The organism is Streptosporangium sp. NPDC053982 (assembly GCF_055585205.1).
The window spans coordinates 384600-442270 of sequence record NZ_JBVJKQ010000005.1; the positions used below are offsets into that span (position 1 = coordinate 384600).

46 protein-coding genes (1 of these 46 only partly in view) are annotated in these 57671 nt (G+C 74.7%); 15 read left to right on the plus strand and 31 right to left on the minus strand.

Going from position 1 to position 57671, the window contains the following annotated elements; all coding sequences use genetic code 11:
* Positions 1 to 58: 58 nt before the first annotated feature.
* The 5 genes from ACZ6W9_RS11425 to ACZ6W9_RS11445 form a co-directional block, all read right to left on the minus strand.
* Positions 59 to 2560: a mannose-1-phosphate guanyltransferase gene (locus ACZ6W9_RS11425; RefSeq protein ID WP_362946391.1), complete on the minus strand. Its 2502-nt coding sequence runs from the start codon at positions 2558 to 2560 to the stop codon at positions 59 to 61.
* Positions 2561 to 2563: 3 nt separating this feature from the next.
* Entirely contained in the window at positions 2564 to 3160 is a 597-nt protein-coding gene (locus ACZ6W9_RS11430) for a CDP-alcohol phosphatidyltransferase family protein (protein WP_362946388.1), read from the minus strand.
* A gap of 112 nt (positions 3161 to 3272) precedes the next feature.
* The gene (locus tag ACZ6W9_RS11435) at positions 3273 to 3692 is read right to left on the minus strand and encodes a hypothetical protein (RefSeq protein WP_389967660.1); all 420 of its coding nucleotides are present in this window, start codon (positions 3690 to 3692) and stop codon (positions 3273 to 3275) included.
* Between the two features lie 66 nt (positions 3693 to 3758).
* Positions 3759 to 4460, minus strand: coding sequence for a response regulator transcription factor (locus tag ACZ6W9_RS11440; RefSeq protein WP_362946383.1), 702 nt, complete (start codon positions 4458 to 4460; stop codon positions 3759 to 3761).
* Positions 4457 to 6202, minus strand: coding sequence for a sensor histidine kinase (locus ACZ6W9_RS11445; protein WP_389967658.1), 1746 nt, complete (start codon positions 6200 to 6202; stop codon positions 4457 to 4459). Before ACZ6W9_RS11445 ends, ACZ6W9_RS11440 begins: the two co-directional genes overlap by 4 nt.
* A 197-nt stretch (positions 6203 to 6399) precedes the next feature.
* Between ACZ6W9_RS11445 and ACZ6W9_RS11450 the strand changes: the two genes are divergently transcribed.
* The 3 genes from ACZ6W9_RS11450 to ACZ6W9_RS11460 all read left to right on the plus strand — a co-directional run bounded on the left by ACZ6W9_RS11450 (position 6400) and on the right by ACZ6W9_RS11460 (position 8970).
* Positions 6400 to 7014 carry a class I SAM-dependent methyltransferase gene (locus tag ACZ6W9_RS11450; RefSeq protein WP_389967656.1) on the plus strand — a complete coding sequence of 205 codons (615 nt, stop codon included), beginning with the start codon at positions 6400 to 6402 and terminating at the stop codon, positions 7012 to 7014.
* 202 nt (positions 7015 to 7216) lie between these two features.
* The gene (locus ACZ6W9_RS11455; RefSeq protein ID WP_389967654.1) at positions 7217 to 8398 is read left to right on the plus strand and encodes an acyl-CoA dehydrogenase family protein; all 1182 of its coding nucleotides are present in this window, start codon (positions 7217 to 7219) and stop codon (positions 8396 to 8398) included.
* A 110-nt stretch (positions 8399 to 8508) separates the two neighbouring features.
* Positions 8509 to 8970: an SRPBCC family protein gene (locus tag ACZ6W9_RS11460; protein ID WP_389967652.1), complete on the plus strand. Its 462-nt coding sequence runs from the start codon at positions 8509 to 8511 to the stop codon at positions 8968 to 8970.
* A 97-nt stretch (positions 8971 to 9067) separates the two neighbouring features.
* On the opposite strand, the gene ACZ6W9_RS11465 is transcribed toward ACZ6W9_RS11460, so the two are convergent.
* Together ACZ6W9_RS11465 and ACZ6W9_RS11470 are read right to left on the minus strand one after the other, a co-directional pair.
* Positions 9068 to 9859, minus strand: coding sequence for an enoyl-CoA hydratase/isomerase family protein (locus ACZ6W9_RS11465; RefSeq protein ID WP_389967650.1), 792 nt, complete (start codon positions 9857 to 9859; stop codon positions 9068 to 9070).
* Positions 9856 to 10659, minus strand: a complete 804-nt coding sequence (locus ACZ6W9_RS11470; protein WP_470117518.1) for a gamma-glutamyl-gamma-aminobutyrate hydrolase family protein — start codon at positions 10657 to 10659, stop codon at positions 9856 to 9858. Before ACZ6W9_RS11470 ends, ACZ6W9_RS11465 begins: the two co-directional genes overlap by 4 nt.
* A gap of 543 nt (positions 10660 to 11202) precedes the next feature.
* Between ACZ6W9_RS11470 and ACZ6W9_RS11475 the strand changes: the two genes are divergently transcribed.
* On the plus strand, positions 11203 to 12366 hold the full coding sequence (locus tag ACZ6W9_RS11475) for a globin domain-containing protein (RefSeq protein ID WP_470117520.1): 1164 nt from the start codon (positions 11203 to 11205) through the stop codon (positions 12364 to 12366).
* Here ACZ6W9_RS11475 and ACZ6W9_RS11480 read toward each other — a convergent pair.
* Positions 12345 to 13730, minus strand: coding sequence for an MFS transporter (locus ACZ6W9_RS11480; RefSeq protein WP_470117522.1), 1386 nt, complete (start codon positions 13728 to 13730; stop codon positions 12345 to 12347). The genes ACZ6W9_RS11475 and ACZ6W9_RS11480 overlap by 22 nt on opposite strands.
* 64 nt (positions 13731 to 13794) lie before the next feature.
* Here ACZ6W9_RS11480 and ACZ6W9_RS11485 point away from each other — a divergent pair, with 64 nt between their 5' ends.
* A complete protein-coding gene (locus ACZ6W9_RS11485; RefSeq protein ID WP_389967642.1) occupies positions 13795 to 14400 on the plus strand; it encodes a helix-turn-helix domain-containing protein in 606 nt (201 codons plus the stop codon).
* Between the two features lie 233 nt (positions 14401 to 14633).
* On the opposite strand, the gene thyX is transcribed toward ACZ6W9_RS11485, so the two are convergent.
* The 3 genes from thyX to ACZ6W9_RS11500 all read right to left on the minus strand — a co-directional run bounded on the left by thyX (position 14634) and on the right by ACZ6W9_RS11500 (position 18914).
* Positions 14634 to 15359, minus strand: a complete 726-nt coding sequence (gene thyX / locus ACZ6W9_RS11490) for an FAD-dependent thymidylate synthase (RefSeq protein ID WP_389967640.1) — start codon at positions 15357 to 15359, stop codon at positions 14634 to 14636.
* Between the two features lie 43 nt (positions 15360 to 15402).
* On the minus strand, positions 15403 to 16599 hold the full coding sequence (locus tag ACZ6W9_RS11495; RefSeq protein ID WP_470117525.1) for an AI-2E family transporter: 1197 nt from the start codon (positions 16597 to 16599) through the stop codon (positions 15403 to 15405).
* Between the two features lie 179 nt (positions 16600 to 16778).
* Positions 16779 to 18914 carry an anthranilate synthase component I gene (locus tag ACZ6W9_RS11500; RefSeq protein ID WP_389967636.1) on the minus strand — a complete coding sequence of 712 codons (2136 nt, stop codon included), beginning with the start codon at positions 18912 to 18914 and terminating at the stop codon, positions 16779 to 16781.
* Positions 18915 to 19251: 337 nt separating this feature from the next.
* Between ACZ6W9_RS11500 and ACZ6W9_RS11505 the strand changes: the two genes are divergently transcribed.
* Positions 19252 to 20226, plus strand: a complete 975-nt coding sequence (locus ACZ6W9_RS11505; RefSeq protein ID WP_470117527.1) for a helix-turn-helix transcriptional regulator — start codon at positions 19252 to 19254, stop codon at positions 20224 to 20226.
* A 119-nt stretch (positions 20227 to 20345) separates the two neighbouring features.
* On the opposite strand, the gene ACZ6W9_RS11510 is transcribed toward ACZ6W9_RS11505, so the two are convergent.
* The 14 genes from ACZ6W9_RS11510 to ACZ6W9_RS11575 form a co-directional block, all read right to left on the minus strand.
* Positions 20346 to 21260: an SDR family oxidoreductase gene (locus ACZ6W9_RS11510; RefSeq protein ID WP_389967632.1), complete on the minus strand. Its 915-nt coding sequence runs from the start codon at positions 21258 to 21260 to the stop codon at positions 20346 to 20348.
* A 64-nt stretch (positions 21261 to 21324) separates the two neighbouring features.
* Positions 21325 to 22617, minus strand: coding sequence for an ArsB/NhaD family transporter (locus ACZ6W9_RS11515; protein ID WP_389967630.1), 1293 nt, complete (start codon positions 22615 to 22617; stop codon positions 21325 to 21327).
* Positions 22614 to 23057: a CBS domain-containing protein gene (locus ACZ6W9_RS11520; protein WP_389967628.1), complete on the minus strand. Its 444-nt coding sequence runs from the start codon at positions 23055 to 23057 to the stop codon at positions 22614 to 22616. The genes ACZ6W9_RS11515 and ACZ6W9_RS11520 overlap by 4 nt, the downstream gene beginning before the upstream one ends.
* Before the next feature lie 93 nt (positions 23058 to 23150).
* Entirely contained in the window at positions 23151 to 23990 is an 840-nt protein-coding gene (locus ACZ6W9_RS11525) for a universal stress protein (RefSeq protein ID WP_389967626.1), read from the minus strand.
* Positions 23991 to 24087: 97 nt separating this feature from the next.
* Positions 24088 to 25089 (minus strand): Acg family FMN-binding oxidoreductase, encoded by a 1002-nt coding sequence (locus ACZ6W9_RS11530; protein ID WP_389967624.1) that lies wholly within the window; start codon positions 25087 to 25089, stop codon positions 24088 to 24090.
* 215 nt (positions 25090 to 25304) lie between these two features.
* Positions 25305 to 27611 (minus strand): heavy metal translocating P-type ATPase, encoded by a 2307-nt coding sequence (locus tag ACZ6W9_RS11535; RefSeq protein WP_470117530.1) that lies wholly within the window; start codon positions 27609 to 27611, stop codon positions 25305 to 25307.
* A complete protein-coding gene (locus ACZ6W9_RS11540; protein ID WP_470117532.1) occupies positions 27608 to 28504 on the minus strand; it encodes a universal stress protein in 897 nt (298 codons plus the stop codon). The genes ACZ6W9_RS11535 and ACZ6W9_RS11540 overlap by 4 nt, the downstream gene beginning before the upstream one ends.
* 72 nt (positions 28505 to 28576) lie before the next feature.
* Entirely contained in the window at positions 28577 to 29479 is a 903-nt protein-coding gene (locus ACZ6W9_RS11545; protein WP_470117534.1) for a universal stress protein, read from the minus strand.
* Complete coding sequence (locus ACZ6W9_RS11550; protein WP_389967616.1) at positions 29463 to 29969, minus strand: CBS domain-containing protein; 507 nt, start codon at positions 29967 to 29969, stop codon at positions 29463 to 29465. The genes ACZ6W9_RS11545 and ACZ6W9_RS11550 overlap by 17 nt, the downstream gene beginning before the upstream one ends.
* Positions 29969 to 30838, minus strand: a complete 870-nt coding sequence (locus ACZ6W9_RS11555) for a universal stress protein (RefSeq protein ID WP_362944872.1) — start codon at positions 30836 to 30838, stop codon at positions 29969 to 29971. Before ACZ6W9_RS11555 ends, ACZ6W9_RS11550 begins: the two co-directional genes overlap by 1 nt.
* Before the next feature lie 254 nt (positions 30839 to 31092).
* Positions 31093 to 32004, minus strand: a complete 912-nt coding sequence (locus ACZ6W9_RS11560) for a universal stress protein (RefSeq protein WP_389967614.1) — start codon at positions 32002 to 32004, stop codon at positions 31093 to 31095.
* A 48-nt stretch (positions 32005 to 32052) separates the two neighbouring features.
* Positions 32053 to 32967, minus strand: coding sequence for a universal stress protein (locus tag ACZ6W9_RS11565; protein WP_470117537.1), 915 nt, complete (start codon positions 32965 to 32967; stop codon positions 32053 to 32055).
* 73 nt (positions 32968 to 33040) lie between these two features.
* On the minus strand, positions 33041 to 35839 hold the full coding sequence (gene fdhF, locus ACZ6W9_RS11570) for a formate dehydrogenase subunit alpha (protein ID WP_470117539.1): 2799 nt from the start codon (positions 35837 to 35839) through the stop codon (positions 33041 to 33043).
* On the minus strand, positions 35836 to 37626 hold the full coding sequence (locus ACZ6W9_RS11575) for an NAD(P)H-dependent oxidoreductase subunit E (protein ID WP_470117540.1): 1791 nt from the start codon (positions 37624 to 37626) through the stop codon (positions 35836 to 35838). Before ACZ6W9_RS11575 ends, fdhF begins: the two co-directional genes overlap by 4 nt.
* Positions 37627 to 38013: 387 nt before the next feature.
* Between ACZ6W9_RS11575 and ACZ6W9_RS11580 the strand changes: the two genes are divergently transcribed.
* The 3 genes from ACZ6W9_RS11580 to fbp all read left to right on the plus strand — a co-directional run bounded on the left by ACZ6W9_RS11580 (position 38014) and on the right by fbp (position 42685).
* Entirely contained in the window at positions 38014 to 40071 is a 2058-nt protein-coding gene (locus tag ACZ6W9_RS11580; protein ID WP_470117542.1) for a glycoside hydrolase family 44 protein, read from the plus strand.
* A 224-nt stretch (positions 40072 to 40295) separates the two neighbouring features.
* A complete protein-coding gene (locus ACZ6W9_RS11585; protein ID WP_389967605.1) occupies positions 40296 to 41279 on the plus strand; it encodes a DUF2804 domain-containing protein in 984 nt (327 codons plus the stop codon).
* 266 nt (positions 41280 to 41545) lie between these two features.
* Positions 41546 to 42685 carry a fructose-1,6-bisphosphate aldolase/phosphatase gene (gene fbp / locus ACZ6W9_RS11590; RefSeq protein ID WP_389967604.1) on the plus strand — a complete coding sequence of 380 codons (1140 nt, stop codon included), beginning with the start codon at positions 41546 to 41548 and terminating at the stop codon, positions 42683 to 42685.
* 149 nt (positions 42686 to 42834) lie between these two features.
* Here the strand turns inward: fbp and ACZ6W9_RS11595 are convergent, their stop codons facing one another.
* Both ACZ6W9_RS11595 and ACZ6W9_RS11600 read right to left on the minus strand, forming a co-directional pair.
* On the minus strand, positions 42835 to 43719 hold the full coding sequence (locus tag ACZ6W9_RS11595; protein ID WP_470117545.1) for a universal stress protein: 885 nt from the start codon (positions 43717 to 43719) through the stop codon (positions 42835 to 42837).
* The gene (locus ACZ6W9_RS11600) at positions 43719 to 46832 is read right to left on the minus strand and encodes a glycosyl hydrolase family 65 domain-containing protein (protein ID WP_470117547.1); all 3114 of its coding nucleotides are present in this window, start codon (positions 46830 to 46832) and stop codon (positions 43719 to 43721) included. Before ACZ6W9_RS11600 ends, ACZ6W9_RS11595 begins: the two co-directional genes overlap by 1 nt.
* Positions 46833 to 47181: 349 nt before the next feature.
* Between ACZ6W9_RS11600 and ACZ6W9_RS11605 the strand changes: the two genes are divergently transcribed.
* From ACZ6W9_RS11605 to ACZ6W9_RS11625, 5 genes are all read left to right on the plus strand, one after another.
* On the plus strand, positions 47182 to 48675 hold the full coding sequence (locus ACZ6W9_RS11605; RefSeq protein WP_389967598.1) for a bifunctional aminoglycoside phosphotransferase/ATP-binding protein: 1494 nt from the start codon (positions 47182 to 47184) through the stop codon (positions 48673 to 48675).
* A complete protein-coding gene (locus ACZ6W9_RS11610; RefSeq protein ID WP_389967596.1) occupies positions 48672 to 49373 on the plus strand; it encodes a GNAT family N-acetyltransferase in 702 nt (233 codons plus the stop codon). Before ACZ6W9_RS11605 ends, ACZ6W9_RS11610 begins: the two co-directional genes overlap by 4 nt.
* Positions 49370 to 50131 carry an HAD family hydrolase gene (locus ACZ6W9_RS11615; RefSeq protein WP_470117550.1) on the plus strand — a complete coding sequence of 254 codons (762 nt, stop codon included), beginning with the start codon at positions 49370 to 49372 and terminating at the stop codon, positions 50129 to 50131. Before ACZ6W9_RS11610 ends, ACZ6W9_RS11615 begins: the two co-directional genes overlap by 4 nt.
* A 286-nt stretch (positions 50132 to 50417) precedes the next feature.
* Positions 50418 to 51044: a CBS domain-containing protein gene (locus ACZ6W9_RS11620; RefSeq protein WP_389967592.1), complete on the plus strand. Its 627-nt coding sequence runs from the start codon at positions 50418 to 50420 to the stop codon at positions 51042 to 51044.
* 177 nt (positions 51045 to 51221) lie between these two features.
* Positions 51222 to 51629, plus strand: coding sequence for a pyridoxamine 5'-phosphate oxidase family protein (locus ACZ6W9_RS11625; RefSeq protein WP_389967590.1), 408 nt, complete (start codon positions 51222 to 51224; stop codon positions 51627 to 51629).
* A gap of 138 nt (positions 51630 to 51767) precedes the next feature.
* Here ACZ6W9_RS11625 and ACZ6W9_RS11630 read toward each other — a convergent pair whose 3' ends face one another.
* Positions 51768 to 53615 (minus strand): GAF domain-containing sensor histidine kinase, encoded by a 1848-nt coding sequence (locus ACZ6W9_RS11630; protein WP_389967588.1) that lies wholly within the window; start codon positions 53613 to 53615, stop codon positions 51768 to 51770.
* Positions 53616 to 53786: 171 nt separating this feature from the next.
* Between ACZ6W9_RS11630 and ACZ6W9_RS11635 the strand changes: the two genes are divergently transcribed.
* Positions 53787 to 54488: a CBS domain-containing protein gene (locus ACZ6W9_RS11635; protein ID WP_470117553.1), complete on the plus strand. Its 702-nt coding sequence runs from the start codon at positions 53787 to 53789 to the stop codon at positions 54486 to 54488.
* Between the two features lie 132 nt (positions 54489 to 54620).
* Here ACZ6W9_RS11635 and ACZ6W9_RS11640 read toward each other — a convergent pair whose 3' ends face one another.
* From ACZ6W9_RS11640 to ACZ6W9_RS11650, 3 genes are all read right to left on the minus strand, one after another.
* A complete protein-coding gene (locus tag ACZ6W9_RS11640) occupies positions 54621 to 55337 on the minus strand; it encodes a CBS domain-containing protein (RefSeq protein WP_470117555.1) in 717 nt (238 codons plus the stop codon).
* 16 nt (positions 55338 to 55353) lie between these two features.
* Positions 55354 to 56292: a universal stress protein gene (locus ACZ6W9_RS11645; RefSeq protein WP_470117557.1), complete on the minus strand. Its 939-nt coding sequence runs from the start codon at positions 56290 to 56292 to the stop codon at positions 55354 to 55356.
* 228 nt (positions 56293 to 56520) lie between these two features.
* Positions 56521 to 57671, minus strand: partial view of a family 10 glycosylhydrolase gene (locus ACZ6W9_RS11650; protein WP_470117559.1) — the 3' portion only. 892 nt of this gene lie beyond the right edge of the window; the window shows 1151 of its 2043 coding nt (coding positions 893–2043); its start codon lies beyond the right edge, outside the window; the stop codon is at positions 56521 to 56523.

Genomic DNA, 57671 nt, shown 5'->3' on the forward strand with positions numbered 1-57671 from the left:
GAGCGGGTCCCGACCATCGACGCCCCCGAGCGGGTCCAGGCCACCGGCGCCCTCGCGGTCAGAGGCCGGTGGCGTCCTCTACGACTCTTGCCCAGTGTTCGAGCAGGCCCTGGGCCGTGTCGACGTCGTGGCCCTCGGCCCACAGGTGGGTCACGGCCTCGGCCGGGTCGGGCAGCACCAGTGCCCAGGCCCCGTCGTCGGTGACGACCCGCACCCCGTCGGTGGTGTCGATGCGGTGGTGCTGAGCGGCCTCGATGACCGAGCGCATCACCACCCCCTTGGCGGCCCACGGCGTCGGCACCGTACGGCGCAGCAGCTTGGCCTCCGGGATCCTGGCGTCGATCTGGCTGAGCGACAGGCGGGTCCTGGCGACCAGGCCGAGCAGGCGCAGGAACGCGGCCAGGCCGTCCACGGTGGGCCCGAACTCGGGCACGACGAAGCCGCCCCGCCCGTCCGCCGCGAAGATCATCTCCTGCTTCCGGACGGCTCCGGTGAGCGCGTCGACCGCGGTGGCGGTCCACTCGACCTGCACGCCGTGGAAACGACAGACCTGCTCGGCCACCCGGGTGGTGGTGACCGGCAGCGCCACCCGGCCGGCACACCTCTCGGCGGCCACCAGGTCCAGAACCACCAGCAGGGCGCGCTCCTCGCTGATCAGGTGGCCCAGCTCGTCCACCAGGGCGATCCGCTCCCCCACCGGGTCGAACCGCACCCCGAAGGCCGCCCGGGACGAGCTGACGAGCTCCGACAGCCGCTGCAGGTCGCGGCGGCGCTCGGCGAGGGTCTCGGTGGGCGAGGCCTCGTCCAGCCGGTTGTTGACGGTCAGCACCTCCACCCCGACCCGGCCGAGGAGACTCGGCAGCACCAGGGCGGAGGTGCCGCCCGCACAGTCCACGACGATCTTCATGTCGGCGTCGCGGACCCCCCGCATGTCCACGTGCCGCAGCAGTTCGTGGGTGTAGTCCTCGACCGCCCGGGGCGGGAAGCGCAGCTCGGCGATCTCGCCGGGGAAGGCCCGCCGGAACTCCTGGCGGGCGAAGACCCGGTCGAGCTTGCGCTGGGCCGCCTGCGACAGGTCGGCGCCGTGCTCGTCCATGAAGACGATGTCCACGCTCTGCGGGTCGCCGGGGGTGGTGCGCAGCGCGATGCCGCCGACCGCGTTCTCCCGGGCGGTGTGGAAGCGCGACACCGGCAGCGGGGTGGCCTCCAGGTCCAGCACGTTGATGGCGCTGGCGTTCAGCGCGCTGATCACCGCCCGCTTCAGCGCCCTCGCCGCGCGGGAGGAGTCGCGGGAGGTGACGACGGAGGCGCCCTTGCTGAGCGTGGTGGCGTAGGCGCTGGCCAGCCGTACGCACAGCTCGGGGGTGATCTCGACGTTGACCAGCCCGGAGACCCCGCGCGGGCCGAAGAGGTTGCGCTGGCCGCGCGGCTCCCAGATGACGCTGGTGTTGACCACCGCACCGGCCTCGATGGTCTTGAAGGGGTAGACCTTGACTCCGGAGGAGACGTAGGAGCCGGCCTCGATGATGCACTCGTCGCCGACGACGGCGCCCTCCTCGATCCGGACGCCGGTCATCAGGTCGGTGTTCTTGCCGACGACGCAGCCGCGCATGTGGACGCCGGGCCCGACGTAGACGTTGTCGCAGACCACCGCCCGGTGCAGGAAGGCGCCCTCGCGGACCACCGCGTTGCTGCCCAGCACGGTGTACTCGCGCAGCTCGGCCCCGGCCTCGACCTTGGCGTAGTCGCCGACGAACAGGGGGCCCTTGAGCACGGCGTCGGGGTCCACGGACGCCCCCTCGGCCACCCAGACGCCGGGCGAGACCTCGAAGGCGTCGATGTCGAGCTTGACCCGGCCCGACAGGGCGTCGGCCTGGGCCTTGAGGTAGCTCTCGTGGGTGCCGACGTCCTCCCAGTAGCCGTCGGCGACGTAGCCGTACAGCGGGGCGCCGCGGGCCAGCAGCCGCGGGAAGACGTCCGCCGACCAGTCGACCGGCACGCCGGAGGCGATCTCGTCGAGGATCTCCGGCTCCATCACGTAGACGCCGGTGTTGACGGTGTCGGAGAAGACCTGGCCCCAGGTGGGCTTCTCCAGGAAGCGCTCGACCCGGCCGTGCTCGTCGACGATGACGATGCCGAACTCCAGGGGGTTGGGCACCCGTTTGAGGCCGATGGTGACCATCGCACCGTTCTCGCGGTGGAAGCGCACCATGTCGGTCAGGTCGATGTCGGTGAGGGCGTCGCCGGAGATCACGAGGAACGGCTCGTCGCGGAGCTTGTCGGCGGCGTTCTTGACGCTGCCGGCGGTCCCGAGGGGCATCTCCTCGGTGGCGTAGTGCAGGCTCATGCCGAGCTCGTCGCCGTCGCCGAAGTAGTTGCGCACCAGGACGGCCAGGAACTGCACGGTGACGACGGTCTCGGTGAACCCGTGCCGCCGCAGCAGCCGCAGCACGTGTTCCATGATCGGCCGGTTGATCACAGGGAGCAGGGGCTTGGGCTGGTTGGCGGTCATCGGCCGGAGCCGTGTCCCCTCCCCGCCCGCCATCACGACGGCCTTCACGAATCACCTCTTAAGGCGTTTGGCTCCTTTGACGAGCTGCCGCACCTGTACCCAATACAGCACTCCGGACCACCAGTACAGGCCCGTGCCCCAGATGGCCAGCGACCAGCCGACGATCCGGGCCGGATCGGCGTACCAGGTGTCGTGGTGGGCCAGGAACAGCAGGGGGAAGGCGTAGAGCAGGTTGGCGGTGGCGGCCTTGCCGAGGAAGTGCACCGGCAGCGCCGGGCCGTACCCGAGGCGGCGCAGGATGGGCGGGATGCCCAGCATCATGACGTCGCGCAGCGGGATCGCCAGCGCCAGCCACCAGGGGATGATGCCGCGCATGGCCAGGCCGAGCAGGGTCGCCAGGATGTAGAGGCGGTCGGCCAGCGGGTCCAGCAGGCGGCCGAGCCTGCTGGTCTGGTTCCACGCCCGGGCGATCTTGCCGTCCAGCCAGTCGGAGAAGCCGGCCAGCATCAGCAGTCCGACGGCCCAGCCGTCGGCCTTGGGCCCCAGCACCAGCCACAGAAAGACCGGCACCCCCAGGAGCCTGGCCAGGCTGAGCGCGTTGGGGACCGTCCAGACGCGGTCCTCGGTATCCGATGCTTCCGGATTCACCGGTATGTCTCCCCTCCCGTACTTGATGCCGACCCTACCTGTGCGGGGCATGCGCGAACCGTATCCCCGTTGGGGATACGGTTCGCGGCCTGCCCCCCCGGCAGGGGGCGGGTCAGGAGCGGCGCACCGCCGCGCGGGACGACCAGGCCCAGATCAGCACGGCCACGGTCAGGCCGAACAGCGCCAGCCCGCTGGGCACGTGCGTGCCGAGCATCTCCCAGCTGAAGTGCTGGCCCAGGCCGATCAGCAGCAGGGCCAGGCTGGCGAGGACGGGCCAGCCGGCGCCCCGGCCGGGCCGCCAGACCAGCACGGCGGCGACGACCTGCAGCAGCGCGATCAGGTGCACCACCATCCCGGCCATGACGTGCGTCTCGGCCAGTTCCTCCCCGCCGCGTACGGCCTGGCCGGCGAACGAGGCCGCGACGATCAGGCCGGCCGCCTGGGCGGTGACCAGGACGCGCAGACCGTACAGCAGGCCGGCGGGGACGGGACGGCCGTCCGCCGTGGCCGGCCGGGCGATGACCTCCTGCATGAGGGATGTCCTTCCTCGGGTGAACGATTCAGGACACATCGTGACGGCGGAGGGGCCGCGGCGTCGTCACCCCCGGGGAGGATGCGCCGCTCCGCCCCTGGGCGGATGCCCGACCGGCCGGAAACCGGCGTCGACCAGCCCCATCCGGTGCGCGACCACCGCGGCCTGGGTGCGGTTGCGCACGCCCAGCTTGTCCATGGCGGTGGAGACGTGGCTCTTCACCGTGGTGACGCCCACGTGCAGCGCGTCGGCGATCTCGGCGTTGGACAGGCCCGTCCCGACCAGCGCCAGCACCTCCAGCTCCCGGTCGGTCAGGCCGGCCGGGACGTGCGCGGCGGCCTGTTCCTCGGCGGCCAGCGCCCGCTCCACGACGCGGCGCAGCACCGAGGGGGCGAGCAGCGGCTCGCCGGTGGCCGCCCGGCGCACCGCGTCGACCATCCGGCCGGGCTCGTCGTCCTTGACCAGGAAGCCGATCGCCCCGGCGCGCAGCGCGGCGTAGACGTTCTCGTCCTCGGCGAACGTGGTGAGGATCACGATCCGGGCCGCGGGCCAGGCCGCGAGGACGCGCCGGGTGGCCTCCAGGCCGTCCATCCGGGGCATGCGCAGGTCCATCAGCGTCACGTCGGGGCGCAGCCCCTCGGCCAGCCGTACGGCCTGCGCGCCGTCCACCGCCTCCCCGCAGACCTCCATGTCACCGGCCGCCTCCAGCAGCATCCGCACGCCGGCGCGCACGAGCGCCTGGTCGTCGGCGACGACCACCCTGATCACGTCGCCTCCTCCGGGACCGCCCTGTCCTCGTGGCACACCCTGTTCGTCCATCCGCTCCGTCCCGTCACGCCGGCCGGGTTCGCGGGGTCGGCGGGGAGCGTCACCGCCAGGCGCCATCCTCCCGCACCGTCGGGGCCGGCGGACATCCGGCCGCCCAGCGCCCTGGCCCGCTCGCGCATCCCCGCGACGCCCTGTCCCGCCCCGGGCAGGTCCTCACGGAGCCCCCGCGTCCCGGTCTCCGGGCTCTCCCGGGCCCGCGGTGCTCCCGGACGCGCGGAGGAGCGCGGGGGCGCGTCGTTGGCCACGTTCACCGCGAGCCCCTCGCCGGTCACGGCGAGCTCGACGGCGACGGCGGTGCCGGGGCCGGCGTGCTTGAGGACGTTGGTCAGCCCTTCCTGGACGATCCGGGCCGCCGAGGCCCGGCTCACCAGGGGCAGCCGCGTCACCTCGGGGTCAAGGCGCAGCTCGGCCCGCAGCCCGGCCGCGTTCATCCGCTCCACGGCCTCGCGCACGACGTCCTCGGGGTCGAGCAGCGGCGGGTGGACGAGGCCGGGGTCGCGCACCACGTTGAGCAGGCCGCGCAGGTCCTCCAGCACCTGGTGGCCGGTGGCGCGGATGTCGGCCAGCGCCTCGGCCACCGGGCCCGTCGGGGCGGCGTACCCGGCGGCTCCGGCCCGCAGCACCATGGCCCCGACGTGATGGGCCACGATGTCGTGGACGTCGCGGGCGATGCGCTCGCGCTCGGCCAGCAGGTCGGCCCGGGCCCGTTCGGCGGTGAGCAGCCTGGCCTCCTCGGCCATCGCCAGCCGCAGCTCGACGGTGGCCCGGCGGATGCCGAGGTAGCGGCCGATGGCGGCCGGCGCGGCCACCATCACCAGCAGCGCGGCCACCCGGGTCGGGGTGACCCGGGACAGCTCGTCGCCCACGATGTTCACCGCCGTGACGACGGAGGCGGTCACGTACGCGACGCCCGTCCACGACCAGGAGGTCCGCATCGCGAACACGCCCAGTGTGACGAGGAACAGGCTCTGGACGGGGCCGACGGCGAAGTCGGCGGCGCGGTCGGCCAGCAGCATCAGCAGCGCCTGCACGGCGAAGGCCGTACCGGGCAGGGTGCGCACCATCCCGGCGGTGAGACCGCAGCAGATGACGAACCAGCCGGCCCCCCACACCGGCAGCGGCCCGTCGTGCCATCTGGTCCAGGTGCCGAGCACCATGAAGGCCACCCCGCCGCCCGCGAGCAGCAGGTCGAGGCCGGGACGGCGCTCCACCCCGGTCATCGGCTCGATGGGGTGACGGAGGTAGCGGCCGATCGCCACGGGGAGGATGCCCGCCACGGCGGGGGCGGACCAGGCGGCGGCGGTGAGAACGACCCCGGGGTCGGCCACGTTGACCGCGGTGGCGACCCCCGTCAGGACCGCGGCGGCCGCGGCGCGGCGCCGGCCGCCGCGGTGGGCGGCCACGCCCGCCGCGACGGTCAGCAGGATCTGCGCGGTGTTGGCGGTGTAGGCGCCGAGCTGGTCGCACACGACGAGGAAGACCGCCAGGAAGGCGCAGACCGTCAGGGGGAACCGCCGGACGAACCCCATGGGCGCCCCGGCCAGCAGGGCGAACCCCCAGGTGATCAGTGCCGGGACGGTGCCGCCGAGGTAGGCGCCGCCGGAGACGAACCGGTCCAGGGCGACCGCGGCGACGGCCAGGCAGACGTCCACGGCCCAGCCGCGCCGTCCCGTGCCGGTCACCGGGCCGCCGGGCTTCGGGGCCGCAGACGGGTCACGGGATCTCATACGGCATGTCACGGAGTCGCATACATGCACGGTATAGGCTTTGACGAGGGAGAAGCCCTCCTCCGGAAGGGCGGTCGCCTCCTCCAAGTGGCCGCGGGATCCGGCCAGCCGTTGGGGTGGTTTCGGACCTCACACCGCCTATGGTGCACAGCATGAGCAGTGACGCCGCACTCTTTCTCAGGCAGTGGATGCGCTCCCCGGCGACCGTCGGGGCGGTGGCCCCCAGCTCCCGCCGGCTCGCCGAGGCGGTGACCGCGCCGATCCCCCGCCGGGGCGACCCGGTGGTGGTGGAGCTCGGTGCGGGCACGGGCGTGTTCACCGCGGAGATCCAGCGGCGGCTGGGCGGCCGGGGGCACCACCTGGCCGTGGAGATCAACCCCCGGATGGCCGGGCTCCTCGCCGACCGGCACCCCGAGGTGGACGTCGTCGCCGCCGACGCGGCGCGGCTGCCCTGCCTGCTGCGGGAGCGCGGGCTGGCCGGCGCCGACGTGGTGGTGAGCGGCCTGCCGTGGGCGGCGTTCCCCGACGGAGTCCAGGTGCGGCTGCTGGAGGCGGTCCGCTCGGCCGCGGGGCCCGACGCGGCCTTCACCACCTTCGCCTACGGCTTCGTCCGTCACCTGCCGCCCGCCCGGCGCTTCCGGCGGCTCCTGGCGGCCTCCTTCGAGGAGCTCGTGGCGGGCCGTACCGTGTGGGGCAACCTGCCGCCGGCCTTCGTCTACCACGCGCGCCGGCCGCGCCCCGCCGACGGGGCGGGCCGTCCCGGCTGAGCCCGTACGGCGGGGCAGAGGCTCCGGAAAGGGGCGGAGCGGCACGCCGGAGACGGACCCGGAGCCGGGGAGGCCCGGACGGGGACGGACGGCGGGCGCGGGCTCCGGGGAGACGGGCGGGCGCGGACGTCGGGCGCGTGGCACTGGATCGGGAACAGAACCTCGTTCTAAGATCGCGCGACCGGAATGGAGTTGATCGCCCGTGGACTTCACCCTTCCCGAGAGCGCACTCGCCGTCCGGCGCGGCGTCTCCGATGTCTGCGCCCGCTACGACCTCGATTACTGGCAGCGCTGCGAGGCCGAGAAACGCTGGCCGCAGGAGGTCTGGGACGACCTGGCCCGGGGCGGCTGGCTCGGCCTGGCCGTACCGGAGGAGTACGGCGGGGGCGGCCAGGGCCTGCTGGAGCTGGCCGTGGCCACCGAGGCCCTGTCGGCGTCCGGCGCGGCCGGCGGCTCGGCGTTCACCTACGTCCTCACCCCCGGGTTCGGCGCCCTCACCCTGGCCCGGCACGGCAGCCCCCGGCAGCGCGAGGAGCTGCTGCCGAAACTGGCCACCGGCGAGGTGGAGACCTGCTTCGCCCTCACCGAGCCCGACGCCGGATCCGACTCCCTGGGCATCTCCACCTCCGCCCGGCGCGACGGCGACGGGTTCGTGGTCGACGGCCGGAAGATCTGGATCACCGGCGTGCAGCGCGCGACCTGGATGCTGCTGGTCACCCGGACCGTCCCGGCCGCCGAGGCGGAGCCGCGCAGCCACGGCCTGACGGTCCTGCTGGTGAACGTGCCCGAGGCGGTCGCCGCCGGATCGCTGTCCTACCGGCCGATCCCGAAGATGGGCGCCAACACCACCCCCTCCAACACGGTCTTCCTCGACGGCCTGCGGGTGCCGGCGGAGAACGTGGTGGGCGAGGTGGACCAGGGGTCGCGGGTGCTGTGGGACGTCCTCAACCCCGAGCGGATCCTGCTCGCCGCCGGCGGGCTGGGCGCCGCCGAGGTCGCCCTGTCGGTGGCCGTGCGCTACGCCGGGGAGCGGGAGGTCTTCGGCCGGCCGATCGGCGCCAACCAGGCCGTCGCCTTCCCCCTGGCCGAGGTCAGGGCGGAGATCGAGCTGGCCAGGCTGATGGTCCACAAGGCCGCGTGGCTGTTCGACGCCGGGCTGCCGTGCGGGACCGAGGCCGGCATCGCCAAGCTGGCCGCCTCGCGGGCCGCGTGGAATGCCGCCGACCGGGCGTTCCAGACGCTGGGCGGCATGGCCTACTCGCTGGAGTACCCGGTGGCGCGGCTGCTGGCCGACGCCCGCGTCGGCAAGGTCGCCCCGGTCGCCGAGGAGATGCTGCTCAACCATCTGGCCACGCGGGTGCTGGGGCTGCCCAGGAGCTTCTGACCCGGTTGCGGGGCCGCCGCCGGGGGCAGACTCCCCTCGGACCCGGCGGCCGGCGCCGGGCCCCGACGACGGCGGAGAGCGCCGGACCGGACGACGAGGGGAAGCAGCCGATGCCCGCCTACGCCAGCACCGTGATCGACGCCTCCGCGGACGAGGTGTGGAGCTACCTGAGGGACTTCGGGAACCTCGCCGAGTGGCTGCCCGGGATCTCCTCCTGCGTGTTCGAGGAGGGCGAGGGCGGTCCGGGCACGGTGCGCCGGATCGAGGGTGCGGGCGGGCTCTTCCGGGAGCGGCTGCTCACCCTCGACGACGACTCCCGCTCGGCGGCCTACGAGATCCTGGAGAGCCCGCTGCCGGTCCGGGAGTACCGGGCGGTCTACCGGGTCAGCCCCGTCACCGACACCGGCCGGGCGTTCGTGGAGTGGTCGGCGGTCTTCGAGACGGACGCCGGGGCGGACGAGGCCAAGGTGACCCGGACCGTGGCCCGGTACATCTTCGCGCCCGGTCTGGCGGCCCTGGGCGAGCGGCACGCCGGGAGTCTTCCCTCGGCGGACGCCGAACCTGTCGGCTGACCCCGGCGGGGCGGCCCTCGGCGGCCCGCGGGACGGCTCTCCGGGCCCGCCGGGCTCTCCTTTGAGGGATCTCTTCCCGGGGTGCCCGTGCGGGCCCTCAGGTGAACCTCGGCGGGCGACGCTCCCGTACGGCCCGCACCCCCTCGGCCACGTCCGGACCGGTGAAGCCGAGGAACTCCATGGCCAGGGAGGCGTCGAAGGAGGGACCGGCCAGGCGCAGCCAGTTGTTGAGCGCGTACTTGGTCAGCCGGATCGCCTCGGCCGAGCCCGCGGCCAGCCGTACGGCGACCTCCAGTGCCCGCTCGTGCACCTGGTCGTCGTCCACGCACAGGCTGACCAGGCCCATCGCCTCGGCCTGCTCCCCGGTGACCGGCTCGCACAGCAGCAGGTGGTACTTGGCCTTGGCCAGCCCGCACAGCAGCGGCCAGACGATGGCGGCGTGGTCGCCGGCGGCCACGCCGAGGCGGGTGTGGCCGTCGATGACGCGCGCCGTACGGCCCGCCACGGAGACGTCGGCCAGCAGCGCGACCGCCAGGCCCGCGCCCACGGCCGGGCCCTGGACGGCCGAGACGACCGGCTTGGAACAGTTGATCACGTTGTAGACGATGTCGCGGGCCTCGGTGAAGACCCGCATGCGCGTGGCGTGGTCGCGGGTCATCTCCTCGATCATCGCCAGGTCGCCGCCGGCCGAGAACGCCTCGCCCTCGCCCCGGACGAGCACCGCGCGCACGGCGTCGTCGCGGTCGGCGTCGAGCCAGACGCCGGCCAGCTCGCGGTGGCCGGCGGTGTCCACGGCGTTGAGCCTGCGCGGCTCGCTGATCGTCACCCGGAGCACCCCGTCGGCGGCCCAGTCGATCCTCAGCTTCTCGTAGCCCTCGTACCCCTTCATCGCCGGGCCTCCTCGGGCCGCGTGGCGGCGGCGTCCGGCAGGTCCCTCGCCCCGGGACGGGCTCGGGTTCCGGTCTCGGCCCCGCCTCCGGTTCCGGGCCGGGTTCCGGTCCCGAACCGCGCGGCGGCCTCGACCAGCGCCGCGACGAGCCGGTCGCCGTCGTCGCGCTCGGGGTGCCACTGGACCCCGACGCCGAAGGGGTGGTCCCGCAGCTCGACACCCTCGACGATCTGGTCGTCGGCCCAGGCCACGGGGGTCAGGCCGGCGCCGATCCGCCGGATCGCCTGCCGGTGCGGCGCGGTCGTCTCGACGCGGTCGCCCACCGCCTCGCCCAGCCTGCTCGACGCGCTGACCTGGACGACGTGCCCGCCCCCTGTGTGGAGCTCGTGGCTGTCGACCGCGTCGGGGAGCCACGGGATCAGACTGCCGCCCTGGGCGACGTTCAGCACGTGCATGCCCCGGGCGACGCCCAGCAGCGGCAGGCCGGCCTGGACGGCGGCGCGGGCCAGGGCCAGCTCGAAGCGGTCGCGGTGGTGCTGGGGCTCGCCGAGCCGCTTGTCGCGGGCCGCGCCGTACAGGGTGGGGTCGATCTCGCCGCCGCCGGTGAGGAGCACCCCGGAGAGGTGGCGCGCGTGCTCGGCGGCCATGGCCGGGGCGAGCGGCGGGAGCAGCACCGGGACGCCGCCCGCCCGCTCCACAGCCCGGGTGTAGGCGGCCGGGGACAGGACGGCCTCGCGGACCCAGTCGCCCCAGCGGGCGGCCTCGAGGTAGGAGGTGATGCCGATCAGAGGTCGGGGCATGGGCTCTCCAGTGGCCGTGCGGGAGGCGGCGCCCTGTTCCCGGACGGCGCCTGTCCCGTCTTTCGGCAACATCCCTATCATGCTGCGCGCCATTTCGGTTATGTCACACATATCAGATCTCAACGGGGCCGCACGGGAAACCCCGCCCCCGGCGGAGCGCTCCCCGGGGGAATGGAGCGCTCCACCCGCCGGCCGCGTCCGGGGACGATGGAACGATCCATCTTCTGGAGATTCCCCGAAACCGGCTCACGAACCGGCCGGGCGAGCGGACGCACTATCAAATACGAAATATCACGAATATCCCTCATTTTAAGTGCGTCCGATTGCAGAGAGGTTGTGACCCGAGACGACCTCTCAATTACGGAAGACCAGATTTCACACCATATTCCGGAGAAACGGTTGTGACGCCTATCGGAAACTGCAAGACTTCAATTTGAGCGAGCCGGCGGGCCGGGGCCACCGGGCGCTCGTCACCCGGAGCCGTCATGGAGGTGGTCTGCGTGATCGGACTTTGATCCGGTCGGTGGGGTGAGGGTCGATCACATGTCGTTGAATCCGCGTCTCGTCAAGGAAAGCTTCGCCGTCATCGAGCCCGTCGCGGACCGGGCGGCGGCATACTTCTACGGGCGGCTGTTCGCCGCCAATCCGCATCTGCGGGGAATGTTCCCCCCGGCGATGGACGTCCAGCGCGACCGCCTGTTCGGCGCGCTGACCCGCATCGCCTGGAGCGTCGACAGCCCCGACGGCATGGCGCCGTTCCTCGCCCGCCTGGGCCGCGACCACCGCAAGTACGGCGTGCTCACCGAGCACTACGCCGCGGTCCGCGACGCGCTGCTGGCCACCGTGCGGCACTTCGCCGCCGAGGTCTGGACCCCCGAGGTCGGGCGGGCGTGGGAGGCCGCGTACGACCTCGCCGCGAGCGTCATGACCGGGGCCGCCGAGGCCGACGCGGGCGTCTCCCCCGCCTGGTGGCCGGCCGAGGTCACCGGCCACGAACTGCGCACCCCGGACATCGCCGTCCTCACCCTGAGGCCCGCCCAGCCCCTGCCGTACCTGCCGGGGCAGCACGTCAGCGTGCAGACCCCCCGCTGGCCGCGCGTGTGGCGGCCGTTCTCCATCGCCAACGCCCCGCGGCCGGACGGCGCCATCCGGCTGCACGTCCGCGCGGTGCGGGGCGGCTGGGTCTCCGGCGCGCTGGTCCGGCACACCCGTGTCGGCGACACCCTCATGCTCGGCCCCGCGTCCGGTTCGATGGCCCCGCCGGACTCCGGCCGCGACATCCTGTGCGTCGCGGGAGGCACCGGGCTCGCCCCGCTGAAGGCGATCGCCGAGCACGTCATCGCCTCCGGGCGGCGGCCCGGCATCCATCTCCTGTACGGCGCGCGCCACTCGGCGGAGCTGTACGACCTGCCCGACCTGGTGCGGATGGAGTCGGAGTTCCCATGGCTGCGGGTGCTGCCGGTCGTCTCCGACGAGCCGGGCTACGACGGGGTCCGGGGCACCGTGACCGAGGTGCTGGACCGCTTCCCCTCCTGGGCCGGCCACGAGGTCTACGTCTGCGGCCCGCCCGCCATGGTCGGCGACGCGGTCCGCAGGCTGCGACGCGGGGGTGTCCCCCTGACCGACATCCGTTGGGACGTCGTCCGGTCCGAAGCCGTCTCCTCCGCCCAGGCCGTCTCCCCCGTTCAGGCCGTCTCCCCCGCCTGAGCCGTCTCCGCCGGCCGGGCCGTCCCTCCCGTCCGGGCGTGATCCCCCGCGAGGACTTCGTCCGCCCCGATCCCATCCGTCCGGGCCTCCTCCTCCGTACGCGCCTCCTCCTCCGTACGGATCTCCTCCTCCGTACGGGTCTCCTCCTCCGTACGGGCGGCCGCCTCGGCCGCGGCGACCGAGGCGGTCGTGACGGAGCGGGAGACCGCGGCGACGGAGACGACGCACAGCGCCGCCGCGGCGCAGAACACCGCGGGCAGTCCCGCCCGGTCGGCGAGGAACCCGCCCGCCGCGGCGCCCAGCGGCGTGGCCCCCATTCCGATCAGGCGGGCGGTGGCGTTGACCCGGCCGAGCATCGCCTCGGGGACGATCCGCTGCCGCAGTGAGACGATGACGACGTTGACGACGGCGCTCGTCACGCCGAGCAGCACCGCGGTGACGGCTATACCGGGCACGGTGGGCACCAGGACCGGCATGAACAGCAGGATCCCGCCGACCAGGTCGGCGGCCAGCAGGGTCCTGACCTGACCGGCCCGGCGCGTCAGCCGGTCGGCCAGCAGGGAGCCCGCCACCGCGCCCGCCGCCAGCGCCGCGGTGAGCACGCCGTACCCGGCGGAGGTCAGCCCCACCCGGGACTCCTCGCCGACCACCCACAGCACGAACACCGCGAAGTAGGCGGTGTTGGCGAAGTTGAGCACACCCGAGAAAAGAGCCAGGCTCCGCAGCACCCGGTGGCCCCACAGGTAGCGGAGGCCCTCGGCGATGTCGGCGCGCAGCGGCCGGGTGGAGGGGGTCTCGACGCGGAACCGCCCGCGCATGCCGAGCAGTGTCAGGGCCGCCGCCGCGTACAGCAGCGCGGGCGTCCCGAGCGTGACCGCCGCACCGATCCCGGCCAGGATCCCGGCGACCGGGGCGCCGAGGAAGTTGTTGCCGACGGTCTGCACGGCGATGAGCCGGCCGTTGGCCTCGCCCAGCCGTTCGCGCGGCACGGCCATCGGCAGCACCGACTGCGCGGAGGTGTCGGCGAGGACCTCCGCGACGCCGGCCAGCAGCGCCCCGGCCAGCAGCACCGGCAGGCTCAGCAGTTCCAGCCAGGCGGCCAGCGCCGCCCCGGCCAGCGCGGCGGCCCGCAGCGCGTTGGCGGCGACCATGATCCGGCGGCGGTCGTGCCGGTCGGCCAGGGCGCCCGCGTGCAGCGCGAGCAGCAGCCACGGCAGTGTGGCCGCCGCGCTGACCAGGGAGACGAGGACCGGCGAGCGGGTCAGGGTCACCGCGATCAGCGAGACGCCGACGACGGTGATCCCGTCGGCGACGTTCGACAGGCCGGAGGCGGTCATCAGCCAGTGGAAGGGTCGTCCGGCCATGCGCGCTCCCGGTATCGTGGAAAGAGAAGTTTGCAAACGATTCTTTGCAAAGATATGGCTGCACATGACGGATGACAAGACCCGTTCCATCGACGCCGCCGCGCTCAAAGGGCTGGCGCATCCCTCCCGGCTGCGCCTGCTGGAGCTGCTGGAGCAACACGGCGAGGCGACCGCGACCCAGCTCGCCGCCCTGACCGGGGAGAACACCGGCGCGACGAGTTACCACCTGCGGCAGCTCGAAAAGTACGGCTTCATCGAGGACGTCCCGGGACGCGGCCGGGGCAAGGAACGCTGGTGGCGCGCGGGCAGCTTCTCCATGGACGGCGACCGCTTCCGGCGCGACCCCGACACGGCCCAGGCCGCCGAGATGGTGCTCGCCCAGGTGGTCCGCCAGCGCGAGGCCGATCTCACCCGCTGGCTGGAGGAGTCGCGGACCACCCCCCGGCCGTGGACCGAGGCCTCCGTCGCCTCCAGCGGGAGGATGCGCCTCACCCTGCAGGAGCTGGCCGACCTCGTCGGCGAGGTCTCCGCCGTCCTGGACGCCTACCGGAGGCGGGCCCGGGATCGTCCCGCCGACACCCCGGACACCGCCTATGTCGCCGTCAACTTCGACGCCTTCCCCTTCGGCGTCAGCGAGCCGGACGCCGGCGAGGCGGACCGCCCGGAGTGAGCTCCCGGCCTCCCGGGGCCGGGTCCGTCCTTCGACCCTCGCACCTCGCCCGGGGCGATCCACCCGGGACGCCCGGGACCGGGAAGGCTCCGGCCTCCGGGTGGACGGGGCCCCCGTCGGCGGCCGGGGGCGAGAGAAGGCGAACGGCGCGCCTCCCCCGGGAGACGCGCCGAAGGCGACGGGCCGGCCGAGGGGGCACACCGCTCAGCGGGCCGCGCACCGGAGGACGCCGGTCAGGGGGCGACGCGGCCGTTGGCCACGAACGCGGCGTGCGTGAGGGGCATCAGGGACGCCCAGGCGGCCTCCATCTTCTCGGCCACCATCTCGATCTCCCGCTGCGGGAACGAGGGCACCCTGGCCTGCTCGCTCTTGGTGCGCAGCGACAGGAAGTGCATCAGGGACCGGGCGTTGCAGGTGGCGTACATCGAGGAGAACAGGCCCACCGGCAGCACGGCCCGCGCCACCTCGCGGGCGACACCGGCCTCCAGCATCTCCTGGTAGGCGGCGTAGGACTGCCGGTAGGAGGCCTCCATCGCCTCGGTCACCAGCTTGTGCTGCTCGTCGGTCCCCTCGACGAACACGTACTTGCCCGGACGGCCCTCCTGAACGAGCCGGCGATCCCTGCCCGGAACGTAGAAATCGGGCAAAAGCTCCCTATATCTCCCACTTTCCTCGTTGTAGGACCATCCCACCCTGTGGCGGTGGAACTCGCGGAAGACGAAGATGGGCGCCCGGACGAAGAAGGTCATGGAGTTGTGCTCGAACGGGCTCCCGTGCCGGTCGCGCATCAGGTAGTTGATCAGCCCCCTGGACCGCTCCGGGTCCTTGCTGATCTCCTCCAGGGACTGCTCCCCCGCGGTCGACACCCGCGCGGCCCAGAGCACGTCGGTGTCCGAGGCGCTGTGCTTGACCAACTCGACGGTGACGTCGTCGAGGAAACGCGGCTGACTGTCGTCCATGGGCGGTAGACCTTCCGGTGGCGGTTGGCGGGCACAGGCAAGCCTAGCGCCGCCTCCCCAGGAGCCCCCGCCGCCCGCGCTGGGCGCCCCCGGTGTCCGGCCCGGGGGTCTCCGGCCCGGGGGTCTCCGGCTTAGGGGTCTCCGGCTTAGGGGTCTCCGGCTCGGGGGGCGCGGGGAGCGGATCGCTGAGCTGCTCGCGCAGGTAGTTCCACACCACGGCGATCAGGGCGGTGACCGGTACGGCCAGCAGGCTGCCCACGATGCCCGCCAGGCTGCCGCCCAGCGTCACCGCCAGCAGGATCACCGCCGCGTGCAGGCCCAGGCCACGGCTCTGCACCATGGGCTGGAAGACGTTCCCCTCGAGCTGCTGCACGGCGACGATGATGGCGAGCACGATCAGCGCGTCCGTCAGGCCGTTGGACACCAGCGCGATGAGGACCGCGACGAAACCGGCGAACAGGGCTCCGACGATGGGGACGAAAGCCGCGACGAAGGTCAGGACGGCCAGGGGAAGGACCAGCGGCACGCCCACGATCCACAGGCCGATACCGATGAAGACGGCGTCGAGCAGGCCGACGAACGCCTGGGAGAGGACGAACGAGCCGAGGGTGTCCCAGCCGCGCGTCGCCACGGCCGGCACGTCCGTGGCGAGACGGCCGGGGAGCTGGCGGGTCAGCCACGGCAGGAAGCGCGGGCCGTCCTTGAGGAAGAAGAACATCAGGAAGAGCGCAAGAACGGTGGTGACCAGGCCGTTCAGCACGGTGCCCACTCCGCTGAGAGTGGCGGTGACGATGCTGCCGACGCTGGACTGGACGCGGGTGACCGCGGTGTTGAACACGTCGCTGACCTGGCTGTCGCCGAAGTTCAGCGGTGGCCCGGAGGCCCAGTCGCGCAGGCGCTGGATGCCGTCGCCCACGCCGGTGACCAGCTCGCCGGACTGGGAGGCCACCGGGACGACGATGAGCACCACGGTGCCTGCGGCGACCAGGAGGAAGAGCAGGGTCACGACCGAGGCGGCCAGGGTGGGGTGCCAGCCGCGCCGGCGCAGGAAGCGGGTCACGGGCCAGGTCAGGGTGGTCAGGAGCAGCGCGATGACGAGCGGCCAGACGATGGACCACATCTGGCCCAGGATCCACAGGGCCACCGCGGTCATCAGCACGACGAGCAGCGTCTCCAGGGAGATGCGTGCCGACGTGCGCAGCGCGGTGCGGGTCTTCTCGGCGTTCAGCGGGGCGGCCACGAGAACACCCTAGACATATCCGGCCGGGCCCGCGTCGGCGGGGGAACCCGGCGCGGACCCGGGCCGACGCGGGTGAGGCGCCGTCACGCGGCACAAGCCGGATCCCCGGCCTTCACGACTCCGTCGCCCGATCCGGCGTGACCTCCGGGGAATCGGGCGACGGAGTCCTTCAGCGTGAACTACGCGGGGGTGCGGCAGAGCCGGAGGACATTGGCGATGATCTTCGCTCCGGCGCCGCCCTCGGCGGTGAGGATCGACTCGGGGTGGAACTGCACGGCGAAGCGCCGCCGCTCGGGGTCCTCGATCGCCATCACCGCGCCGTCGGGGGTGAAGGCGGTGGCGGTGAAGCCCACCAGGCCGGACCGCTTGGCGTGCAGCGAATGGTAGCGGGCGGCGACGAACTCCTCGGGCAGGCCGTCGAGGAGGGCGCTCTCGCCGGTCCTGCTGACCTGGCCGCGCTTGCCGTGCTCGGGGTCGGCCAGCAGTTCCAGCGTGCCGCCGGCCTGCTCGACCATGCCCTGCAGGCCGAGGCAGACGCCGAACACCGGCAGGTCGCGCTCGTAGAGGGCGTCGATGAGCGACGACAGGCCGAAGTCGACGGGCCAGCCGGGGCCGGGCGAGAGCACCACGAGGGACGGGCCGATCTCGTCGATCATGGCGACGGGGAAACCGTGGCGCAGCGTGACGACCTCGGCGCCCTGCTGCCGGAAGTAGTCGGCGAGGGTGTTGACGAAGGAGTCCTCGTGGTCCACGAGCAGCACCTTCATGCCCTCTCCCGTCCTGGGGGCCCGCGGGGCCGGCGCCTGCTCGTGCTCCTCGCCGACCGCGGTCAAGGCTTCGAGCAGCGCGCTGGCCTTGAGCTCGGTCTCGCGCTCCTCGGCCTCGGGGTCGGAGTCGAACAGCAGGGTGGCGCCCGCCCGGACGGTGGCGACGCCGCCGCGGATCTGCGCGGTGCGCAGGGTCAGGCCGGTGTTCATCGAGCCGTCGAAGCCGATGTAGCCGACGGCTCCGCCGTACCAGCGCCGGGTGGTCGCCTCGTGGTCCTCGATGAACTGCATCGCCCAGGTCTTGGGGGCGCCGGTGACGGTGACGGCCCACATGTGGGTGAGGAAGGCGTCCAGGGCGTCGAACCCCGGGCGCAGGCGGCCCTCGATGTGGTCGACGGTGTGGATCACGCGGGAGTACATCTCGATCTGGCGCCGGCCGATGACCTGGACGCTGCCCGGCACGCAGACGCGGGACTTGTCGTTGCGGTCGACGTCGGTGCACATGGTCAGCTCCGACTCCTCCTTGACGCTGCTCAGGAGGGTGCGGATGGCCTCGGCGTCCTCGATGGGGTCGCCGCCGCGGGCGATGGTGCCGGAGATGGGGCACGTCTCGACGCGGTCGCCGCTGACGCGGACGTACATCTCCGGGGAGGCGCCGACCAGGTGCTCGCCGTCGCCGAGGTTGAACAGGAACTCGTACGGCGCCGGGTTGCGCCTGCGCAGGGTGCGGTAGAAGCCGGCCGGGTCGGTGCACACGCCGTGGAAGACCTGGCCGGGGACGACCTCGAACAGGTCGCCGCGGACGAACTTCTCCTTGGCGGCGGCGACGACCTCGGCGTAGGCGCCCCTGACGGGGGCGGCGGGGACCTCGGAGGGGGCGGGGGGCAGCGGGACGCTCTCCCCCTCGCGGGGCAGGCCGCGGGTGGAGACGCCGTCCACGGTGAACTCGTAGAGGTACTCCCTGCTGGTCTCCCTCTTGCGGTCGACCACCATGATCCGGTCGGGCAGGTGCAGCACGAGGTCGCGCTGGTCGTCGGCCCGGGTGAGGACCTGCCGGATCGGCTCGAACTGGAAGGCCAGGTCGTAGCCGAAGGAGCCGTACAGGCCCAGGTGCTCGTCGTCGCCCTGGAAGGCGGCGATGATCTCGCGGATCGCGGTGAAGACGGTGGGGCGGCGGCTGCGCATCTCCTCGGGGAGGATGTCCTCGGACTCGGCGACGTGGACCTCGACGTGGTCGGCGGTCGGCTCACCGGTGGGCTTGCCGGCGGCGAGCATGCACGAGGCGACCGCGGGGAGCACGACCCGGCCGCGGCCGTTCAGGGCGCGGGCGGAGATCCTGCGCCCGCGGGCGACGATCTCCAGGCAGGGGTCCGCGTAGGCCAGGTGCCACCGGCTGTAGCGGCCGGGATACTCCATGCCCGAGGAGAGCACGCCGCCGCGGCGCTCGCCGAGGGCGGTGACGACGTCCTCCAGCATGGTCTCCGGCACGTCGGACGTCGTGACCTCGACGCCGATGCCACCGGCAGTGGTATATCCGCTGGTCTCCACTTGCAGCCTCGTCCCTTTTGGTCGCTCGATGCCCGGAAGGAGGCGGAAACAGAAAAGGCCGCCTTCCCGGGCGGCCGTCTGTCCACTTCGCGAATGCGAAACACGCGCCGCCTAGCAGCGGCGCCACCACTGGAGGGTGTCGAGGTCTCGCATGCCGAAAGAATACCGGCGGGAACCGTGATCATGCAACGTGCCGCGGGCCGGGCCCGGTCCGCGCGACGGGCGGGCCGTACGGCGGGCGCGCGGGGCGTGACGGGGCCGGGCCCGCGGGGCGGGGCCGGACGGCGGGCGCGGGCCGGACGGTGAGGCCGGACGGCGGGCGGGTTAGGGTCGGCGGGTGCGTGCGGCCAGGCTGATGTCGTTGCTGTTGCTGCTCCAGGCGCGCGGCGGGATGACCGCCGCGGAGCTCGCCCGCGAGCTGGAGGTCTCCGAGCGGACCGTCCACCGTGACGTGCTCGCCCTGGCCGAGGCCGGGGTGCCGGTCTACGCCGACCGCGGCCGGGGCGGCGGCTACCGCCTGCTGGAGGGCTACCGCACCCGCCTGACGGGTCTGGACCGGGCCGAGGCGGAGGCCCTGTTCCTGTCCGGGGTGCCGCGGGCGCTGCGGGACATGGGGCTCGGCGAGGTGGCGGCCTCGGCGCGGCTGAAGGCGGCGGCCGCGCTGTCGCCCGGCGCACGCGACGCCCCCGCGAGCGCCTCGCAGCGCTTCCACCTGGACGCCCCCGGCTGGTTCGCCGGGAACAGCCCACCGCCGGAGGCGCTGGCCCCGCTGGCCAGGGCGGTGTGGGGCGATCACCCCGTCACCGGCCTCTACCGGGGCGAGCACCGGACGCTGGAGCCGTACGGGCTGGTGCTCAAGGCCGGGGTCTGGTACCTGGCGACGCGGTCGGTGATCTACCGGGTGGACCGCTTCTCGGGGGTCGAGGCGCACACCGACCGGCGTTTCGAGCGCGACCGCGGCTTCGACCTGGCGGCGTTCTGGGAGGAGCGCGCCGCGGAGTTCGCCCGCTCGCTGCTGCGGACGCGGGTCACCGTACGGCTCAGCGCCCTCGGTCACCGGCGGCTGCGGATCTTCGCCGACCCGGCGGCCCTGGACGAGGCGCTGGCGTCGGCCACCGGACCCGACGGGCAGGGGTGGGTCACGGTGTCGCTGCCCGTCGAGTCGGTGGAGGTCGCCTACGGCCAGCTCCTGCGGTTCGGGCCCGAGGCCGAGGTCCTCGATCCGCCGGAGCTGCGCGCGCTCCTGGCCGGGGCCGCCGCGCGGATGAACGCCCTGTACGGCGGGCCCGGGGACGCGACCGTACCGGGCTGAGGACGGGCGATGCGGGCCCGGGGACGCGACCGTACCGGGCCGAGGACGGGGGGTGCGGGCCCGGAGGCGCCGGGGGCCGCGTGCCGCCCGGCACGCGGCCCCGCCCCCGTCCCCCCGGATCAGCGGTAGCCGGTGACGTCGGCGGGCTTGCCCTTGCTCTGCACCTCCTCGATGTAGCGCCAGGCATCGGGCACGCTGCCGTCGACGTCGGTGACCCCGTACTCCTGGGCGAGCTGGAAGCTGGAGACGGTCCGCCCCGACCAGCGGGCGCGGTCGTCGGCGGCGGCCAGCGCGGCGACGGCCCGGCCCGCGAAGGCCGGCGACTCGGTGATCGCGAAGTGCGGGTCCCGGGCGGTGGCGTCGAGCCAGTTGTCCTCGGTGACGCCGTAGTGCTCCAGCATCGCCTCCGAGCGGATCCAGCCGGGCGTCAGCGTGACGGCGGAGCAGCCGTGCGGGCGCAGTTCGTGGTCCATGGAGAACGCCAGGCGGTTGAGTGAGGTCTTGGCCAGGTCGTAGAAGACGGAGAGGCGGTAGTTGACGGCGTTGTACTCGGCGGTGCCGTCGGTCACCTCGACGAGCAGGCCACCGGGGTTCCTGATCATGAGTGGCAGGAGGTGGTGGCTGGTGATGAGGTGGGTGTCGATCGCCAGGCGCATCAGGCGCAGCCCGTCGTCCAGCGGGTGCTCCCACACCGGCACGTCCCACTTGGCGAACATGTCGCCGCCCCAGATGTCGTTGACGAGGATGTCGAGGCGGCCGTGCTCGCGGTCGATCCGCTCGGCCAGCGCGCGCACCTGGTCGCTCTCCAGGTGGTCGACGCGCTGGGCGACGCCCCGGCCACCGGCGCGGGTCACCAGCTCGGCGGTCTCCTCGATGGTCTCGGGGCGGCCCATCTCGGATCGTTCCCCGCGGGTGGTCCGGCCGGTGCAGTAGACCGTGGCGCCCGCCTCGCCGAGCGCCACCGCGATGGCCCGTCCCGTCCCCCTCGTCGCCCCGGCGACCAGGGCGACCTTCTCCTTCAGCGTGTTGTGCATGGGGACGATGCTGCCGCCGAAAGAGGACACCTGATGTCATGTTTTCCCGGCGGTCTTCACCGTGTCACACCAGATAGCGGAACCACAGGTACGGCGTGGCGACCAGGATGGTGGCGAAGGTGACGACGAGGCCGTACTTGGTGAACTGCCAGAAGCTGATCGGCGTCCGGTTGCGCGCGGCGATGCCCAGGACGACCACGTTGGCCGCCGCGCCGACCGCGGTGGCGTTGCCGCCCAGGTCGGCGCCGAGGGCCAGCGCCCACCACAGCACCTCCGCCGGGCCGTTGCCGCCGTTGGCGTTCACCAGCTCGGCGACGATCGGGCTCATGGTCGCCACGTAGGGGATGTTGTCCACGATCGCCGAGATGACCGCGGAGATCCACAGCAGGCCGATGGCGGCCACCCCCAGGCGGCCCTGGGTGGCCTCGACGGCGGCCTGGGAGACCTGCTTGATGACGCCGGTCTCGACCAGCGCGCCGACCATGACGAAGAGCCCGGCGAAGAAAACCAGGGTGGGCCACTCGACCTCGCGGATCGCCTCCTCGGTGGTGACCCTGGTGACCGCCACCAGGACACCGGCGCCGAGGATCGCCACCACCGACGGCTCGTAGTGCAGCACGGGGTGCAGGACGAAGGCGGCCAGTACCAGGGCGAGCACCGTGAGGCTCTGCCACAGCAGGCGGCGGTCGGCGATGGCCTCGCGCTCGTTCAGCTGCATGATCTCGGCGGCGCGCTCGGGGTCGTAGACGAACGCCTTGCGGAACAGCAGGCGGCACAGGCCGATGAACACGACCATCAGCACCACCACCAGCGGCGCCAGGTGGACGAGGAAGTCGTTGAAGGTCAGCCCGGCGCGGCTGGCGATGATGATGTTGGGCGGGTCGCCGACCAGGGTGGCGGTGCCGCCGATGTTGGAAGCCATGGCCTCGGCGATGAGGAACGGCGCGACCGGCAGCGCGAGCCGCTCGCACACCAGGAACGTCACCGGGGCGATCAGCAGGACCGTGGTGACGTTGTCCAGCAGCGCCGACGCGACCGCCGTGATCACCAGGAGCAGCACCATGAGCCGGAAGGGGCGGCCCCTGGCCCGTTTGGCGGCCCAGATCGCCAGATACTCGAAGACGCCCGTCTGTTTGAGCACCCCGACGATGATCATCATGCCGAGCAGCAGGAAGATGACGTTCCAGTCGACGCCGGAGTGCTCGGAGAAGAACGCGGCCCGGCCGTCGGTGGCGTGGATGATCAGCATGATGCCGGCCCCGCCGAGCGCCGCCGCGACGCGGTTGACCTTCTCGCTGGCGATCAGCGTGTACGCGCCGAGGAAGATCGCGACCGCCAGCCACGCGGTGACCGTCACGACGAGAGCACCCGGCCCAGCAGCCTGGTCAGCAGGACGGCTCCCAGCAGGCGCCCGTCGTCCATGACCGCGACCAGCGGGCTGGAGGTGCGGGCCATGAGCGCGGCCACCTCCAGCACGGTCGCGTCGGGGTCGGTCACCGGCAGTTCCCGGGGGTCGTCCGGCATGCAGTCGCGGACGGTGCGCTCGGCCAGCGACCGCAGGAACACGTCGGCGTGCGCCTCGTCCACCACCCGGGCCAGCGCGGGATCGTCCAGGCAGTAGCGCGGTACGGCCAGTCGCAGCACCGCGGTGGCGGGCAGCACGCCGACGGGTGAGCCGCCGTCGTCGACGACGATCAGCGCGAGCAGGTGCCGGTCGGCCACGATCCGGGCGGCGTCGGCCGCCGGGGCGTCGAGGGGGATGGTGGGGAACTCGCTGACGAGGTCGCGGGCGCGCATCGGATGCACCGGCACTTTCGGGGTCGACGACAGAACTGCCGACCAGACTTCCCGGCTCACCCCGCCGATCAACCTATCAAGCCGCGGCGGGGATCAGTGCTCCGGCGGGCCGGGGACCACGATCATCGGGCAGGCGGCGTGGTGGATCAGTGAGTGGCTCACCGAGCCGAGCAGCAGGCCGCCCAGCTCACCGCGTCCCCGCGACCCCACGACCAGCAGGTCGGCCCGCGCGGACAGGTCCCTGAGCACCTCGACCGGGTGGCCCTGCTCCACCTGTTCGGCGACCTTGACGTCCGGGTGGCTCTCACCCCGGCCGGCCAGGGCCTCGGCCAGGACCCGCCGCTCGTCTTCGGCCGTCTCGCGCGGCGGAAACGGGGCGACGGACCGCCGCCAGGCGTGGACGGCCCGCAGCGGGGCGCCGCGCAGGGCCGCCTCGGCGAAGGCGAGGTCGACGGCCGCCGCGCCGCCCGGGGATCCGTCGACGCCCACGACCACCTCGCCGCGTGAGTGGGCGGGCAGGTCGCGCACGACGGCCACCGGGCAGGAGGCGCGGCCGGTCACGCCGAGCGCGATCGAGCCGAGCAGCATCCCCCGGAACCCGCCCAGCCCGTGGCTGCCCACCACCAGCAGCTCCGCCTCCCGGGCGGCCTCCAGCAGCACGTTCCGGGGCTCGCCGGGCAGCAGCTCCGTCTCCGTCTCGACGCCGCCGCCCTCCTCCTCCACCCGGGCCAGCGCGCCGGTCAGTGTGGCGGCGGCCCCGTCGCGCATCCACCGGCCCACCTCGGCGTACGGGGCGCCCTCGGTCATCCGCAGCGGCCAGGCCGGCATGACGTGCACGACGCGCAGCGCGGTCCGGCGCAGGCGGGCCTCCCGGACCGCCCAGCTCACGGCGCCCAGGCCGGCGTGCGAGCCGTCGACTCCCACCAGGATCACGGTGTCCTCCCCCTGCTCTCGCGGGCCGGTGGCCCGGTCGTACGGTGCTCCCGTGCGCCGGCAGGCGCTTCCGGGCGCTCCCCCGAATGATCACCGGTCAGTGCGGCGGGCGTTCCTCCAGCACTTCGGAGACCGGCCGCCGGGTGGCGGCGTTCTCGTCGAAGGTGAACCCGAGACGCATGATCATCTGCGGGTACTCGCCGGACAGCAGCTCCTGCCGGATGAACTCCCGCAGGTGGTGCGCCTCCAGCGCCTGGGTGTGGAAGGCGGCGCTGAGTCCGTACGCCGAGGCGTGCAGCAGCACGCGCTGCAGGGCCTCACCGGCGGTGATCCAGTCCTCGCGGGAGTCGCCGCGCGTGGTCAGCACGGCCACCGTGCCGGTGGAGGTGCCGTAGAACTGGTCGCTGTCGTTGCCCCAGGGATGGCCGTGGGCGTAGTCGCGCTGGGCGAAGTGCGGGCGGGTCCGCCGGGGCTCCCGGGGGTAGCCGCCCGCCGGGACGCCGTCGCCCCGCATGCTGCCCGGGGGCCGGGCCCAGCGGACCACCTCCAGGGAGAACAGCCGGTCCTGCGACTGCACGTCCTGTGCGGCGGAGGTGAGGGCGGCGAGCACCCGGACGGCGGCCTCGGCGTGGATCGGCGTGAGCCGCGCGCCCTCGGCGGCGGCCTGGGCGGCCAGCGTCTCCTCCAGGCGCTCGGGGACGGGCAGCTCGGTGAACCCGGCGCGGTGGGTGCGGCGGCGTTCGATCTCGGCGTGCAGCAGGGCGGTGTGCTCGTCGGGGACGACCGTCCCGCCGACCCGTACGGTCGCCACCAGGGCGGGGCGGTCGGGGTCGGGCAGGATCCGCACGAGGGGTTCGTGGCCGAGGCGGCGCAGCGTGAGCCGTACGTTCGTCAGGGCCGCGCCGCAGCTGATCAGCAGCTCGCGGCCGGCGGCGTCGCCGATCCGCAGTTTGCGGTCGCCGTCGGCGCGCAGGGCGATCTCGTCGCCCTCGACGGTGAAGGACCACGGCTGGGTGTTGTGCACCGACGGCGCCCAGACCGCGGCCTGGACCGCCGCCCTCGTCGCCGAGATGATCTCCTCGATCGGGTGAGCGCTCATGACCGTCCTCCGCCGGGCGTCCGCGCGGAGGCGGCCCGCGCGCCCGGGACATCCTTGGTCGTCATCATCGCCTCCTCCTGTCGATCGTCCCCGGACGGCGGCCCGGCGGTCAGCGGCGAAAGTCCCCGATGGCAGGGACCATGGCCCCGGTACGGTTCCGCCCTCCGCCCGGAGGCCACGCCGGGGATCCGGCCGCCGTCCGGGCCGCGACGGGGTCACGCCGGGGAGCGAACGCCGAGGGCGAGGGAGAAGTAGGCCTCCTCCTCCTGGTCGAAGTGGAGCAGCAGCACCGCGTGCAGGCCGTACAGGCAGGAGCGCAGGTCGTCGAGCTGCTCCGGGCGGAGCCCGGCGTCCCCGGCGAGGTCGAGGTGGCGGCCCAGCCGGCGGACGAGCCGTTCGATCTCCGCGTGCGCCCTGCTCATCGTCATGGTCACCTCGGGGCCGCCGAGAACCTGGCCCATCGCCGGGTACAGCGCGCGTTCCTCGGCCCGCTCGTGCGGGAGGAGCCGTTCGGTGAGGAAGCGGTGGACCTCCCGCAGGCGTTCCAGGTCTTCGGGGCCGGGGCGTTCGCCCAGTTCGTCGGCGGTCCGGCGGATCAGTTCCAGCGGCGGCCGCAGCGAGGAGTGGTCCAGCTCGAAGCGGCGCAGCAGGGACTCGGTGGCGGCGTCCACCTCCGGGCGGGTGCCGCGCGCCGGGCGCAGCGCCCGCAGCGCGTTGACGATCACCGCGATGTCGATGGCCTCCTGCAGCAGCGCGCCGGCCGCGGGCGGCAGCAGCCCGGCCGCGGCGGCGGCCATGGCGAGCAGCGACATCGCCATCCCGGCGGCGGCACTCTGCACGGCGATGCGCCGGGAGCGGCGGGCGACGTCCATGGCGTCGGCCAGGCGGTCCAGCCGGTCGGCGGTGAGCACCACGTCGGCGGCCTGGGTGGAGGCGGCCGAGCCCCGGGCGCCCATGGCGACCCCGACGTCGGCGGCGGCCAGGGCGGGGGCGTCGTTGACGCCGTCGCCGACCATCACGGTCACCGCCCGGCCGGTCTCCCGCCGTACCGCCGCGACCTTGTCCGCGGGCGTCTGCCCGGCCAGCACGCGGTCCACGCCGAGGACCACGCCGACGCTCTCGGCGACCTCGGGGCGGTCCCCGGTGAGCATGACCACCCGGTCGATCCCGGCCTCGCGCATCCGGCGCAGGGTCCGTGCCGCGTCGGACCGCACGGTGTCGCGGAGCAGGATCACCCCGGCCGGTTCGCCGTCGGCGGTCACCCAGACGGTCATGGCGCCGTCCAGGGCGGCCCGCGCCCGCTGGACGCGTTCCCACTCCGGATGGGTGGGGGCGGTGGCCTTGCCGACCTCGATGCGGCGGCCCTCCACCAGCCCCTCGGTGCCGGTGCCCGGCCGCTCGACCACGCCGGACGGCTGCGGCGGGGAGACGCCGCGCTCCCGGGCGGTGCGGACGATCGCCTCGGCGAGCACGTGGGACGACATCCGGTCCACCGCGGCGGCCCAGCGCAGCACGTCGCCGGGGTCGGCGCCGGGCGCGGCCACGACGCCGGAGACGTCCGGCCGGCCCGAGGTCAGCGTGCCGGTCTTGTCCAGCACCAGTGTGCGGGCCTGCCCGAGCCGCTCCAGCGCCCCGCCGCCCTTGACGACCACGCCGTGGCGGGCGGTGCGGGACAGGCCGGAGGCGATCGCGGCGGGCGCGGCCAGCAGCAGCGGGCAGGGGGTGGCGACGACCAGCACGGCGACGGCGCGGACCGGGTCGCGGGACAGCCACCAGGCCGCCCCGGCCACGAGCAGCGTGAGGGGCAGGAACCAGGCGGCGAAGCGGTCGGCGAGCCGTACGACGGGGGCGCTCTCCGCCTCGGTCTCCCTGGCCAGCCGCACGACGCCGGCGTAGGCGCTGTCGGCCGCGGTGCGGGTGGCTCGCAGGTCGAACGCGGCGCCGGCGTTGACGGCGCCGCTGCGCACCGGCCGGCCCTCGGGGTACTCCACCGGCAGCGACTCGCCGGTCAGCGCCGACTCGTCCAGCAGCGCCGAGCCGGCGGCGACCACGCCGTCGGCGGGGACGGTCTCGCCAGGGGGGACCATCAGCAGGTCGCCGGGGCGGACCGCGTCCACCGGGACGAGGCGGGGCTCGCCGCCCTCGTAGCGCCGGGCCGAGCGGGGGGCGCGCTCGTACAGCGCGGTGAGGTCGCGCCGGGCGCGGCGCAGCGCGTGCTCCTCCAGGGCCCGGCCGGTGGCGAGCATCACGCCGATCAGCGCTCCGGCGAGGTACTCCCGTACGGCGAGCGCGCCGCCCAGGGCGAGGACGGCGATCGCGTCCACGCCCACCCGGCCGCCGCGCAGCGCCGAGACCACCCACCACGCCGCGGGCACGAGGGCCACGACGGTGACGGCCGCCCACACGACGCCGGCCGCGGCGGGCGCGCCGGCCAGGTACAGCGCGCCGCCGCACACCAGCCCGGCCACGGTGACGGCGAGCAGGACGGCGGTGGCCCGGTGCGCGACACGGCCGGGGTTCATGCCCGTACGACCGCCACCGGGCAGCGGGCGTGGTGCAGTACCCCCCGGCTGACCGAGCCCAGGATCGCCGAGCCGATCGTGCCCATGCCCCGCGAGCCGACGACGACCAGGTCGGCCTCGGCCGACGCCTCGACGAGGGCGTCGACGGGGTGGGCGCTGGAGACGTCCTCGATCACCGGCACGTCGGGGAGCTTCTCCCGCCAGGCGGTGAGCTTCTCGCGCACCATGCGGTCCTGGTAGCGGCGGACCTCGTCCATGTCGTAGGTGACGTCCGGCGCGAAGGCGTGCACCGGGAGCTGCCAGGCGTGGACCGCGCGCAGCGGGCAGCCGCGCACCCTGGCCTGCTCGAAGGCGTAGGCCAGGGCGGGGTCGGACTGCGGGGAGTCGTCGACGCCGACGACGACCTCGCGGCGGTGCTCCTCCCCTCCGGGGCGGACGACGACCACCGGGCAGCGGACGTGCCCGGCCACGTAGGTGCTCACCGAGCCGAGCAGGGCGCTGGCGAAGCCGCCCAGGCCGCGACTGCCGAGCACGATCTCGGCGGCGTCGCCGGCCTGCTCGCACAGGCTCCTCGTCCGGGACCCCTCGATGAGCCCGGTGGTCACCTCCAGCGTCGGCTGGTGGGCGCGCGCCCGGCTCTCGGCCTCCTCCAGGACCCGGCGCCCGCTCACGACGAGCGCGCCCGGCCACTCGGGGGCGGCGAACCGGGGGACGTCGTACGGCCCGCGCTCCACGACGTGCACGAGGCGCAGCGGCAGCCGCCGCCGGAAGGCGTCGTCGGCGGCCCACCGTACCGCCCTGTCGGCGTCGGGTGAGCCGTCCACCGCGGCGACGACGGGCGCGGGGCCGCCGGCCGCTCCGGGGACCGGCCGGCCGGTGTCGTTCGGGAACATGGTCTCCTCCTCAGGTCCTGCGCGTCTTCGGGTCCTCGGGTCCTCGGGCGGGCCCGCCGGTCCGCGGCGGGCTCAGTCGCGGTCCTTGACCACCGCCACCGTGCATCCGGCCCGCCGCAGCACCTCCCGGCTGACCGAGCCGAGCAGGCGGCTCCGCACCGGGCCGAGCCCGCGCGAGCCGACGACCAGCAGCCGCGCCCGGTGGCTGCCGGGCAGCAGCACCGGCAGCGGCGGGCCGCCGACCGTGCTGGTCGTGACGGTCACCCCGGCGGTTCCCCGGGGCAGTTCGGCGACGGCCTCGGCGACCCACCGCTCCAGCTCCTCCCCCGGCCTGCCCGGCCCGTCCCGGCGGGCGTGGATCGCGTGGATCGGCAGCCGGTGACCCCGGGCGTACCCGAGCGCGAACCGCAGGGCCGCCAGCGAGCAGGCCGACCCGTCCACCCCGACCACGACGGTCTCCGCGCGCCCCGCCGCCGATTCGGTCCCCCGTACGGCCAGCACGGGGCAGGCCGCGTGCGCGGCGACGTGGGAGCTCACCGAGCCCACGAGCAGCCCGGCCGTGCCGCCGCGGCCCCGGGCGCCGAGCACCAGCATCTCCGCCGTCCGGCCGAGCGAGACCAGTTCCGCCCCGGGGTCCCCCCGCAGCAGCACCGGCCGTACGGCGCGGCCGGGCAGCAGCCGCTCGGCCAGCTCCACCCCCTCCGACAGGACGAGCCCGGCGAGACCGCGTTCGCGCGCGGTCACCGCCGCCTCGCGTTCGGCCCGGGGGCCGTCCCACACGTGGCAGACGGTCAGCCTCCCGCCGCGCACCCCGCACGCCCGCGCCGCCCACTCGACGGCGGTTCGGCTCTGCGCGGACCCGTCGAACGCGACGACGATCTCACGTCCCGCGCGGGGGCGGGAGGCGGCGCCGTACGCGACCCGGGACAGGAAGTGGATCCGCGCGGCGAGCTGCGCGTCACCGCCACGAGTCATGCGGCAGCACCGGGACCAGGCGGAACATCCCCGTCATGAGCTCCGGCGGCTCCCCGTCGCCAGCCTCCTCGCCGATCCGGCCGGCCACCGCCCGCAGGACGTCGGTGGTGGTCACCATCCCCACGATGGTCCCGGACTCCCCCAGGACCGGGATCGCGGCGGTGCCGGCGCCGATCATGGCCGCCGCGGCCTCCCTCAGCGGCGCGTGCGCCGAGATGCGGGGGCAGCGGTGCCCGGAGACCAGGTCGTGGACGCGGACCCGGGACTGCTCGGCCGGGCCGCCCGACCAGCGGGCGGTGATGTCCTCGCGGGTGAGGACGCCCACCAGGTGGCGGTCGCCGTCCACGACCGGCAGGTGGTGGACGCCGGCCCGGCGCATGATCTCCCAGGCCAGCAGCGGCGACTCGTCGGGGTCGACGGCGACGAGCGTCCGGCTCATCACCCGGCCGACCGTGAGGTCGCGGACGTCCGGCGGGCTCTGCACGTCCATCACGCCTCCCCGCGGGCGCGCACCACGGCGACGGGGCAGTGGGAGTGGTGCAGCACGCCGTGGCTCACCGAGCCGAGCAGGGCCGAGCCGGCGCGGCCCAGCCCGCGGGAGCCGACGACCACCAGGTCCGCGTTCCGCGACGCGTCGCGGATGACCGCGACCGGGTGCCCGCAGACCACCGTCTCGGTCACCTCCACCTGCGGGTACTTGTCCCGCCAGGGGGCGAGCGCGTCCTTGATGATGTGCCGTTCGGAGGCGGCGATCTCCTCGATCAGCGGCGTGTAGGCGGTGGCGCCCGGTCCCACGACGGGCATCTGCCAGGTGTGCACGGCGTGCAGCCGGGCTCCGCGCCGGGCGGCGTCCTCGAAGGCGTACTCCAGGGCCGCGACCGAGTGGGCGGAACCGTCGAAGCCGACGACGACCTCGCCGGCCGGCTGCTCCCTCGGCTCCCCCTTGACCACCACGACGGAGGCGTTCACGTGCCCGGCCAGGGCCAGGGAGACCGAGCCGAGCAGCATGCCGGTGAATCCGCCCAAGCCGCGGCTGCCGACCACGACCTCCCGGGCGTCGGCGGCCTCGCGGCGCAGGACCTCCACGATCCTGCCCGGCTCCAGAACGGCGTCCACCTCCAGCTGGGGAGCGTGCTCGCGGGCCAGGTCGGCGGCGCTTTCGAGCATTCCCCGGCAGTACTCGGCCATGGAGTCGCGGAAACCCGGCGGGGTCTGGAGCGGGAGGTCGTAGGTCCACGGTTCGCACACGTGCACGATCCGCAGGGCCCAGCCGCGCCGGACCGCGTCGTCGGCGGCCCATCGAACCGCGGCCCGCGCCGGAGCGGAGCCGTCCGTACCCACCAGTACGTGCGCTGTCATGTCACCCTCCTCAGGTTCATCACCGTCCATCCGACACCCGGGCCGTGGTCCGCCGCAGCGGCCGAAAGACCCGTCCGCCAGGGACTTCCGGTCCGGTTGCCGACGCTCCGGTCCGACCGCCGTCGCCGTCACGGGCCGGAGCCCGCCCTCGCCTCCTCCCGTGAAGCGGCCCGTCCGCCGCCTCCTCCCGCTCCTCCCGCTCCTCCCGCGAAGCCCTCCTCCCGCAGGGCGCCGCCGTCCGCGTCCCTCGTGTCTCACCCCTCCTCCGGAGACGGCACCACCGCGACCGGGCAGTGGGCGTGGTGCAGCACGCCGCGGCTGACCGAGCCCAGCACGAGCGAGCCGAGCCCGGTCAGGCCGCGCGAGCCGACGACCACGAGGTCGGCCCGGGCCGAGGCCTCGCAGAGGGCGGACACCGGGTGGGCGCAGACGGACGTCTCGGCCGTCTCCACCTGGGGGTGGTCCTCGATCCACGACTCCAGCACCCCGTGCACCGCCTCCCGGCCGGAGGCGAGGGCGTCCTCGGCCAGCGACGAGCAGCCGGCCGCGTACGGGGTCATCACGGTCGCGTGCCAGGCGTAGACCACGCGGAGGCGGGCGCCGCGGCGGGCGGCCTCGGCGAAGGCGTACTCCAGCGCGGCGCGGGACGCGGCCGACCCGTCGAACCCGGCGACGATCTCCCCCTGAACGGCCTCCTGGGCGCCGCGCACCACGACCACGGGACAGGCCGCCCGGCCGGCCAGGCCCACCCCGACCGACCCGACCAGCATGCCGGCGAAGCCGCCCAGGCCCCGGCTGCCGACGACGACCTGGACCGCCCGGCGGGACTCCTCCAGCAGCGTCTCGATGACCCGCCCGGTGACGAGCACCGGCGTCACCTCCACGCCGGGCGCCTGCTCGCGGGCCAGGTCCACGGCGGTGGAGAGCATCTCCTCGCAGGCGCGCGACACGCCCACCGGCGCGCCGGGCACCCGCGCGCCGGGTACCTGCGCCCCGGACGGCTGGACGCCCGGCACCTGCACGTACGGCAGGTCGTAGGCCCACGGCTCACAGACGTGGACGACGCGCAGGCCGCACCCGCGCCGGGCGGCGTCGTCGGCCGCCCACTTCACCCCGATCGACGCCGGCCTCGATCCGTCCGTGCCGGCCACCACGTGCCCGCCCATGGTTCCTCCCGTCCTGCGTCACCGTCTCCTGTTCTCCGCGCCCGGGGATCAGGGATTCTCAAGGTCCTCCAGGTTCTCCGGGTCCGCCGGGTCCGGCCGGTCCCACGGCGGGGGCACGACCGCGACGGCCCCGGAGGCGTGCCTGACCAGGGAGCGGGTCATCAGCCCCAGATGCCCGGACAGCAGCGCCGACCGGCCCGCCCCGGCCACGAGGAGGGTCGCCTCGGCCGACGCGGTCAGCAGCGCCTCCTTCGGAGCGGTGGTGCTGAGGCAGACGTCGACGGTGACCTTCGGGTACTTCTCCTGCCACCCGGCGAGGCGCTCGTCCACCCACTCCCGGCAGACCCGGGCCGAGTCGTCGATGTCGGGCAGCGGGGCCATGGCCACGCCCCACGCCGTGAGGTGACGCGGATGGCCGGCGTGCATGACGAGCAGCCGCAGCCGCCGCAGCGCCGCCTCCTCGAAGGCGAACTCCAGCACCTCGTCGGAGGTGGTGTCCTTCAGGCCGAGCACCACCGGGCCGGCGTGCAGCGGCACGGGGATCGGGCCGGTCCCCCGGGTGATGACCACCGGGGCCCGCGCGTGGGCGGCGACGGAGGAGGCGGTGGAGCCGATTACCGACCGGGCCGGGGCGTTCCGCCCGCGGGAGCCGATCACGACGAGTTCGGCGTCGGCGGACAGCTCCACCAGCCGCCGGGCGGCGTGCCCCTCGTAGAGGTCGGTGGCCACCTCCACGATCGTGCTGCACGCCCGCGCGCAGTCGGCGCCGTGCCGCAGCACCCGCCCGGCCGCCTCCCGCCGGCGTTCCCCGGCGTCCTCGCCGGCCTCGCCGTACGGCCACTGCCAGGCGTGGACGACGGTCAGCGGGAGCCGTCTGAGCTCGGCCTCGTCCATGGCCCACTCCAGGGCCTGCAGCGAGTGGTCCGAGCCGTCGTAGCCGGTCACGACCCTGCGCCTTCTCATCCGCGGTTTCACCATGCTGTTCCCCTCGGTACTTCCCTTGATGTCCGGGGACGGCGGACGGCGGGTGGCCGTCTCAGCCGCCCCCGGCCAGCCGTACCGCCGTCACCTTGTACTCCGGGCACGACGTCACGGTGTCGGTGTGGTCGGAGGTGAGGGTGTTGACCCCGTTCCCGGGGAAGTGGAAGGCGCAGAACACCTGCCCCGGGGCCACCTCGCCGGTGAGCCGGGCGAGCAGCGTGGCCCGGCCGTGCCGGCTCTCCACGACCACCGGCGCGCCGTCGGCGAGGCCGTACCGGGCGGCGTCCACCGGGTGCAGGTCGAGCCGGTCGCCGGGGTCCAGCAGGAGGTTGCCCGTACGGCGGGTCATGGTTCCGGAGTTGTAGTGCGCCCAGCGCCGCCCGGTGACCATGACCAGCGGGTAGCGGTCGTCCGGCGTCTCACCCGGCGGCAGGTACGGCGGGGCGGCCAGGCGGGCCAGGCCGTCGGGGGTGGCGAACCGCTCCCGGTACAGGCTCGCCTCCCCGGGGGCGGCGGGGTCCGGGCACGGCCAGGGGACGGCGCCCTCGGCGTCCAGCCGCTCGTGCGACAGCCCGGCGAACAGCGGGGCCACCGCGGCGCACTCGGCCAGCGCGGCGGCCGGGGTGGGGCAGCCGAGGTCCGCGCCGAGCGCGGCGGCGACGGCGTTGATCACCGCGAAGTCGGCCATGGCCTCCCCCGGCGGGTCCAGCGCGGGGCGGACCCGCTGGAAGCGGCGGTCGAAGTTGACGAAGGTGCCGTCCTTCTCCAGCCACGACGCCACCGGCAGCACGACGTCTGCGCGGCGCGCGGTCTCCGAGGGGAACAGCTCCTGGCAGATCACCAGCGGGCAGGCGTCGAGCGCCTCGGCGACCCTTCCCGCGTCCGGGTCGGTGGCGCAGACGTCCTCCCCCATGATCCACAGCGCCCGCAGCGTCCCGGCGCGGGCGGCGGCGAACATCTCCGGGATGCGCATGCCCGGCCGTTCCGGGACCGGCGTGCCCCAGACGGCCTCGGCCCGCCGCCGGGCGTCCGGGTCGTCGACCCTGCCGTAGCCGGGCAGCGTGTCAGGCAGCGCGCCCATGTCGGAGGCGCCCTGGACGTTGTTCTGGCCGCGCAGCGGGTTGATCCCGAAGCCGCGGCCGGTGCCGACCGCGCCGCGCAGGATCGCCAGGTTGGCCAGCGCCCGCACCCCGTCGGTGCCGTGCAGGTGCTCGGTGACGCCGAGGCCGTAGAGGATCGCGGGGCGTCCGGCCCCGCCGTACAGGCGGGCGGCGGCCACCAGGTCGGCGGCCGGGACGCCGGTGACGGCGGCCACCCGCTCCGGCGGGTAGTCGCCGAGGAGCGCGGTCAGCTCCGGCAGACCGGTGGCGCGGCTCCGCAGGAACCCCTCGTCGATCATCCCCTCGGCCAGCAGCACGTGCGCCAGCCCGTGGAACAGGGCGACGTTCGTCCCGGGGCGGGGCCGCAGGTGCACGTCGGCGTGACGGACCAGCCCCACGGCCCTCGGGTCGGCGACGATCAGCCGCGTCCCGTCCTCCAGGACGCGGCGCAGCAGCCGGGCCCCCACCACCGGGTGGGCCTCGGCCGGGTTGGCGCCCACCAGCAGCAGGCAGTCGGCGCGCTCGACGTCCTCGAAGGCGTCGGTGCCGCCGGGCAGGCCGAGGGAGGCGGTCAGCCCGGCCGCCGAGGGCGAGTGGCACAGCCGGGAGCAGTTGTCGACGTTGTTCGTGCCGAGGACGACCCGCATGAGCTTCTGCAGCAGGTAGTTCTCCTCGTTGGTGGCCCGCGCCGAGGAGATCGCCGCCACCGCGCCGGGGCCGCCTCCGGCGACGGCGGCCCGCAGTCCCCGGGCGACGTGGCCGAGCGCCTCGGCCCAGGTGACCTCCTCCAGGCGGCCGTCGCGGCGCAGCAGCGGCCGGGTGAGGCGGTCCGGCGCGCGCAGGAAGCCGTGGGCGAAGCGGCCCTTGACGCAGGCGTGGCCGCGGTTGACCGGGCCGTCGCGGCCGGGCAGCACGGCCGCGACCTCGCCGTCGCGGGTCAGCACGTCCAGCGAGCAGCCGACGCCGCAGTAGCCGCAGGTGGTGCGGGTGCGCGCGGTCACCGCCGCCCGGCCGCCGAGCGGCAGGCCGGGTTCGGTGAGCGCGCCGGTGGGGCAGGTGTCGACGCAGCCGCCGCAGGCCACGCAGTCGGAGTCGATCCACGGCCCGCCCGTGCCGGGGGCGACGACCGCGTCCGCGCCGCGGCCGGTCAGCGTGAGGGCGAAGGTGCCCTGGACCTCGGCGCACATGCGCACGCACCGGCCGCAGGCGATGCACAGGTCGCGGTCGAGGCGGACGTAGGGGTGGCTGTCGTCCCGGCCGCGCCCGCCCGGCGCGCGGGCGGTCTCCGGGCCGACGCCGAGCGCCCGGCACGCCTCGGCCAGCTCGCTGCCGGCGTCGCCGGCCAGGGCGCGCGGCGGCAGGCCCGCCACGATCAGCTCCACGGCCTCGCGGCGCAGCCCCGCCATCTCACCCGAGGCGACCTCCACGGAGGCACCGCCGGCCGCCGGGGTCACGCAGGCGGCGACGACGTGCCCGCCCGCCCGTACCAGGCAGGTACGGCAGGAGCCGGCCGGTGACAGGCGGTCGTCGTGGCACAGCGCGGGCAGCGTCGCCGGCCCGACGCCGGCCGCGCGCACCGCGTCCAGCAGCGAGGCGTCCCCGCCCACCCGGACGACGACGCCGTCCACCGTCACCTCCACCGGAGCCGCCCGCGCGACCCCGGGGACCGCCGCCTCGGGGTCCCCCGTCCCAGGAGCCGCGGTCGCGGGCGCCGCCGTTCCGGGGGTGTCCGCCCGCGGCGGGCCGGGGTTCACGGGTCCCACCCTTCGAGGCGGTCGCCGTAGGCACGGGCGAGGCTGCGCACGGCGGCGGGGACCCGGCGGCCGAAGGCGCACAGGCTGGCCTGGTCCATCACCCGCAGCAGCCGCGCGTACTCCTCATCGGGCGGCCCGCCGTCCCGCACCGGCCTCTCGCCGTCCGCCGCCGGGTTCTCCACTCCGGTGGCACCGGGTGCGCCGCCGGAGGCCTCGGACGCGGTGCCGTACCCGGCGGGGGCGGGCCGCCCGCCGTACCCGGCGATCTCCAGGCCGCGGCGGGAGCCGACGCGGCAGGGTGAGCAGGCGCCGCAGCTCTCGGCGGCGGCGAAGGCCCACACGTGGCGCAGCACGTCGCGCGGGGCCGGGCGCCGGTCGAAGGCGACGAGGCCGGCGTGCCCGAGCGCTGCGCCGCGGGCGGCCAGGGCCTCCTCCGTCAGCGGCACGTCCAGCCCGCCGGGGGCCAGGAAACCGCCCAGCGGACCGCCGACCTGCAGGACGGCGAGCTCGGCGCCGTCGCGCAGGCCGCCGCCCAGTCCGGTGACGACGCGCGACAGCGGCGTGCCCAGCTCGACCTCGTAGCAGCCGGGGCGGGCGAACCGCTCCGACAGGCAGACCAGCTTCGTGCCGGTCTCGGCCGGGGTGCCGCGGCGGGCGTAGGCGGCGCCGCCCCGGCGCACGATCCACGGCACCGCGGCGAGCGTCTCGATGTTGTTGACCACGGTCGGATCGCCCCACAGCCCCTCCCGGACCGGGTACGGCGGGCGGGGCCGGGCGCAGCCGCGCTCCCCCTCCAGCCCGGCGATGAGGGCGGTCTCCTCCCCCGCGACGTAGGAGCCGGCCCCCGCGACGACGTGGACGTCGACACCGACGCCGGTGCCGTGGACGTCGCGGCCCAGATGCCCGGCGGCGCGGGCCCGGTCCACCGCGGCCCGCATCGTGGCCAGGGCGAGGGGGTACTCCGAGCGGACCAGCACCACGGCCCGGCGGGCGCCGCAGGCGAAGCAGGCCAGCGCGATCCCCTCCAGCACCCGTTCGGGGTCGGACTCCATCAGCAGCCGGTCGGCGTAGGAGCCGGGGTCCCCCTCGTCGCCGTTGGCCACGACCACGGTGGCGGGCGAGCCGCCCGCGGCGGCCCACTTCGCGGCGACCGGGAACCCCGCGCCGCCCCGTCCGCGCAGTCCGGAGGCGGCCACCTCGGCGGCCACCCGCGCGGGGTCGCCCTCCCGGACCACCCTGGGCCACACCTGCCAGGCGGCCTCCCGGCCGGTGATCCCAGCGAGCACGACGGGGTCTCCGGTGGCGTCGGCGGCCGGGATCGGCGGCGTCCGCGGCGGCACCCGGCCGGAGAGCTGGCCGGCGAGATCGGGGCCGGTGCACGGGACGTCGCCGTCGAGGCAGGCGGGGCCCGCGTAGCAGTAGCCGAGGCAGCGCACCCCCTGCAGCGAGACCTCGCCGTCGGGGGTGACGCCGTCCACGGCGACGCCGAGCGTCTCCTCCACCTCGGTCAGATGGCGGCCCGCGTCGGCGGCGAAGCAGGCCGCCGCCGTGCAGATCCGCACGTGCCGGCGGCCGTGCGGGACGGCGAGGTCTGCGTAGAAGGTCGCGGGGCCCAGGCCGGCGGCGGCCGGCAGGCCGAAGGCGCGGGCCATCCCCGGGGCCCACGCCGCCGGGCCGCCCGGCACGGTGGCGGCGGCCCCGGCCAGCGAGTCGATCAGCCGGGCACCGGGACGTCCGCGCCGGTCGGCCAGCGCGCGGAAGGCGTCCCAGCGGGCGACCGCGTTCATAGACCCATGATGAACCCGCCCGGTTCGCCCCCCTGGCACCATGGGAGTACCGCGATGGGACTTTTGCCGCTTCTCTACCGTTCCTCGCACTTCTCACGCTTCTCACGTTCTTGCACCCCTCGCGGCCCTCACGCTCCTCACATTCCTGCGCTCCTCGCGGCCCTCACGCTCCTCACATTCCTGCGCTCCTCGCGTTCCTCACGCCCCCGCCCTCCTCGCGCTCCTCGCGCGGCGGACGCCCGCGGGAAAGTTTCAGCGCCGACCTGCCGTTGCCCGCCGTACGGAAAGCGTTTCCTTGACAGCGGCCGGGACGGTGACCACCCTCCCCGTGGGAGCGCTCCCATAAGGAGGGCTCACGACCGCCGCAGCATCGGAAGGAAACTCACCGTGCGTCAAAGAAACGCGCTCCTGTCGGCCGCGGCCGGGGTGCTGGCCGCCGGCCTCGGGCTCGGGCAGCTGACCGGCCTGGCCAGCGCCGCCGCCGCGGGCCCCGCGCTGAGCGTGGACCTGGCCTCCGGCCGGTACGCGATCAACCCCGACATCTACGGCATGAACTTCGCCGACGAGGCGCTCGCCCGCGACCTGCGGCTGCCGGTCCACCGCTGGGGCGGGAACGCGACCACCCGCTACAACTTCCGCAACGACACCACCAACCGGGCCTCCGACTGGTACTTCGAGAACATCCCCAACGACAACCCCGACCCCTCGACCCTGCCGAACGGCTCGGAAACCGACCGGTTCGTCGAGCAGAACCGGGCCACCGGCACGCGGACCATCCTGACCCTGCCGCTGATCGGCTGGGTGGCCAAGGACCGGGCCAAGGCGTGCGGGTTCAGCGTCGCCAAGTACGGCGCGCAGGAGTCCACCGACCCCTGGGCCCCCGACTGCGGCAACGGCAAGAAGCCCGACGGCACCCTGATCACCGGCAACGACCCGAAGGACACCAGCGTCGAGGCCGGCCCGCAGTACGTCAAGGACTGGATCACCCACCTCAAGGGCAGGTACGGCGCCGCCGCCGACGGCGGGGTGAGGTACTACGAGCTCGACAACGAGCCCGACCTGTGGCACTCCACCCACCGGGACGTCCGCTCCAAGGGACTGGGCTACGACGAGCTGCGTGACCGCACCTACGAATACGCCGCGGCGGTCAAGGAGGCCGACCCGGGCGCCAAGACCCTCGGCCCGGTCGGCTGGGGCCTGAACTCGATCACCTTCTCCGGGCTGGACCAGGACACCTGCGGCCGGACCGGCTGCTGGAGCAACCCGCCGGACAAGGCGGCGCACGGCGGGCAGGACCTGGGCCCGTGGTACCTCGACCAGATGAATGCCTACGAGGACAAGAACGGCGTCCGAATCCTCGACTACTTCGACAACCACCTCTACCCGCAGCAGTCCGGGGTGAGCGCCACCGACGCCGGCGACGCCGCCACCCAGGCGCTGCGGCTGCGCTCCACCCGCCAGCTGTGGGACTCCACCTACGTGGACGAGAGCTGGATCAACCAGCCGGTACGGATGATCCCGCGGATGCGGGAGCTGGTCGCCCAGCACTACCCGGGCACCAAGGTCGCCATGACCGAGTACAGCTGGGGCGCCTACGGCCACATCAACGGCGCGCTGGCCGAGGCCGACGTGCTGGGCATCTTCGGCAGGGAGAAGCTCGACCTGGCCGCGCTGTGGACCGCGCCCAAGGGCACCGACCCGGTCGCGTACGCGTTCCGGATGTACCGCAACTACGACGGCAAGGGCGGCGCGTTCGGCGAGACCGCGGTCTCCGCCACCAGCGCCGACCAGGGCAAGCTCGCCGTCTACGCCGCCGAGCGCGCCTCCGACAAGGCGCTGACCCTCGTCGTGGTCAACAAGACCGGCGAGGACCTCACCAGCGACATCGCGCTCAAGGGCCGCACCGGCTCCTCCACCGCGCAGACCTACCGCTACAGCGCCGCGAACCTCACCGCGATCCAGCGCGCCGCCGACCAGCAGGTCGGCGCGAACGGCTACACCGGCACGTTCCCCGCCAACTCCATCAGCACGGTCGTCATCCCCAAGGGCGGCGCCGACCCCACCCCCACCCCGACCCCGACGCCCACGGTCGACGACACCCCGACCCCGACGCCGGTCGCCTCCTGCACCGTGACCTACACGGTCACGAACCAGTGGCAGGGCGGTTTCCAGGGCAACGTCAAGGTCACCAACAACGGCACCGCCCCGGTCAACGGCTGGAAGGCCGGCTGGACCTTCGCCGACGGGCAGAAGATCACCCAGTCCTGGAACGGCACCCACGCCCAAAGCGGCGCCGCCGTCACCGTGACCAACGTCTCCTGGAACGGCACGCTCGCCGCGGGCGGCGGCAGTGCCGAGTTCGGCTTCCTGGCCTCCCTCAACGGCACCGCCAACGCCAAGCCCACCGCCTTCACCCTCAACGGCTCCCCCTGCCGGGCGGGCTGACACCTCTCCCCTCCCCCGCCGCGGCCGGTGACCGTACCGGCCGCGGCGGGCTCCCCCTGGCGAGGTCGCACGCCCAGACCGACCTGGCGCTCCGCGCGGCCTCCTACGGCGTCACGGCCTGGCCGGTGGACGGGATGGACGCCCCGCTGGCCGCCCGCGCGGGCACCGGCTGACGGGAGGGCCGTGGTCTGGGCGTACCGGCGGCGCGTCGCTAAGCTCCCGTCATGCCGACCCATGAGCGGGAGATAACCGCCCCCGTCGATCTGTGCCTGCCCGACGGGCGGCTCAACCCCGGCGCCGTCGGATGGAGCAGGCGTCCGCTGCACCGCGCGAACCTGCGCGGCTGGGGCCGGGCCAAGCGCTGGGAGTACTGGGGCGTCGTCACCCCCGATCACATCGTCGGCGTGGTGGCCTCCTCCCTCGACTACGCGGGCGTGCACGGCGTCTACGTGCTCGACCGCGCGACCGGCGAGGAGATCGTCAAGGACGTGGTCGTGCCGCTGGCGCGCGGCGCGGTGTTCCCGGACCGCTGCGGTGAGGGCCGGGTGTCGGCGCGGGGCCCGGGGCTGCGCATCGACATCGACCAGCGCGCCGGGGGCACGTCGCTGCGGGCCGCCGCGCCCGGGGTGCGGCTCGACGTGGAGGTGCCGCTGCCCGAGGGGCACGAGTCGCTCGGCGTGGTCGTCCCGTGGAGTCCCCGGAGGTTCCAGTACACGGTCAAGGACCTCGGCAGGCCGGTGCGCGGCACCCTGACCGTCGGAGAGGCCCGGCACGTCCTCGACGAGGCGACCTCCTTCGCCGTGCTCGACCACGGCCGGGGCCGCTGGCCGTACTCGATCACCTGGAACTGGGCGGCGGGCTGCGCGCCGGGCCGGGCGATCCAGCTCGGCGGCAGGTGGACCGACGGCACCGGTTCGACGGAGAACGCGCTGTTCACCGGCGGGCGGATGCACAAGATCGGCGATGAGCTGACCTGGGTGTACGACCGGCGCGACTGGACGCGGCCCTGGCGGATGACCGGTCCCGGGGTGGAGGTCGTCTTCCACCCGTTCCACGAGAGGGTCTCACGCACCGAGCTGGGCGTGGTCGGCAGCGAGACCCACCAGTGTTTCGGCCGCTTCTCCGGCCGCGTCCGGACGGACGAGGGCGACCGGGTCGATCTCGACGGCCTGGTCGGCTGGGCCGAGGAGGCCCGCCAGCGCTGGTGAGGATGCCCGGCGGGCCCCGGCTCCGCTCCACCGTGGTCCACGAGGTCGGCCCGTACGGCCCGGCCTCCGGTCTTGCGGATGGGCTCCCACGTCATCCCGGCCTCCTCCTCGAGGACGCCGCCGGGGGCGTCGTCCCAGCGTGTGGCCGCCCGGGCGCCGCCGAGTAGGTGCGGAAGTCCCGTCCCTCCCGGGACCTCCTGCCCTACCGGCGGCGAGAAGGCCCGGCACAGGGTGGGTGCAGGGAGAAGCCAGGGGGAGGCATCACCATGATCACTTTGAGCGTCATCAAGGCCGACACCGGGGGGTTCGTCGGTCACTCCGCCGTGCACCCGGACATGCTGGCCGAGGCCAGGCGCGAGCTCGGCAGGGCGACGGCCTCCGGGCTGCTCATCGACGGCCGGGTCGCCTCCTGCGGCGACGACATCTCACTCATCATGACCCACACCTACGGCGTGGACGCGGGTCTCATCCATTCCTTCGCCTGGGACACCTTCCGGGCCACCACCCGCATCGCCCAGGAGCTGCGCCTGTACGGCGCCGGCCAGGACCTGCTGTCGGACGCCTTCTCGGGCAACCTGAAGGGCATGGGACCGGGCTACGCCGAGCTGGAGTTCGAGGAGCGCCCGTCGGAGCCGGTGCTGTGCTTCCTGGCCGACAAGACCGAGCCGGGCGCGTGGAACCTCCCGCTGTACAAGATGTTCGCCGACCCGTTCAACACCCCGGGCCTGGTCATCGACGAGAAGATGCACGCCGGGTTCGGCTTCGAGGTCTACGACCTGTACGAGGAGAAGCGCATCGTCTTCGACTGCCCGGCCGACATCTACGACATGCTCATGTACATCGGCGCACCGGCCCGCTACGTCGTCCACGGGGTCCGCTCCAAGACCCTCGGCGAGACGGCCGCGGCGACGAGCACCCAGCGACTGTCGCTCATCGCCGGCAAGTACGTCGGCAAGGACGACCCGGTGATGATCATCCGCTGCCAGTCGGGGCTGCCCGCGGTCGGCGAGGCGCTGGAGCCCTTCGCCTTCCCGTACACGGTCGCCGGCTGCATGCGCGGCTCCCACCACGCGCCGTTCATGCCGGTCCCGGTCGAGCACGCCCACCCGTCCCGGTTCGACGGCCCGCCGCGCGTGGTCTGCCTGGGCTTCCAGATCCGCGGCGGCAAGCTGATCGGCCCGCGCGACATGTTCGACGACCCGGCCTTCGACCGGGCCCGGCAGCAGGCGGGCGAGGTCATGGACTACCTGCGCCGGCACGGCCCGTTCGAACCGCACCGCCTGCCGCTCGAGGACCTGGAGTACACCACCATGTCCGTCCTGTCGCGGCGGCTGGCGAACCGCTGGACGCCGATGACCACCGAGGTCGCGACCCCGGCCCCGCCGACCCCGTCTCCGGTGCCGTGACCCGCGTGCCGTCGCCGCCGCCGTACGGTGACCCGCACGGCGGCGGGCCCCGGGCGGCGTCCGGGACCAGCCGTCGCGAACGATGAGGAACCCGTCCCGGGCCCGGAGCCCCGGGGCGGGGCCTTCCCGTCCCTCCGTCACCGAGCGACCTACGGCCGCGGTACCGGGATCAGCATGACCGGCACGCCCGCCCCGGCCACCGTACGGCGGACGGTCCGCGCTCTTCCCGCCTCGGCGCGCTGGGACCAGCCCAGGGCGATGAGGTCGACGTGCTCGGTGGCCGCCACGTCCACCACCTGCTCCCCGGCGACCCCGCTGCGCAGTTCCATCCGCACCCCGGGGTGCGCGCAGTGCCGGGCCAGGAACTCCTCCTCCCACGCCCGGCGCTCGTGCGCGGCCTGGTCCCAGAAACGGGGGACGGTCGCCTCGTCGAAGACGTGCAGGACCACCAGGTCCGCGCCGGTGCGGGCGAACAGCCCGGCCGCCCCGGTCACGGCCGCCGCCGCCTCGGCCGAACCGTCCAGCGGCAACAGCACCCGGGAGATGGCCTTCCGGGCCGCCACCGGACCCGCCACCGGACCCGCCACCGGCGGCGCGGCCACGGGTCGCCGGGGCGGCAGCAGCACGACCGGTTTGCCGGCCCGCCGCACCACGGCCCACGTCCCCGACCGGTCACCGCCGTCACCGGCGAGGACGCCCGCGAGGACGTCCGGCCGTTCCAGCTCGTGCAGCACCGCCGCGACCGTCTCCCCGGCGCCGGACTCCGCGGCGAGGCGGAACGCCCGGACGTCGGCGCCCAGGAGCGTCGCCACCGCCCCGGCCGCGTCGACCACGGCCGCCTCCGCCCCCGGGTCGTGGACGACGGCCAGCACGTGCCGCGCACCGGACGTCACCCCCCCGGCGACCGGTCCGCGCCGCGTGCCCCGCGCCCCCGGCGCGGTGACCGATCCGCGCCCCGTGCTCCGCTCCCCCGCCTCGGCGGCCGGCCCGCGCCGCGCGCCTCCGGGTCCCGCCCCCGCGGACGGCCCGTTCATCAGTCCTCACCCCGCAGGCACGCGGAGCCGTCCACCGGGCGCGGATCGCCGTCGCCCAGCCGTATCCGCAGTGGCCCGTCGGTCCGCACGGTGACCGTCTCGCGTGTGACGTCCAGCCGCACCCGCCGCCCCAGGCAGCGGAACCGCAGGCCGAGGCCGCCCCACGCGGCGGGGAGGACGGGGTCCAGGCGGAGGACGCCGCCGCTGACACGGGCCCCGGCGAACCCGGTGAGCATCGCCTGCCAGACGCCGCCGAGCGTGGCCAGGTGCAGGCCGTCGGCGGTCGTCCCGGTCAGGTCGTCCAGGTCGAGGACCAGCGCGGTGCGCAGCAGGGCCAGCGCCTCGTCGGCGCGGCCCGCCCGGGCGAGCAGGGACGCCATGATCGCCGGGGAGAGCGAGGAGCCGTGCGCGGTGCGGGGGCCGTAGAAGTCCAGGTTCGCCGGGAGCGAGCCGGCCTCGACCTCCTCGGGGACCATGTGGTGCAGCATGAGGACGTCGGGCTGCTTGATGATCTGGGTGGCGGCCACCCGCTCGCGGCCGAGCAGCAGGTCGGCGGCGACCGGCGGGGTGGCGACCTCTGCCATGGTCAGCGGTTCCAGCCGGAAGTAGCCCGCGAACTGCTCGTACAGGCCCGTGACGGGGTCGTGGCCGTCCACCAGGCGGCCGGCGAGGGTGAGCCACCGTCCGGCCTCGGCGCATCCCGGGCCGGCGAGGCGGGCCGCCCGCCGCAGGTTCCACCGGGCCATCACGTTGGTGAACGCGTTGTCGGTCACCCCCTCGTGGTACTCGTCGGGGCCGATCACCCGGTCGATGTGCGCCCGGCCGTCGCGGTCCGTCCGGCAGCGGGACGTCCAGTAGCGGGCGGTCTCGGCCAGCAGGGGCCGGGCCGGGCCCGTCAGGAAGCCGTCCTCCCCGCTCCAGCGGGCGTAGTGGACCGCCGCCCAGGCGACGTCGGCGGTGATGTGCTCCTCCAGCCGCCCGGTGAGGATGCCGATGGCCTCCCCGCCCAGGTGCCCGATCGCGGGGGTCACGTCGTCTCCGGTTGCGGCGGACTCCCAGGGGAAGCGCGCCCCCGCGCAGCCCAGCGTGGCGGCCCGCGCCCGCGCCGGCCCCAGACGGCCCAGGCGGTAGGCGACCATGGCCCGGGCGGCGGCGGGATGCATGCTCACCAGGGCGGGCAGCACGAACACGTCGGCGTCCCAGAAGACGTGGCCGCCGTAGGCTCCGCCCGACAGTCCCCGGGCGCCGACCGCCGCCTCGCCGTACTCGTCGTCGATGCCCGCCGCGCCGGGCCCACCGGCTCCGGCCGCCGCCTCGCCGTATCCGCCGCCGGCGGCCGGGGGCGGCCCCGCGCGGCCTCCGTACCCCGGCTCCGCGCGGCCCCCGTGCTCCGCGCCGCCTCCGAGCCCGCCGCCCGCGAGCCGGTCGGCGTTGGTCCAGAGCTGGAAGAGGGCGAACCGTACGGCGAGCTGCGCGGCGGGGTCGTCCGGGATGCTGACGTTCACCGCCGCCCACCGCCCGGCCCACGCCTCCCGCTGCTCGACGAGCAGCCGGTCGAACCCGAGCCGCTCTGCCGCCTCCAGCGCCCCGGCGGCGTCGTGCGGCACCGGGCGGCGGACGGGGTCGGCCGTGTAGGCGGCGATCCGTTCCACGGTGCGCACCCCGCCGTCGCGGCCCACGCGCTGCGAGGAAAGGGCGACGACGCCTCCGGGGCCCGTGCCGCCCACGGAGCCTCCGGCGCTCCCGGTGTCCCAGACGTCCAGGCCGCTCCCGGCCGTATCGAACCCGGTGTCCCCGGCCGCCCAGCCGACGGCGCCGGTCACCCGCGCCCAGTCGCGGCCGCCGTGCCGTCCCTCGGTGCCCTGCCCCTCGGCGGGCAGCCGCAGCGGCGGCCCGGGGCGCAGCCGCCCGATCCCGGCCTCGGCGCGCATCGCCACCACCCCGGGACGGTTCACGCACGCCAGCCGCAGCGTGCGGACCGGCGGTGTCCGGCCGGTCTCCTCCCTCGCCATCAGGCCGCTGCGCAGGTCGAGCAGGCGGAGGTCCTCCTCGGGCGGCGGGAGCAGGACCAGCCCGGTCCAACGGGGCCCGGCCAGCAGGTGCTGTCCGGACCCCACGCCGGTGTAGATCCCCATGGCGAGCACCAGGGGGTGCGAGCCGGGGACGGCCTCCTCGACCGATCCGCGGGTCGCGAACCCGCCGGCGCCGAGGGTGAGCAGCGTCTCGGTCACCCGGTTCCGCGCCGGGTCCCGGCCGGTCTCCCGGATCGTCCACGCCGGATCGTCGTCCACCAGGGGGACCCGCCGGCGCCGCCTCAGCCGTACCTGCCGGTCGAGGACGGCGAGCACCGCGTCCGGACCGCCCTCCAGGAACAGGACGCCCGCGTCCGGACCGCCCTCCTGGAGCGGAACATCCTCGGCCGGCCCGCCCTCCGGGAACAGCACACCCTCGTCCGGCCCGCCCTCCAGGAACAGCACACCCTCAGCCGGGTCACCCGTGCCCGGCCCCGCCGCCGGGCGGAGTCCGGGGCCGACCGCCACCAGCGTCGCCCGCGCGGCCTCCGGGACGGAGGCGATCGCGTCCGGGCGGCCGGGCGCCGCGAACCGGTCGCCGATCACCAGGACCGCTCCTGGGCCGATCCCGCGCTCCGCCAGCAGCGCCAGCGCCGTCCGCAGCCCCCGCGCCCCGCCCCCGATACGGCCTGCGGACCCTGCCCCGGTACGGCTCACGGACCGGATCCCGCCCCGGAGCGGGCCCGCCGCCCTCTCCCCGGGACGACCGGCAGGCCCCGTCGCGTCCCATACGCCGGCCCCGGCGCCTTCCCATGAAGGGACGGGCCGGAGTCCCGCCTCGCCCACCTCGTACGGCTCCGCCTCCGGGCCCGCGCACAGCCACAGGCGTCCGGGGCCGGCCGGCCGGGCGCGCAGCAGCCCGTCCACCGCCTCCGGCGGCTCTCCGGCGAGCACCGCGACGTCGAGACCGGCGGCGCAGAGCGCCGTCACGCGGCGGCGGAACGGCGCGGCGGAGGCGCCCGACGGCACCCCGGTCGCGCGCCAGCCGAGCACCACCGCCGCGAACACGCGGTCCCCCAGCCGGTGATCCGAAACGTCCATCGGTTCCTTCCGTGCCGGATCCGGGCCGCCCGCGGGTCCCGCTCCCCGTCCGGCGCCCGCTCGGGTCTCCCGATCATGCCCGGTCCCGTCCCCGAGCGCGCACCGGACCCCGCCGGCCCCGGCCGGGGCGTGCGGGCGGTTCCCCGTTCCGGGCGCCCACCGGATCCTGTTTCCTGATGCTTACCCGTTCTGGCACCCCTCACCTGCGGTTTTCCCACTCCTGAGCGTCTCCCGGCCGCGTCGGGAGCCGCGGCTGCGGGTAGGGGACCGGCATCGGGGACGTCCGCCCGCCACGCGGGGGCGGGCGGCGCCGGCCGTACGGCCGGACCGGGACGCGGAGGCGTGATCGATGGAACCGTGGGCGCAGGTCAGGGAGACGCACTCCGGCGTCGTGATCCTTCTGGGGGATCGCGCCGTCAAGCTGAAGAAGCCGGTGGACCTCGGCTTCCTCGACTTCACCTCCCTCGAGGCGCGGCGGGCCGTCTGCCGGGAGGAGGTGGACCTCAACCGGCGGCTGGCCCCGGACGTCTACGAGGGGGTCGCCGACGTGGTCGGCCCCGACGGCCGGGTCTGCGAGCATCTCGTCGTGATGCGGCGCATGCCCGAGCAGCGGCGGCTGTCGGCGTTGGTCCGGACGGGCGAGCCGGTCGACGATCACCTGCGCCGGATCGCCCGGGTGCTCGCCGGCCTGCACGGCCGTGCCCGCCGTTCCCCGCGGATCGACCAGGAGGGCGGCGTGGCAGCGCTGCGCTCGCGGTGGACCGCGAGCTTCGAGCAGGTCCGGGCCCTGCCGGAGCGGGTCGTCGACGCCCCGGTGCTGGACGGGATCGAACGGAGCGCGCTGCGCTTCCTCGACGGCCGCGGCCCCCTGTTCGCCGCCCGCGTCGCCGGCGGCCGCATCGTGGACGGCCACGGCGACCTGCTCGCCGAGGACGTCTTCTGCCTGGACGACGGGCCCCGGATCCTCGACTGCCTGGAGTTCGACGAGCGGCTGCGTTTCCTCGACGGCCTGGACGACGCGGCCTTCCTCGCCATGGACCTGGAGCGGCTGGGCGCGCCCCGGGCCGCCGAGCTGTTCCTGCACTGGTACACCGAGTTCTCCGGCGACCCCGCCCCGCCCGCGCTGTGGCACCACTATGTCGCCTACCGGGCCTTCGTCCGCGCCAAGGTGGCCTGCCTGCGGCACGCCCAGCACGAGCCGGGCGCGGCGCCGCGGGCCCGCGAGCTCGCCGATCTCACGCTGCGCCACCTGCGGGCCGGAGCGGTTCCGCTGATCCTCGTCGGCGGGACGCCCGGCACCGGCAAGTCGACGCTGGCCGCGGCCCTCGCCGACCGGCTCGGCGTGACGCTGCTGAGCAGCGACCGCGTCCGCAAGGAGCTGGCCGGCGTCACCCCCGAGCGGTCCGCCGCCGCCCCGTTCGGCGAGGGCGTCTACGACCGGGAGCACACCGAGCGCGCCTACGGCGAGCTGCTGTCGCGGGCCGGCAGGCTGCTGCGGAACGGCGAGCCGGTCGTCCTCGACGCCTCCTGGACCGACGCCGCGCACCGGACGGCGGCCGGAGCGGTCGCCGACGGCGCGTCCAGCGAGTTGTTCGAGCTGCGCTGCACCGCCCCGTCCCAGGTGGTCGCCGACCGGCTCGCGAGCCGTACCGGGGGGATCTCGGACGCCGGTCCGGAGATCGCGGCGGAGCTGGCGGCGCGGGCCGCGCCGTGGCCCGGCGCGGCCGAGATCGACACCGGCGTCCCGCTGGAGCGGTCGCTCGAACAGGCGCTGGCGGTGGTCCGCCCCGTCTGGGAGCCGTCCTCCGTACGGTTCCATCGCCCTCTCCTGGAGCCGGGATGAGCGAGGCTCCGACCGGACACGGCGGACCCCGGCAGGCCGCGCCGGACGACACCGGAAGCGGGTCGCCCGGGTACGACGCGCCGCTGCGCGACGGGGAGACCGTCCACATCAGGCCGCTGCGGGGCCGGGACCGCGCGGCCCTGCACGACCTGGTGGAACGGACCTCGGAGGAGTCCGCCTACCTGCGGTTCTTCGCCGGCGGGCGGGCCACGGCGCACCTGCACGTGGAACGCCTGACCGCCCCCGGCCACCGGGGACGCGCGTTCGTCGCCGTCCTGGGCGGGCGGGTCGTCGGGATCGCGGAGCACGTCCCGGCGGAGGATCTCAGCGACGCCGACGTCGCCGTGCTCATCGACGACCGCGTGCACGGCCGCGGTCTCGGCACGCTCCTGCTGGAGCGTCTGGCGATCGATGCCGCCGGCCTGGGCGTGGCCGAGCTGGTGGCCGACGTGCTGCCCGTCAACCGGATGATGCTGATCGTCCTGGACGATCTCGGCCTGCCGGTGACCCGCGAGTTCACCGGCGGCGAGGTGCGGGTCCGGATCGACCTGCGGGCCGTCGCCGCGCTGGCGGACGCGACCGAGCGGCGCCGCCACGGGGCCGGGCCCGCCGGGCGCGTCCGGCGGGACGGCAGGCGTCCCGGGCACGAAGGACGGGCCGGATCGCCCGATCACCCCGCGCGGGACGGAGCGCCGTGACGTCCCGCCCCGTGCTGGACGCCGGGCGGATCGCGGCGGTGATCTTCGACACCGACGGGGTGCTGACCGACACGGCCGTGATCCACGCCGCGGCGTGGAAGGAGGTCTTCGACGCCTTCCTCGGCGAGCGCGCCCGGCGGCACGGCGCGCCGTTCCGGCCGTTCGACGCGGACGCGGAGTACCTGCTGCACGTCGACGGCAAACCTCGCGCCGACGGCGTCCGGGACCTCCTGCGGTCCCGGGGGATCTCGCCGGAGACGAACGTGGTCGCGGCGCTCGCCTCCCGCAAGGACGCGGCCTTCCTGGCCGCGATCCACCGGTACGGCGTCGCCCCCTTCCCCGCGGCCGTCGCGCTCGTCACCGGACTGCGGCGCCGCGGAGTGCGTGTCGCGGCCGTCTCGGCGAGCCGCAACTGCGCGGAGGTGCTGCGCGCGGCCGGCATGGCGGACCTGTTCGATGTCCGGGTCGGCGGCGTCGAGGCCGCCCGGCTGGGCCTTCCCGGCAAACCGGACCCCGCGCTCTTCCTGGAGGCGGCGTGGCGGCTGGGCGTGGAGCCGGGTGAGGCGGCCGTCGTGGAGGACTCCCTCGCCGGGGTGCGGGCCGGACGGCGGGGCGGGTTCGAGCCGGTCATCGGCGTGGACCGGCGCGGCCGGGGAGAGGCGCTGCGGGCCGCCGGGGCCGACATCGTCGTCGGCGACCTGGCGGAGCTTCACCTCATCGGTCACCGGGCCGCTCCGGAGCCTCCGGCGGCCTCCTGACCGCGGACGTCACGGCGACGGCACGGGCGGTTTCCGCGCCGTCCACGCCGTCCGACGTCACAGGCCGTTTCCGCGCCGTCCACCAGACAGGGCCGACATGCCCTAGCGAAAAGGGCATTTAGCCTCTAGAGGCCCGCCGTCCGCGCGCCCACCCTTCTGGATGTGAGGCGAGCCGGTTCCCGGTGACGCGCCGCCCGTACCGTCGCCTCACACGTGCGGGCCGGGCCCTTCGCCCTCCCCGCCGGGGGAGGCTGGAGGCACGATGTGCGTCAACGTCGGAAACGTCATGACCCGGAAGGTGGTCTCGGTCCGTGAGGACGCCTGCTTCAAGCAGATCGCCGCCGTGTTCGTCGCCCACGCGGTCGGCGCCGTGCCGGTGCTGGACGGCGAGGGCCGCGTGACCGGTGTCGTCTCCGCGTCCGACCTGCTGCGCGAGGAGCCGGAGGGCCCACCGGGGACCGCGCCCGGCGACGGCGTCCGCCGCCCGAGCCGGTGCGATCTCGCCCGGCGGCTGATGTCCTCCCCCGCGATCACCGTCCCGGAGGCCGCGACGCTGGCGGACGCCTGCCGCCTGATGCGCGACCACCACGTCAGGCGGCTGCCGGTGGTGGACCGCCTCGGCCGGCTGGTGGGCATCGTCAGCCGCCGCGACCTGCTGAAGCCGTTCGTCCGGCCGGACCGGGACATCGAGCGCGAGATCCGCCAGGACGTCCTGACCCGTTCACTGTGGATGGACACCTCCCGGGTGCGGGTCTCCGTCAGGAACGGCATGGCGACGCTGAGCGGCACGATGACCCTGCGCGGCGACACCCGGACCGCCCTGACGATGACCCTGCGGGTCGACGGCGTCGTCGGGGTGATCGACGATCTGCTGTGGGAGCGGGACAACGTCCCCGTCCGCCAGGGGTTCTGACCCCGTCCCCGGGAGGGCCGCGGAACCGGAGGTCCGTACGACACGGGACTGTGGGACCGGAGATCCGTACGACACGGGAGCATGGGACCGAAGGTCCGTACGGCGCGGGGCCATGGTCCGCGAGAAGGGGACCTTCTCCCCTCAACCGCCGGGACCTCCCTCGACGAAGCTTCAGGTATGGACATCGACTCGATCCGGCCGCACGCGCTCTCCCGGGAGGAGTGCATGAAGCTGCTGTCGTCGGCCCCGATCGGCAGGATCGTCTTCACCGACCGGGCCCTTCCCGCGGTCGAGCCGGTCGACTTCTGCGTCGATGGCGGAAAAATCGTGATCTGCACAGATTCCTCCTCCAAGGTGGCCGCCGCCACCCGGGACACCGTGGTGGCGTTCGAGGCGGACGACTTCGACACCGACGCCCGCACCGGCTGGTCGGTCACCGCCGTGGGGCGGACCCGGGCCGTCCATGATCCCGAGGAGGTCACCCGGCTGACCGGGCTGCCGCTGACGGCGTGGGCCGCGGGCTGCGGGGACCACTTCATCGTGCTCCGCATCGAACGGATCTCCGGCCGGCGCCTCCGCCGCTAGCGGCGCCGCCGGAGGGCGCACCGGCGGGCGTCCGGCCGAGGAGCCCGAACGTCGCAGGTCGTCCGTACGGCCGGCGCGACCTGCGAGGGGAGCGTCCGTAAGGCTGTGGGGCCCACCGGCCCGCGTTCCGCACCGGGCTCAGCCCAGCGGAACGCTCCAGGTGAGCCGGGTGCCGCCGCCGGGCGGGGCGTCGGCGCGGAAGACGCCGCCGAGCCGGTCGGCGCGTTCCCGCAGGTTGCGCAGTCCGCTGCGGCGGCCGTCGGCGGGCAGGCCGACGCCGTCGTCCTCGACGAGGAGGGTCAGCCGGTCCCCGGCGAGCCCGGCGCGCACTCCGACGCGGGTGGCCTTCGCGTGGCGGACCACGTTGGACAGCGCCTCGCGCAGCACGGCCAGCAGGTGGTCGCCGATCTCGGGTGGGACCCCGGTGTCCAGAGGGCCGTCCATGGTCAGGGCGGGCTGGAAGCCCAGGTGTGCTCCGGCGTCCTCGACCAGCGCGGTGATCCGCCCGCGCAGCCCTCCGGTGTCGCCGCCGTCGGGGCTCTGCAGGGCGAAGATGGTGGAGCGGATCTGCCGGATGGTGTTGTCGAGTTCGTCGATGGCGTTCTGCACCCGGGTTCCGGCCTGCGGCCGCTCGATCAGCGGCACCGCGCTCATCAGCGTCATCGCGACCGCGAACAGGCGCTGGATGACCACGTCGTGCAGGTCCTTGGCGATGCGGTCGCGGTCCTCCAGCAGGCTGAGGCGCTCGGCGTGGATACGGCTCTCGGCCAGTTCCAGCGCGATCGCCGCCTGCCCGGCGAAGGCGTGCAGGGTGCGCAACTCGACCTGGCTGAACGGGATGCGGCCGGGGCGCTTGGCCAGCGACAGCACCCCGCGCGCCGTGCCGGCCGCGCCGATCGGCACCGCCGCGGCCGGTCCGGGCGCCGCCGGGTCGGCCGTGCCCGGCGGGAAGCCGCCGACGGGGCCGGTCACCATGAACGGCTCGCCGGAGGCGAACGCCTGCCCGGCCAGCGATCCGGTCACGAGGGCGAAGGCGCCCACCTTCGGGCACAGCCGTCCGTCCGCGGGGCCGTCGCACTCGCCCGGCGCTCCCGACGCCTCCGGTGCTCCCGGGGCTTCCGATGTCTCCGGTGCCTCCGGTGCGCCCCGGCCGCCGTCCGCGGCGTCCGAAGCATCCGAGGCGGCCGGCGCATCCGGGACGATGCCGGGACCCTCCGCGATGACCACCCGCAGCCGCCGGCCGTCGCCGTCCGGCAGCAGCACCGCCACCGCGTCGGCGCCCGCCATCCGCCGCGCCCGCCCGGCGATCAGCGTGAGCACCTCGGTGGGCTCGGCGCCCGACAGCAGGGCCGTGGTGACGTCGGAGGAGGCCTGCAGCCAGACCTCCCGGCGGCGGGTCTCCTCGTACAGGCGGGCGTTCTCGATGGCGACGCCGGCCGCGGTGGCCAGGGCCACCACGATCGCCTCGTCCTCCTCGTCGAACTCCCCGCCGCCGCGCTTCTCGGTGAGGTAGAGGTTGCCGAACACCTCCTCGCGGATCCGTACCGGCACCCCCAGGAAGGAGCCCATCGGCGGGTGGCCGGGCGGGAAGCCGTAGGACTCGGAGTGGTCGGCGATGTTCGCCAGCCGTACCGGGCACGGATCCTTGATGAGCAGGCCCAGCAGGCCCAGGCCGTGCGGCCAGTGCTCGATCCGGGCGATCTCCTCCTCGCTCAGTCCCACCGGGAGGAACTGCACGAGCGTGTCCTCCTCCCCGATGACGCCCAGCGCGCCGTAGCGGGCGTCGACCAGGGTGGTGGCGGTCTCCACGATCCGCCGCAGCACCGTCTCCAGATCCAGGTCGCTGCCCACCGACACCACGGCGTTCAGCAGGGCCTGCATGCGGTCGCGGGTGGCCAGCACCGCCTCCAGCCGCACCTGCAGCTCCGCCAGCAGCTCGTCCAGCCGCATGTGCGGAGTTAGGGCATATGGCTCAACATCTGCCATACATATGAGTTTCCCCACGAAATGCGCATCGCACCCACTCTGCTGCGCAGCGGCTCCTCCGGCGGTGGCCGAAGGTCCCCGCCGTTGAGGACCTCCGGCCACTGCCCGGCGGCCCTCGCGGCGGTGTGATGAGAGATGCGGGCGGCACGGGAAGCCCGGAGGAGGTCCGGTATGCACGCGAAGGTCAAGGACGTCATGACCACCGAGGTGGCGTCGGTCAACGGCTGCACCCCGTTCAAGGACGTGGCGGAGGTGCTCATCGCCCACGGCGTGAGCGCGGTCCCCGTGGTGGACGCCGAGGGGCACGCCGTCGGCGTCGTCTCGGAGGAGGATCTGCTGCGCAAGGAGGAGTTCAGGGAGCGCTACTACCGCGAGGGCTACCAGCCGCCGCTGCGCTCCCGGCTGCGTGATCGTCTGAGCGCCAAGGGCGGGGACGGCCGGTCGAAGGCCCGGGGCGACACCGCCGCCGAGCTGATGACGGCTCCGGCGGTCACCGTGCGGGCGCATGCCTCGATCGTCTCGGCGATGCGGCTGATGGAGGAGCACGGGATCAAGAGGCTGCCCGTGGTGGACGCCGAGGGCGTCCTCCAGGGCATCGTCAGCCGCCACGACCTGCTGAAGGTCTTCGTCCGTGATGACGCCGACATCGCGGAGGAGGTGCGCCGGGACATCCTCGACCGCACCCTGTGGGCCGAGCCCAGCACCGCCTCCGTCACGGTCCACCAGGGCGTCGTCACCCTGACCGGGCGCATGCACCGGCGCAGCGACGCCCGGCTGGCGGTACGGATGGTCCAGCGGGTCAACGGGGTGGTCGACGTGGTGGACGAGCTGCGATGGACCCTGGACGACACGCCGGCCTGGAGCGGCCGATAGGCCCCGGAACGGCCCGTAGGTCCAGGAACGGCCGGAAGCCCTGGAACGGCGGGTGAACCTTGGAACGGCGGGTGGGCCTTGAGGCGGCCGGTGGCCATCCGGGCTCCGCAGGGGGTCCTCCGGGATCCGCCCTCAGTCCTCCGTGGCCGTCCTCGCCAGGGCGGCCTCCGCCGGGTGGTCCGCCGTTTCGCCGGTCAGGTCGTCGTGGTCGTAGGTGACGTCGATCCGCAGGTCCACGACGCCGTCCGCCTGCCGCGCGGCCTCGGCCAGGCGGGCGATCTGCGACCGCCTGGCCAGCCGCCCCTGGATGCGCACCACGCCGGCGTCCACCGAGATCGTGAGCGTACGGGGGTCCAGCCGCAGCCGGGCCACGGCCGCCGCCACGTCGGCCAGGACCTCCGGCGCCCGTCTGGCGAAGATCCTCAGCAGGTCGGCCTGGTGCACGGTCCCGGCGATCCGCCCGCTGACGGCGTCGATCACCGGTAGCTGCCTGACCCCGTTGACGTGCATCAGGCGGGCCGCCTCCCTGACCGGGGTCTCCCCCACGACCGTGGGCGCCGGGCTGGTCATGAGCTCCTCGGCGGTCATCTCCATGATCTTCTGGTGGTCCGGGCTCCGCCCGCCGCCCGCGGGCCCGCCGTGCGGTCCGCCCTCGCCGTACGGAAGGTCCGTCCCGCCGGGCAGCAGATCGTCCTCCGACACCGTGCCGACCGGGCGGCCGTCGGCGTTGACCACCGCGACGGCGTCCACCTTGAAACGGCGCATGGTCGCGACGAGATCGGCGAACGTCGCGTCACGCTGGACCGCGATGGCCACCCTGCCCATGACGTCCCTCACCCGCATGACCATGGTCTCTCCTTCTGACCTAGTCCGCCGCGGCCCGCGCGTCCCCGCTCCGCGCGGCCTCGGTCCGCGCGCTCCCGGCGGGGGCCACGTCCTCTTCCGAGAGGACCGGCGCGGGGACGACCGCGACGGCGCAGGCACTGCGCTGGAGGATCGATCTGGTGACCGAACCCAGCCGCCCGTGCCCGCGCGCCCCGCCGACCACCATCAGGCTCGCCTCCCTGGAGAGGTCCGCCAGGACGTCCTTCGGCGGCCCGGTGACGCCGTGGACCCGGACGGCCACCTCCGGGTACCGGATCTGCCACGGCCGCAGCCGCTCGATCATCTCCCCCTCGGCCGTCTTCGCGACGATCCCCGGCTCCGGCATCGGCGGCCCCTGCGACAGCCACGGCATCGGCTGGAGGGGGCCGCCCCGCACCGCCACCAGGCTGAGCTGCCGGACGTCCGCCTCGCCGAAGGCGAACCCGATCGCCTCGTCGCGCGTGTCCGCGGCCATGCCCAGGACCACGGCCCCACGGTGCAGCGGCACGGGGATGGGGCCGGGACCGCGCACCACGACCACCGGGCAGCACGCGTGCGCCGCGACGTAGCCGGCGACCGACCCCAGGACCGTCCTGGCCAGCGCTCCCATGCCGCGCGAACCGACCACGACCAGTTCGGCGCGGGCCGACAGCTCCACCAGCCGCTCGGCGGCGGACCCCTCGTACAGGTCGGCGGTCACCTCGGTGATCGAACTGCTGCATGAGCGGGCGCAGTCGGCGCCGTGGTACAGCACGTGCTCGGCCGCCTTGCGCAGGTGGAGCTTGACCTCCTCCTCGGCCTGGCCGTACGGCCAGCGCCAGGCGTGGGCCACCCTCAGCGGCAGCTGCCGCAGTTCCGCCTCGTCCATCGCCCACTCCAGGGCCTGCATGGAGAAGTCCGAGCCGTCGTAGCCGACGACCACCTCGCGGGTCTCGGTCATCCTTCTCACCCCCTCCCATGGTCGGGAGAGGGTCTCCCGGAACGGCAGGGCGGAAGGTCCCACCGGCGTGGGACCTTCCGCCCTCATCCCCGCCCGCGCGGGCGACCGCGCCGTCTCACCCCGTTCCCCGGTGCGGGCGGCCCCCTCACCGGCCGCCCGCCGCCTCGCCCCGCTCACCCCCCGGTCGGCGCTCCTCGGTCACCGTTCCTCACGGCCAGGGCGGGTTCCTCAGACTTTGGTGATGCGGACGGCGTCGGCGATGACGTAGCCGGTGCCGGAGGTCCAGCGGCTGACGCCGACGACGTTGTAGGTGCCGGCGTTGAGGGAGAAGGTGCCGATGCTCTTCCAGGCTCCGCCGCCGGAGCGCTGGTCGACGTAGAGGGTCTGGTTACCGCCGGAGGCGGCCACGATGTACGGCGCCGAGCTGTTGTAGCCCGCGTCCGCCGGGTACCACACCTCGACCCTGTACGTCCCCGCGCTGGGGACGGCCGCCCGGAACCAGGCCACGTCGCTCGCCGCGACCGGGGAGGCGAACCGGTAGTCGGCCCCGTACCGCTGGCCGGAGTAGGCGGAGGTGCCCCAGGAGGCGCTCGCGGTGAACCCGGGGCCGGAGTTGTCGACGATCACGCTGAACTGGCCGGACCCGCCTCCGGTGACCACCTTGCCCGTGCTGGGGCCGCTCTCGGCGTGCAGGCGGTCCAGGGCGGTCACGTAGTAGGTGTAGGTGGAGCCGGCCGCCGCGCCGGTGTCGGTGAAGGACGTGGCGCGGGTGGTGGCGACCAGGTTTCGGGCGTCGGCGAAGAAGCACGGGTCGGCCGCGCCCTGGGAGCCGTCCACCCGGTAGACCGCGTACGAGGCCGGGGTGCCGGTGCCGCCGCGCTGCCACGACAGCGCGACCCCGCCGGTCCCCTGGGTGGCCGAGGTGATCGAGGGCACGGCCGGCGCGGCGCCGGCGCCGTACGCGGGCAGCAGGGCCGGCTTCGAGTAGTGGGCGGCCACGAGCGTGGAGACGGCGCCGATCCGGTCGGCCCTGATGTCCTTGGCGCTGAAGAAGACGTCACCGAGCACCTCGGGGTGCCGGCGGTTGTAGGTGAGGTGGTCGCTGAGCTCGGCGGGCCGCTGCCAGGCCGCGCTCTCACCGGACGCCCCGGCCCGGTAGGCGGCCTGGCCGACGAACAGCTGGACGCCCGTGCCCCGGACCGTGCCCGCCCACCAGGCGGTGAGCGTCTGGTAGTCGGCCACGTTGTAGCCGATGTTCCAGTAGATCTGCGGCGCGATGTAGTCGACCCAGCCCTGCTTCACCCACAGCCGGGTGTCGGCGTAGATGGCGTCGTAGGACTGCATGCCGGAGGTCTGCGAGCCCTGCGGATCGGTCGAGG

Coding starts and splice junctions, on each gene's coding strand:
- ACZ6W9_RS11610 (WP_389967596.1), top strand. CDS start 48,672: ATGAGCGAGGCTCCGACCGGACACGGCGGACCCCGGCAGGCCGCGCCG.
- ACZ6W9_RS11545 (WP_470117534.1), bottom strand. CDS start 29,479: ATGACTCGTGGCGGTGACGCGCAGCTCGCCGCGCGGATCCACTTCCTG.
- ACZ6W9_RS11565 (WP_470117537.1), bottom strand. CDS start 32,967: ATGAGAAGGCGCAGGGTCGTGACCGGCTACGACGGCTCGGACCACTCG.
- ACZ6W9_RS11450 (WP_389967656.1), top strand. CDS start 6,400: ATGAGCAGTGACGCCGCACTCTTTCTCAGGCAGTGGATGCGCTCCCCG.
- ACZ6W9_RS11435 (WP_389967660.1), bottom strand. CDS start 3,692: ATGCAGGAGGTCATCGCCCGGCCGGCCACGGCGGACGGCCGTCCCGTC.
- ACZ6W9_RS11585 (WP_389967605.1), top strand. CDS start 40,296: ATGCCGACCCATGAGCGGGAGATAACCGCCCCCGTCGATCTGTGCCTG.
- ACZ6W9_RS11475 (WP_470117520.1), top strand. CDS start 11,203: ATGTCGTTGAATCCGCGTCTCGTCAAGGAAAGCTTCGCCGTCATCGAG.
- ACZ6W9_RS11630 (WP_389967588.1), bottom strand. CDS start 53,615: ATGGCAGATGTTGAGCCATATGCCCTAACTCCGCACATGCGGCTGGAC.
- ACZ6W9_RS11460 (WP_389967652.1), top strand. CDS start 8,509: ATGCCCGCCTACGCCAGCACCGTGATCGACGCCTCCGCGGACGAGGTG.
- fbp (WP_389967604.1), top strand. CDS start 41,546: ATGATCACTTTGAGCGTCATCAAGGCCGACACCGGGGGGTTCGTCGGT.
- ACZ6W9_RS11530 (WP_389967624.1), bottom strand. CDS start 25,089: ATGAGCGCTCACCCGATCGAGGAGATCATCTCGGCGACGAGGGCGGCG.
- ACZ6W9_RS11520 (WP_389967628.1), bottom strand. CDS start 23,057: ATGCGCGCCCGCGACCTCGTCAGCGAGTTCCCCACCATCCCCCTCGAC.
- ACZ6W9_RS11510 (WP_389967632.1), bottom strand. CDS start 21,260: ATGCACAACACGCTGAAGGAGAAGGTCGCCCTGGTCGCCGGGGCGACG.
- ACZ6W9_RS11540 (WP_470117532.1), bottom strand. CDS start 28,504: ATGTTCCCGAACGACACCGGCCGGCCGGTCCCCGGAGCGGCCGGCGGC.
- ACZ6W9_RS11645 (WP_470117557.1), bottom strand. CDS start 56,292: ATGACCGAGACCCGCGAGGTGGTCGTCGGCTACGACGGCTCGGACTTC.
- ACZ6W9_RS11550 (WP_389967616.1), bottom strand. CDS start 29,969: ATGGACGTGCAGAGCCCGCCGGACGTCCGCGACCTCACGGTCGGCCGG.
- ACZ6W9_RS11555 (WP_362944872.1), bottom strand. CDS start 30,838: ATGACAGCGCACGTACTGGTGGGTACGGACGGCTCCGCTCCGGCGCGG.
- ACZ6W9_RS11535 (WP_470117530.1), bottom strand. CDS start 27,611: ATGAACCCCGGCCGTGTCGCGCACCGGGCCACCGCCGTCCTGCTCGCC.
- ACZ6W9_RS11560 (WP_389967614.1), bottom strand. CDS start 32,004: ATGGGCGGGCACGTGGTGGCCGGCACGGACGGATCGAGGCCGGCGTCG.
- ACZ6W9_RS11595 (WP_470117545.1), bottom strand. CDS start 43,719: ATGAACGGGCCGTCCGCGGGGGCGGGACCCGGAGGCGCGCGGCGCGGG.
- ACZ6W9_RS11635 (WP_470117553.1), top strand. CDS start 53,787: ATGCACGCGAAGGTCAAGGACGTCATGACCACCGAGGTGGCGTCGGTC.
- ACZ6W9_RS11485 (WP_389967642.1), top strand. CDS start 13,795: ATGACGGATGACAAGACCCGTTCCATCGACGCCGCCGCGCTCAAAGGG.
- ACZ6W9_RS11640 (WP_470117555.1), bottom strand. CDS start 55,337: ATGGTCATGCGGGTGAGGGACGTCATGGGCAGGGTGGCCATCGCGGTC.
- ACZ6W9_RS11480 (WP_470117522.1), bottom strand. CDS start 13,730: ATGGCCGGACGACCCTTCCACTGGCTGATGACCGCCTCCGGCCTGTCG.
- ACZ6W9_RS11625 (WP_389967590.1), top strand. CDS start 51,222: ATGGACATCGACTCGATCCGGCCGCACGCGCTCTCCCGGGAGGAGTGC.
- ACZ6W9_RS11605 (WP_389967598.1), top strand. CDS start 47,182: ATGGAACCGTGGGCGCAGGTCAGGGAGACGCACTCCGGCGTCGTGATC.
- ACZ6W9_RS11600 (WP_470117547.1), bottom strand. CDS start 46,832: ATGGACGTTTCGGATCACCGGCTGGGGGACCGCGTGTTCGCGGCGGTG.
- ACZ6W9_RS11575 (WP_470117540.1), bottom strand. CDS start 37,626: ATGAACGCGGTCGCCCGCTGGGACGCCTTCCGCGCGCTGGCCGACCGG.
- ACZ6W9_RS11465 (WP_389967650.1), bottom strand. CDS start 9,859: ATGAAGGGGTACGAGGGCTACGAGAAGCTGAGGATCGACTGGGCCGCC.
- ACZ6W9_RS11620 (WP_389967592.1), top strand. CDS start 50,418: ATGACCCGGAAGGTGGTCTCGGTCCGTGAGGACGCCTGCTTCAAGCAG.
- thyX (WP_389967640.1), bottom strand. CDS start 15,359: ATGGACGACAGTCAGCCGCGTTTCCTCGACGACGTCACCGTCGAGTTG.
- ACZ6W9_RS11470 (WP_470117518.1), bottom strand. CDS start 10,659: ATGCCCCGACCTCTGATCGGCATCACCTCCTACCTCGAGGCCGCCCGC.